This window comes from Pseudonocardia oroxyli, from assembly GCF_900102195.1.
Lineage (GTDB): Bacteria > Actinomycetota > Actinomycetes > Mycobacteriales > Pseudonocardiaceae > Pseudonocardia > Pseudonocardia oroxyli.
Genome location: NZ_FNBE01000003.1, coordinates 56410 through 114080, shown reverse-complemented (window position 1 = coordinate 114080; position 57671 = coordinate 56410). Strand labels below are relative to the sequence as shown.

51 protein-coding genes and 1 pseudogene (1 of these 52 running past the window's edge) are annotated in these 57671 nt (G+C 74.0%); 30 read left to right on the top strand and 22 right to left on the bottom strand.

Translation table 11 applies throughout. The features are described 5' to 3' along the window. Positions 1-93: 93 nt before the first annotated feature. The 4 genes from BLS43_RS05545 to BLS43_RS05530 all read left to right on the top strand — a co-directional run bounded on the left by BLS43_RS05545 (position 94) and on the right by BLS43_RS05530 (position 3486). On the top strand, positions 94-870 hold the full coding sequence (locus BLS43_RS05545) for an SGNH/GDSL hydrolase family protein (RefSeq protein WP_093077739.1): 777 nt from the start codon (positions 94-96) through the stop codon (positions 868-870). 81 nt (positions 871-951) lie between these two features. Continuing rightward, a complete protein-coding gene (fabG, locus tag BLS43_RS05540; RefSeq protein WP_093077737.1) occupies positions 952-1662 on the top strand; it encodes a 3-oxoacyl-ACP reductase FabG in 711 nt (236 codons plus the stop codon). A gap of 31 nt (positions 1663-1693) precedes the next feature. Then, positions 1694-2470 (top strand): enoyl-ACP reductase FabI, encoded by a 777-nt coding sequence (fabI, locus tag BLS43_RS05535; RefSeq protein ID WP_093077734.1) that lies wholly within the window; start codon positions 1694-1696, stop codon positions 2468-2470. An 8-nt stretch (positions 2471-2478) separates the two neighbouring features. Then, positions 2479-3486, top strand: a complete 1008-nt coding sequence (locus tag BLS43_RS05530) for a ferrochelatase (RefSeq protein WP_093077732.1) — start codon at positions 2479-2481, stop codon at positions 3484-3486. A 39-nt stretch (positions 3487-3525) separates the two neighbouring features. Here BLS43_RS05530 and BLS43_RS05525 read toward each other — a convergent pair whose 3' ends face one another. Continuing rightward, positions 3526-4611, bottom strand: a complete 1086-nt coding sequence (locus tag BLS43_RS05525; protein ID WP_093077729.1) for an FAD-binding oxidoreductase — start codon at positions 4609-4611, stop codon at positions 3526-3528. A gap of 70 nt (positions 4612-4681) precedes the next feature. Between BLS43_RS05525 and BLS43_RS05520 the strand changes: the two genes are divergently transcribed. Next, on the top strand, positions 4682-5533 hold the full coding sequence (locus BLS43_RS05520; RefSeq protein ID WP_093077727.1) for a LysR family transcriptional regulator: 852 nt from the start codon (positions 4682-4684) through the stop codon (positions 5531-5533). Between the two features lie 88 nt (positions 5534-5621). Here BLS43_RS05520 and BLS43_RS05515 read toward each other — a convergent pair whose 3' ends face one another. After that, complete coding sequence (locus BLS43_RS05515) at positions 5622-6407, bottom strand: hypothetical protein (protein ID WP_093077724.1); 786 nt, start codon at positions 6405-6407, stop codon at positions 5622-5624. Positions 6408-6601: 194 nt separating this feature from the next. Between BLS43_RS05515 and BLS43_RS05510 the strand changes: the two genes are divergently transcribed. The 3 genes from BLS43_RS05510 to BLS43_RS05500 all read left to right on the top strand — a co-directional run bounded on the left by BLS43_RS05510 (position 6602) and on the right by BLS43_RS05500 (position 9158). Continuing rightward, positions 6602-7417, top strand: a complete 816-nt coding sequence (locus BLS43_RS05510) for a DUF3097 domain-containing protein (protein ID WP_093077721.1) — start codon at positions 6602-6604, stop codon at positions 7415-7417. 79 nt (positions 7418-7496) lie between these two features. Then, the gene (locus BLS43_RS05505) at positions 7497-7925 is read left to right on the top strand and encodes an NfeD family protein (protein ID WP_093077719.1); all 429 of its coding nucleotides are present in this window, start codon (positions 7497-7499) and stop codon (positions 7923-7925) included. Between the two features lie 12 nt (positions 7926-7937). Then, positions 7938-9158, top strand: a complete 1221-nt coding sequence (locus tag BLS43_RS05500; protein WP_143029948.1) for an SPFH domain-containing protein — start codon at positions 7938-7940, stop codon at positions 9156-9158. A 54-nt stretch (positions 9159-9212) separates the two neighbouring features. Here the strand turns inward: BLS43_RS05500 and BLS43_RS05495 are convergent, their stop codons facing one another. The 5 genes from BLS43_RS05495 to BLS43_RS05475 form a co-directional block, all read right to left on the bottom strand. Then, positions 9213-9953 carry an energy-coupling factor ABC transporter ATP-binding protein gene (locus tag BLS43_RS05495; protein WP_093077716.1) on the bottom strand — a complete coding sequence of 247 codons (741 nt, stop codon included), beginning with the start codon at positions 9951-9953 and terminating at the stop codon, positions 9213-9215. Further along, positions 9938-10702, bottom strand: a complete 765-nt coding sequence (gene cbiQ, locus BLS43_RS05490) for a cobalt ECF transporter T component CbiQ (RefSeq protein ID WP_093077713.1) — start codon at positions 10700-10702, stop codon at positions 9938-9940. Before cbiQ ends, BLS43_RS05495 begins: the two co-directional genes overlap by 16 nt. Then, the gene (locus BLS43_RS05485) at positions 10699-11016 is read right to left on the bottom strand and encodes a PDGLE domain-containing protein (RefSeq protein ID WP_093077711.1); all 318 of its coding nucleotides are present in this window, start codon (positions 11014-11016) and stop codon (positions 10699-10701) included. Before BLS43_RS05485 ends, cbiQ begins: the two co-directional genes overlap by 4 nt. Further along, on the bottom strand, positions 11013-11687 hold the full coding sequence (locus BLS43_RS05480) for an energy-coupling factor ABC transporter permease (protein ID WP_245707318.1): 675 nt from the start codon (positions 11685-11687) through the stop codon (positions 11013-11015). The genes BLS43_RS05485 and BLS43_RS05480 overlap by 4 nt, the downstream gene beginning before the upstream one ends. Before the next feature lie 216 nt (positions 11688-11903). Next, positions 11904-12806: a glycosyltransferase family 2 protein gene (locus BLS43_RS05475; RefSeq protein ID WP_093077709.1), complete on the bottom strand. Its 903-nt coding sequence runs from the start codon at positions 12804-12806 to the stop codon at positions 11904-11906. A 362-nt stretch (positions 12807-13168) separates the two neighbouring features. Between BLS43_RS05475 and BLS43_RS30910 the strand changes: the two genes are divergently transcribed. From BLS43_RS30910 to BLS43_RS05440, 7 genes are all read left to right on the top strand, one after another. Next, positions 13169-14464: a glycosyltransferase family 2 protein gene (locus BLS43_RS30910; RefSeq protein WP_245707317.1), complete on the top strand. Its 1296-nt coding sequence runs from the start codon at positions 13169-13171 to the stop codon at positions 14462-14464. 160 nt (positions 14465-14624) lie between these two features. Then, positions 14625-14996: a hypothetical protein gene (locus BLS43_RS05465; RefSeq protein WP_093077706.1), complete on the top strand. Its 372-nt coding sequence runs from the start codon at positions 14625-14627 to the stop codon at positions 14994-14996. Continuing rightward, complete coding sequence (locus BLS43_RS05460; protein ID WP_093077703.1) at positions 14993-16987, top strand: hypothetical protein; 1995 nt, start codon at positions 14993-14995, stop codon at positions 16985-16987. Before BLS43_RS05465 ends, BLS43_RS05460 begins: the two co-directional genes overlap by 4 nt. Next, positions 16984-17364, top strand: a complete 381-nt coding sequence (locus BLS43_RS05455) for a hypothetical protein (protein WP_093077700.1) — start codon at positions 16984-16986, stop codon at positions 17362-17364. The genes BLS43_RS05460 and BLS43_RS05455 overlap by 4 nt, the downstream gene beginning before the upstream one ends. A 233-nt stretch (positions 17365-17597) precedes the next feature. Next, positions 17598-19298, top strand: coding sequence for a choline dehydrogenase (locus BLS43_RS05450; RefSeq protein ID WP_093077697.1), 1701 nt, complete (start codon positions 17598-17600; stop codon positions 19296-19298). A 32-nt stretch (positions 19299-19330) separates the two neighbouring features. Next, positions 19331-20572, top strand: a complete 1242-nt coding sequence (locus BLS43_RS05445) for a glycosyltransferase family 2 protein (RefSeq protein WP_093077695.1) — start codon at positions 19331-19333, stop codon at positions 20570-20572. Then, positions 20569-21576, top strand: a complete 1008-nt coding sequence (locus BLS43_RS05440; RefSeq protein ID WP_218129719.1) for a glycoside hydrolase family 16 protein — start codon at positions 20569-20571, stop codon at positions 21574-21576. The genes BLS43_RS05445 and BLS43_RS05440 overlap by 4 nt, the downstream gene beginning before the upstream one ends. A gap of 17 nt (positions 21577-21593) precedes the next feature. Here BLS43_RS05440 and BLS43_RS05435 read toward each other — a convergent pair whose 3' ends face one another. After that, entirely contained in the window at positions 21594-22976 is a 1383-nt protein-coding gene (locus tag BLS43_RS05435) for a glycosyltransferase family 4 protein (protein WP_093077693.1), read from the bottom strand. Positions 22977-23011: 35 nt separating this feature from the next. Then, complete coding sequence (locus BLS43_RS05430; RefSeq protein WP_143029947.1) at positions 23012-24586, bottom strand: lipopolysaccharide biosynthesis protein; 1575 nt, start codon at positions 24584-24586, stop codon at positions 23012-23014. Positions 24587-24698: 112 nt separating this feature from the next. On the opposite strand from BLS43_RS05430, the gene BLS43_RS05425 reads away from it, so the two are divergent. Both BLS43_RS05425 and BLS43_RS05420 read left to right on the top strand, forming a co-directional pair. Continuing rightward, positions 24699-25262: an acyltransferase gene (locus BLS43_RS05425; RefSeq protein ID WP_093077688.1), complete on the top strand. Its 564-nt coding sequence runs from the start codon at positions 24699-24701 to the stop codon at positions 25260-25262. 52 nt (positions 25263-25314) lie between these two features. After that, on the top strand, positions 25315-25737 hold the full coding sequence (locus tag BLS43_RS05420) for a hypothetical protein (protein ID WP_093077685.1): 423 nt from the start codon (positions 25315-25317) through the stop codon (positions 25735-25737). On the opposite strand, the gene BLS43_RS05415 is transcribed toward BLS43_RS05420, so the two are convergent. Beyond that, the gene (locus BLS43_RS05415; protein ID WP_176921184.1) at positions 25734-26657 is read right to left on the bottom strand and encodes a hypothetical protein; all 924 of its coding nucleotides are present in this window, start codon (positions 26655-26657) and stop codon (positions 25734-25736) included. The genes BLS43_RS05420 and BLS43_RS05415 overlap by 4 nt on opposite strands. A 60-nt stretch (positions 26658-26717) precedes the next feature. Here BLS43_RS05415 and BLS43_RS05410 point away from each other — a divergent pair, with 60 nt between their 5' ends. After that, entirely contained in the window at positions 26718-27563 is an 846-nt protein-coding gene (locus BLS43_RS05410; protein WP_093077680.1) for a polysaccharide deacetylase family protein, read from the top strand. A gap of 344 nt (positions 27564-27907) precedes the next feature. Here BLS43_RS05410 and BLS43_RS31945 read toward each other — a convergent pair. The 5 genes and pseudogenes from BLS43_RS31945 to BLS43_RS05385 all read right to left on the bottom strand — a co-directional run. After that, a pseudogene (locus BLS43_RS31945) lies at positions 27908-28102 on the bottom strand (MarR family transcriptional regulator); the annotation flags it as partial. Positions 28103-29099: 997 nt separating this feature from the next. Beyond that, on the bottom strand, positions 29100-30209 hold the full coding sequence (locus BLS43_RS05400; RefSeq protein WP_093077674.1) for a DegT/DnrJ/EryC1/StrS family aminotransferase: 1110 nt from the start codon (positions 30207-30209) through the stop codon (positions 29100-29102). After that, positions 30206-31321, bottom strand: a complete 1116-nt coding sequence (locus tag BLS43_RS05395) for a DegT/DnrJ/EryC1/StrS family aminotransferase (RefSeq protein WP_093078493.1) — start codon at positions 31319-31321, stop codon at positions 30206-30208. Before BLS43_RS05395 ends, BLS43_RS05400 begins: the two co-directional genes overlap by 4 nt. Before the next feature lie 11 nt (positions 31322-31332). Next, positions 31333-32331 (bottom strand): NAD-dependent epimerase/dehydratase family protein, encoded by a 999-nt coding sequence (locus BLS43_RS05390; protein WP_093077672.1) that lies wholly within the window; start codon positions 32329-32331, stop codon positions 31333-31335. Continuing rightward, positions 32328-33455: a Gfo/Idh/MocA family protein gene (locus BLS43_RS05385; RefSeq protein WP_093077670.1), complete on the bottom strand. Its 1128-nt coding sequence runs from the start codon at positions 33453-33455 to the stop codon at positions 32328-32330. The genes BLS43_RS05390 and BLS43_RS05385 overlap by 4 nt, the downstream gene beginning before the upstream one ends. 178 nt (positions 33456-33633) lie before the next feature. Between BLS43_RS05385 and BLS43_RS05380 the strand changes: the two genes are divergently transcribed. After that, entirely contained in the window at positions 33634-35160 is a 1527-nt protein-coding gene (locus tag BLS43_RS05380) for a lipopolysaccharide biosynthesis protein (RefSeq protein ID WP_093077667.1), read from the top strand. Between the two features lie 81 nt (positions 35161-35241). On the opposite strand, the gene BLS43_RS05375 is transcribed toward BLS43_RS05380, so the two are convergent. Then, entirely contained in the window at positions 35242-36714 is a 1473-nt protein-coding gene (locus BLS43_RS05375) for an NAD-dependent succinate-semialdehyde dehydrogenase (RefSeq protein ID WP_093078490.1), read from the bottom strand. Positions 36715-36810: 96 nt separating this feature from the next. Between BLS43_RS05375 and BLS43_RS05370 the strand changes: the two genes are divergently transcribed. Together BLS43_RS05370 and BLS43_RS05365 are read left to right on the top strand one after the other, a co-directional pair. Beyond that, entirely contained in the window at positions 36811-37971 is a 1161-nt protein-coding gene (locus BLS43_RS05370) for an acyl-CoA dehydrogenase family protein (protein WP_342741134.1), read from the top strand. Positions 37972-37990: 19 nt separating this feature from the next. After that, positions 37991-38965 (top strand): acyl-CoA dehydrogenase family protein, encoded by a 975-nt coding sequence (locus BLS43_RS05365; RefSeq protein ID WP_093077665.1) that lies wholly within the window; start codon positions 37991-37993, stop codon positions 38963-38965. 21 nt (positions 38966-38986) lie between these two features. Here the strand turns inward: BLS43_RS05365 and BLS43_RS05360 are convergent, their stop codons facing one another. Further along, on the bottom strand, positions 38987-39445 hold the full coding sequence (locus BLS43_RS05360; protein ID WP_093077664.1) for a pyridoxamine 5'-phosphate oxidase family protein: 459 nt from the start codon (positions 39443-39445) through the stop codon (positions 38987-38989). 102 nt (positions 39446-39547) lie between these two features. Between BLS43_RS05360 and BLS43_RS05355 the strand changes: the two genes are divergently transcribed. Continuing rightward, positions 39548-40411: an SGNH/GDSL hydrolase family protein gene (locus BLS43_RS05355; RefSeq protein ID WP_093077661.1), complete on the top strand. Its 864-nt coding sequence runs from the start codon at positions 39548-39550 to the stop codon at positions 40409-40411. On the opposite strand, the gene BLS43_RS05350 is transcribed toward BLS43_RS05355, so the two are convergent. Continuing rightward, the gene (locus BLS43_RS05350) at positions 40396-41985 is read right to left on the bottom strand and encodes a bifunctional 3'-5' exonuclease/DNA polymerase (RefSeq protein WP_093077658.1); all 1590 of its coding nucleotides are present in this window, start codon (positions 41983-41985) and stop codon (positions 40396-40398) included. The genes BLS43_RS05355 and BLS43_RS05350 overlap by 16 nt on opposite strands. Before the next feature lie 7 nt (positions 41986-41992). Beyond that, entirely contained in the window at positions 41993-43519 is a 1527-nt protein-coding gene (locus BLS43_RS05345; RefSeq protein ID WP_093077655.1) for an FAD-dependent oxidoreductase, read from the bottom strand. Between the two features lie 65 nt (positions 43520-43584). Between BLS43_RS05345 and BLS43_RS05340 the strand changes: the two genes are divergently transcribed. Next, positions 43585-45729, top strand: a complete 2145-nt coding sequence (locus BLS43_RS05340) for an FUSC family protein (protein ID WP_093077653.1) — start codon at positions 43585-43587, stop codon at positions 45727-45729. 29 nt (positions 45730-45758) lie between these two features. Here BLS43_RS05340 and BLS43_RS05335 read toward each other — a convergent pair whose 3' ends face one another. Continuing rightward, a complete protein-coding gene (locus tag BLS43_RS05335) occupies positions 45759-47195 on the bottom strand; it encodes an MFS transporter (RefSeq protein ID WP_093077651.1) in 1437 nt (478 codons plus the stop codon). 115 nt (positions 47196-47310) lie between these two features. Here BLS43_RS05335 and BLS43_RS05330 point away from each other — a divergent pair, with 115 nt between their 5' ends. From BLS43_RS05330 to BLS43_RS05305, 6 genes are all read left to right on the top strand, one after another. Next, entirely contained in the window at positions 47311-48042 is a 732-nt protein-coding gene (locus tag BLS43_RS05330) for an enoyl-CoA hydratase (RefSeq protein WP_245707316.1), read from the top strand. A 204-nt stretch (positions 48043-48246) separates the two neighbouring features. After that, entirely contained in the window at positions 48247-48690 is a 444-nt protein-coding gene (locus BLS43_RS05325) for a L,D-transpeptidase (RefSeq protein WP_245707315.1), read from the top strand. 54 nt (positions 48691-48744) lie between these two features. Next, positions 48745-49086 carry a BlaI/MecI/CopY family transcriptional regulator gene (locus tag BLS43_RS05320; RefSeq protein WP_093077648.1) on the top strand — a complete coding sequence of 114 codons (342 nt, stop codon included), beginning with the start codon at positions 48745-48747 and terminating at the stop codon, positions 49084-49086. A gap of 29 nt (positions 49087-49115) precedes the next feature. Next, entirely contained in the window at positions 49116-50018 is a 903-nt protein-coding gene (locus tag BLS43_RS05315; protein ID WP_093077645.1) for a M56 family metallopeptidase, read from the top strand. Between the two features lie 121 nt (positions 50019-50139). Then, complete coding sequence (locus BLS43_RS05310; protein WP_093077642.1) at positions 50140-51540, top strand: ATP-binding protein; 1401 nt, start codon at positions 50140-50142, stop codon at positions 51538-51540. Further along, entirely contained in the window at positions 51533-53488 is a 1956-nt protein-coding gene (locus BLS43_RS05305) for a vWA domain-containing protein (protein ID WP_093077639.1), read from the top strand. The genes BLS43_RS05310 and BLS43_RS05305 overlap by 8 nt, the downstream gene beginning before the upstream one ends. Positions 53489-53543: 55 nt before the next feature. On the opposite strand, the gene BLS43_RS05300 is transcribed toward BLS43_RS05305, so the two are convergent. Beyond that, positions 53544-54617 (bottom strand): tyrosine-type recombinase/integrase, encoded by a 1074-nt coding sequence (locus BLS43_RS05300; RefSeq protein WP_245707314.1) that lies wholly within the window; start codon positions 54615-54617, stop codon positions 53544-53546. 616 nt (positions 54618-55233) lie between these two features. On the opposite strand from BLS43_RS05300, the gene BLS43_RS05295 reads away from it, so the two are divergent. Beyond that, entirely contained in the window at positions 55234-56376 is a 1143-nt protein-coding gene (locus BLS43_RS05295) for a coiled-coil domain-containing protein (RefSeq protein WP_143029946.1), read from the top strand. Between the two features lie 199 nt (positions 56377-56575). Here BLS43_RS05295 and BLS43_RS05290 read toward each other — a convergent pair whose 3' ends face one another. After that, positions 56576-57671 carry the 3' portion of an acetyl/propionyl/methylcrotonyl-CoA carboxylase subunit alpha gene (locus tag BLS43_RS05290; protein ID WP_093077632.1) on the bottom strand. The gene runs 848 nt beyond the window's last position, so 1096 of the gene's 1944 nt are visible here — the last part of the coding sequence; the start codon falls outside the window, past its right edge; the stop codon is at positions 56576-56578.

Below are 57671 nucleotides of genomic sequence, written 5' to 3'. Positions count from 1 at the left end.
AACTCCGCCACTCGGGCCTAACGCGGGCGACCACATGATCGACCAACGGTCGTCCAGGTTCATCTCTGTCGGGGAGATCGGTCCGGTTCCGCAGTGGAGTACTCCGTACCTGCCGCACGTCAGCTGGTCATTCCGGCGCACCCCCGGGTCGCCATCCTCGGGTGCAGCATCAACTCCGGTCTCGGGGTGCGGGAGCACTCGGTGGGCCGGGTCGCGGCCAAGATGCTCGAGGCCGAGAAGACCATGGCCAAGGCGAAGGCCCGGCTGTTGGTCAGCGAGGTCCGCGAGGGCCTGTCGAAGGTCGTGGACTTCAAGCCCGACCTGGTCATCCTCAGCAGCGGCAACGTCGAGGCGTTCGTACACCCGCACCGCGTCGTGGAGAAGGCGGTCGCGCGGTTCGGCCCCGACACGTGGCACGGCGACGTCGGGATGGACCCGCGACCCTACTTCTCCACCGACCCGGAGAAGGCCCGGGCGCAGCTGCGCGAGTCGCGGCTCAAGGTGGCCGTGAAGAACGCGCTGGTCCGGCCGTTCGGCGGTTACACGCGGATGTCCCTGCCGCAGTACATCACCGAGTTCACCGCCCTGCTCGACGAGCTGGAGAAGACCGGTGCCGCCGTCGTCGTGCTGGGGCCGTCGAAGGTGAGCGAGTACTACTTCCCGTACTCGGATCGCAACCTCGCCCGGTTCGAGCGGGCCCAGCGCCTGGTGGTCGCGCCGCGCAGCCGCGTGCGGCACGTCTCGGTGCGCGACCTGGTGCCCCGCACCGAGCAGCAGGCCGATCTCGCCCACCCGGACGTCGCCGGGCACGCCCGGCTCGCCCGCGCCGTCGTCGCGACGGTGCGGGTCGAGGAGCGCGCCGCGGTCTGATCCACCGCCCCTCCCGCGGCCGACGTGGTGCCGGTCGCGGGAGGGCGTCCGGGGCGGGGCGGGTGTACTAGGTTCTCCGGTGTGGGACGAAGTGTGCTGGTCACCGGAGGCAACAGAGGTATCGGGTTGGCGATCGCCGAGGCGTTCGCGGCCCTCGGGGATCAGGTGGCGGTGACCTACCGTCGAGACGCCGATCTCGTCCCGGACGGCATCCTGCCGATCCAGTGCGACGTCACCAGCACCGAGGACGTCGACGCGCTCTTCACCACCGTCGAGGAGAAGCACGGCCCGGTCGAGGTGCTCGTGTCCAACGCGGGCATCACCGAGGACGGGCTCATCATGCGGATGAGCGACGACGCGTGGTCCTCGGTGCTCGACGCGAACCTCACCGCGGCGTTCCGGGTCGCCCGACGCGCCTCGCGGAACATGCTCAAGGCCCGGTCCGGTCGGATGATCTTCATCGCCTCCATCACCGCCTACACCGGGCTGCCCGGCCAGGTGAACTACGCCGCGTCGAAGTCCGGCCTCATCGGGCTGTCCCGGTCGCTGGCCCGCGAGTTCGCCCCCCGCGGGGTGACGGCGAACCTCGTCCTGCCCGGGTTCGTCGAGACGGAGATGACGGCCAAGCTGCCCGAGGCCAGGCAGAAGGAGATCGAGGGCCTGATCCCGCTCGGTCGCTACGGCCACGCCGCCGAGATCGCGGGCGCCGTGACCTACCTCGCCTCCGACGTCGCCGCCTACGTGACCGGGTCCGTCCTCACGGTCGACGGCGGCGCCTCGATGGGCCACTAGACCTGCTCCCCGGCGAGAAGAAAGGGTCCTGATGGGACTGCTGGAAGGCAAGAAGCTGCTGGTCACGGGTGTGATCACCGATGCGTCGCTGGCGTTTCACGCCGCGAAGATCGCGCAGGAGCAGGGCGCGGAGGTCGTGCTCACCGGGTTCGGCCGGATGCGGCTGGTGGAGCGGATCGCGCAGCGGCTGCCCAAGCCCGCGCCGGTCGTCGAGCTGGACGTGTCCGACCAGGAGCAGTTGGACTCCCTGGTCGAGCGGGTGTCGCCGCACCTCGGGGACTCCCCGCGGCTGGACGGGGTGCTGCACTCCATCGGCTTCGCCCCCGCCTCCTGCCTCGGGGAGGGCGCGTTCCTGAACGCGCCGTGGGAGGACGTGGCCACGACCATCCAGGTGAGCGCCTACTCGTTCAAGTCGCTCTCGGTGGCGCTGCTGCCGCTGCTGGGCGAGGGCGCCTCGATCGTCGGGATGGACTTCGACAACCGGCAGGCGTGGCCCGCCTACGACTGGATGGGCGTCGCGAAGTCCACGCTGGAGTCCGTCACCCGCTACCTCGCGCGAGACCTGGGGCCGAAGGGGATCCGGGTGAACCTGGTGGCCGCGGGCCCGGTGAAGACCATGGCCGCCAAGTCCATCCCGGGGTTCTCGGCGTTCGAGGACAACTGGGACGGACGCGCGCCGCTGGGCTGGGACGTCACCGACCCGGTGCCCGTCGCCAAGACCGTGTGCGCGGTGCTGTCGGACTGGCTACCCACCACCACCGGCTCGATGGTGATGGCGGACGGCGGCTTCCACGCCGTGGGGGTCTAATAAGGGGCGTGTATGACGCCCTGCTCTTCCTCTCCTTCGGTGGGCCCGAGGGCCTCGACGAGGTGCGTCCGTTCCTCGAGAACGTGGTGCGCGGTCGCGGGGTCCCCCCGGAGCGTCTGGACGCCGTCGAAGAGCACTACAAGCACTTCGACGGCGTCTCGCCGATCAACGCCCGCAACCGGGAGCTGATCGCGGCGCTGCGGGAGCGGACGGACCTGCCGGTCTACTTCGGCAACCGCAACTGGCACCCCCTGGTCGAGGACACCGTCGCGGAGATGACCCGGGACGGGATCCGGAACGCGCTGGTCTTCGCCACCAGCGCGTACGGCGGGTACTCGGCCTGCCGCCAGTACGACGACGACATCGCGAGGGCGCGCGCCGCGGTGGCGGGCGCGCCGACCCTCACGAAGCTGCGCCACTTCTTCGACCACCCGCTGTTCGTGCAGGCCAACGCCGACGCGATCCGCGCCGTCATGATCGACGGCGCGCGGGTGGTGTTCACCGCCCACTCCGTGCCGACGGCGGCGGACGCGGCCGCGGGGGTGCCTGCGGAGGGCGGGCACCGCTACTCCCGGCAGGTCGCGGAGGCCGCTCGGCTCGTGGCGGGGGAGCTCGGCCTGGCGGAGTACGACGTCGTGTGGCAGTCGCGGTCCGGGCCGCCGCAGGTCCCGTGGCTCGAGCCGGACGTCGTGGACCACATCGAGGCGCTGCACGAGAAGGGCGTCGAGGCGGTGGTGGTCTCGCCGATCGGCTTCGTCTCCGACCACGTCGAGGTCGTGTGGGACCTGGACAACGAGGCCGCGGAGAAGGCGGCCGAGCTCGGCATGGGCTTCGCCCGCGCCGCCACGGCGGGTCCGGACCCGCGCTTCGCCGACATGGTGGTGGAGCTGATGGCCGAACACCTCGCCGAGGTCCCGCCCCGGGCGCTGGGCGAGGTGCCGAGCGCGGGCTGCACCGTGGACGGGGCCCCCTGCGCGGTCGACTGCTGCCTGCCCGCGAAGCGCCCCGCCCGCTGACCCGTGAGCGGCGATGGTCGCCAGAGCGACCATCGCCGCTCACGGGGTGGGGCGGCCGTAGCAGAAGGTGCGGACCGGGCCCTCGTCGACGTCGGCGAAGGGGGCGAAGAGCGTCTCGTGCGCGGCGCGGGCCCGGGGCTCGGTGACGGGGTCCAGGGCGGTGACCGCGCGGAGGATCCAGCCGTCCGCGAGCGTCCCGCCGAGCGGACGCAGCTCGATCACGCTCGGGACCTCCGCCGTGGGGCTGGTGGCCGCCACCACGCCGTCGAGCGCCGGGGCGGTGGTCCGCAGCAGGCGGGCCTCACCGGCGTAGGCGTGCGGGGTCGGCGGATCGGCGTGGATGGTGTGCGCCTCGGCGTAGGGCAGCCACCGGAGCGTGCCCTCGCCGCCGAGGTCGGGCAGCGTGATCTCCCGCGTTCCGACGACCCGGACCTGCCCGAGGTGCGTGCCGCGCAGGTGCGGCGGCAGGTCGGGCGAGTCCGGGAACGGGACGAGCGTGAGGGACGCCGTGACCTCCGGCGGGAGCCCGGCGGTCGCCTCGGCGAACCGCGCGGGCAGGTCGTCGGTGACGGGGACGGTCAGGGCACCACCCCAGACCTGCGGCAGCTCCACCAGGCCGATCTCGACGGCGGTGACCACGGTGGCGTCCGTCGGCATCCGGTCGGTCCGCACCGCCCGGCCGTCCGGCGTCACGCCCTCGACGGCGCGCAGGTGGTCCGCGCCCGTGCCGAACGCGCGGCTCAGGATGCCGAACCCGCCGCCGCGCAGGTAGCCGACCACGCCGACGCCCGGCGAGCTGCCGTTGACCGGCGCGAGGCTGTGCGGGGTGGTCGCGGCGACGACGTCGCCCCAGGTGGAGCCCGCCGCGATCCGCGCGGTGCGCGCCCGCGGGTCGACGGTCACGCCGGTGAGCCGGGTCGTGGAGAGGAGCACGCCGCCGTCGAGCGCGGCGACCCGCCCGTGACCGGAGGACTGGACGGCGTGCGGCCCGTCGAGGGCGAGCGCCTCGCGCACCTCGTCGACGGTCCGCGGGACGGCGACGACGTCCGGTCGGTGCGGCCGGTTCGTCTGGTAGCCGGTGGTCAGGGTGGCGTACTCGGCGGTGTCGGGTCCGTAGGTGTCCATGGGTCCACCGTGGGGGTCTGCCGGCCAGAAGTCCAAGAGATGGTCCGACTAGCAGCTAGCATCATCGGTTATGGAGCTGCGTCATCTGCGCTATCTCGTGGCCGTCGCGGAGGAGGGGACGGTGACGGCGGCGGCCGCGCGGCTGCACGTCGCGCAGCCCGGGGTGAGCGCGCAGCTGCGGCAGCTGGAGCGGGAGCTGGGGGAGCCGCTGCTGGTCCGGTCGGCGCAGGGGGTGGCGCTGACCGAGGCCGGCGCGGCGGTGCTCCCCTTCGCGCACGCCGCATTGGCTGCGGTCGAGGGGGCGCGGCTGGCGGTCGACGAGCTGAAGGGCCTCGTGCGCGGGCGGGTGGTGGTCGGGATGGCGCCCTCGCTCGCCGCGACCGACCTGCCCGAGCTGCTCGCCGAGTTCCGGGCGGCGCACCCGCACGTCGAGGTGGTGCTGCGCGAGGGGACGTCCGCGGAGCTGCTGTCCGGGCTGGTCGGCGGCACGGTGGACCTCGCCTGGGTCGGGGTGGCCGAGGAGCTGCCCGCGGGGATCGAGAGCCGCGCGGTCACCGACCAGGTGCTCGTCGCCGTCGGCAGCGCGGGCCCGGTCGAGCTCGCCGACCTCGTCCGACGGCCCGTGATGTGCATGGCCGCGGGCAGCGGCCCGCGCGCGGCGTTCGACCTGGCCTGTGCGCGCGCCGGGCTCCGCCCGACGGTCGCGTTCGAGGCGGGTGACCCGTTGCTGCTGGCGCGGCTGGCCGCCCGCGGGCTGGGTGTCGCGGTGCTGCCCGCCGGTGCGGTCCGCGCGGCGGGGCTGGAGCTCGAGCCCGCGCCGATCGTGCCGGAGATGCGCAGCCGGATCCTGCTGGCCTGGCGCGGGGCGGGCCCGAACGGCCCGGCGGCACGTGCGCTGATCGCCCGCGCCGCGCGTTCCTGATCGCCGGTGCCGTGCGCGCACTGCGGTCGGCACTGCACCGAGCGCACGGGACCGGAGACCGTGCACGACACCCGGAACCGCGGCGTGGTCAGGCGGGCGCGTAGGTCCGCACGGCCTCGGCGACCGCGGCCCGACGAGCGACCCGGACCGCGGTCTCCAACGGGCGCAACGCCTCCCGCCGGGCGGTGGCCGCGCTCGCCGTCACCGCGCCGCCGGGCTCGTCGACCAGGGCGGCGGCCAGGATCGCCTCGACCTCGTCCGCCTGCTGCAGGACGCGCAGGGCGCGCGGGGGCATCCCGGCGGGCCAGTGGGTGGCGGGCCGGGCACGCAGCGCGGCCGCGATCTCCTCCCGGACACCGGGCCGGTGCCGTGCGACCCCGAGCTCGGTGAGCAGGGAGGTCGACTCGCGGACCTGGCGCCGCAGCTCGTTCTCCGCCTCGGCGAGCGGGACGTACTCGGCGGGCGCGACCGGCGTCGGCACGGCGTACACGGTCCAGCGGACGACCCCGTCGGCCGCGGCGGACGGCACCACGCCGAGCCCGGCCTCGCCGAACAGGACGCCCTCCTCGGCTGCGATCACGGTCGAGGCGAAGGGGCCGGGACCCGGGAGCCCGCGGACGTCCCCGGGGGCCGTCAGGACCAGGCGCGCGGGCCCGCGGGGGGCGCGGCGCAGGGCGGCGAGCAGGAAGGTCAACGACGTGACGGGCGCGCCGGGGGCGGGGAGGCCCGTGGCGGCGGCGGTGGCGTCGTCGGCGGCGAGGACGTCGTGGGCGTCCGCCCAGGGGGCGAGGGCGTCCAGCACGTCGTCCGGGGCGGCGGACCCGGCCAACCAGGCCGAGGACCAGACCGCGAAGGTGGCGGAGGAGCGGGGCACCGAATCAGGCTAACCACCGCGCGGGCCGGTCCGGCCCCTGCCGTGCGGGTGACAGCGCGTGACGGTCGGTGAGCGGTCGGGCGGCGCGCCGACGACGGCCCGGGGTGCCCGGAGCGGGGGACTCGCGGGGTCGGAGCGGGGGACTCGCGCGTGTCGGCGGGGATCGGGCGTGGCCGGCCGGGTACAACCGACGCATGCCTCGCACCCACGACTACCGCGGTCTGTTCGGCACGGACGGGACCCGTGTGCAGCAACGGAAGGCGATCCCCGAGGTGCCTGCCGAGCGGGGCCTGGTCGTCGAGGACCCGGCGAGCGGCTTCTGCGGCGCGGTGGTGGCGGTCGACATCCGCGAGGTCACGCTGGAGGACCGCGCCGGCAGGCGTCGGGTGTTCCCGCTGCGCCCGGCGGCCTTCCTGTACGAGGGGAAGCCGGCCACGCTCGTCAAGCCCGCGGTGCAGGCTCAGCCGAGGCGGTCGGCGTCGGGCTCCACGAGGGTCGCGAACGTCAAGGCGCGCACCGCCCGCGCGTCCCGGATCTGGGTCGAGGGCATCCACGACGCCGCCCTGCTGGAGACGGTCTGGGGCCACGACCTGCGGGTCGAGGGGATCGTCGTCGAGCCGCTGCACGGCGTGCACGACCTCGCCGCCGCGGTCCGCGAGTTCGGGCCCGCGCCGCACCGCAAGCTCGGCATCCTCGTCGACCACCTCGTCTCGGGCACCATGGAGACCCGGCAGGCCGCGTCGGTCGCCGGGCCGCACGTCCTGGTCACCGGGCACCCGTTCGTCGACGTCTGGGAGGCGGTCAAGCCCGCCGCCGTCGGCATCCGGGCCTGGCCGACGATCCCGCGGGGCACCGACTGGAAGACCGGCGTGTGCGAGGCGCTGCGCTGGGGCGAGCCCGCGGACGGCGCGCGTCGGGTGATGGGCGCGGTGAAGTCCTTCCGGGACCTGGACTCGAGCCTGATCGGCGCGGTCGAGCAGCTGATCGACTTCGTGACCGTCGAGCACTGATCGACGGCGCAACGGAACGAGACCGACCCGAAATGATCATCGCGGACCCGGACCGCTGAACTCTGACAGACTGGGCGCCATGGTGCCGCTGATCTGGGTGATCGCGGGAATCCTGCTGCTCGTCGGTGAGGTCCTCGCGGGGGAGTTCGTGCTCGCGATGCTCGGCGTCGCGGCGCTGGCCGCGGGCGGGAGCGCCGCCCTGGGGCTCGGCTGGGTCGGCAGCGCGCTGGTGTTCGCGCTCGCGTCGGTCGTGCTGCTGTTGACGGCGCGCCCGGCGCTGAAGCGCAGGACACAGCAGTCGATCGAGGGCTACCGGCAGCACTCGGAACGGATGGCGGGGAGATCGGCGGTGGTCTCCCAGCGCGTCGACGGCCACGGCGGGCGGGTCCGGATCGGGCCCGACGAGTGGTCCGCGCGGGCGTTCGTCGACGGAGAGGTCATGGAGCCGGACGAGCGGGTGACGGTGGTGCGCATCGAGGGCGCCACCGCGCTCGTCATGGCGGAGTAGAGGGAGGCTCAGGTGGACGTCGCGGTACTCGTCGTCGTCGTGCTGATCGTGCTGTTCGCGATCATCACGGTGGTCAAGTCCGTGCAGATCATCCCGCAGGCCACGTCCGCGGTGATCGAACGGCTCGGGAAGTACAAGAACACGGCGGACCCGGGGCTCGCGTTCCTGGTGCCGTTCGTGGACCGGATCCGGGAGCGGATCGACCTGCGCGAGCAGGTCGTGTCCTTCCCGCCGCAGCCGGTCATCACGCAGGACAACCTGACGGTGAACATCGACACCGTCGTCTACTTCCGGGTCACCGACCCGAAGTCCGCGGTGTACGAGATCTCCAACTACATCACGGGCGTGGAGCAGATCACCACGACGACGCTGCGCAACGTCGTGGGCGGCATGACCCTGGAGGAGACGCTGACCTCCCGGGACCAGATCAACACCAAGCTGCGCGGCGAGCTCGACGACGCCACCGGCCGCTGGGGCATCCGCGTCGAGCGGGTGGAGATCAAGGCCATCGACCCGCCGCCGTCGATCCAGGAGTCCATGGAGCGGCAGATGAAGGCGGACCGCGAGAAGCGGGCCACCATCCTGACGGCCGAGGGGCAGCGGGAGTCGGCGATCCGCAGCGCGGAGGGGCAGAAGCAGGCCCAGATCCTCACCGCGGAGGGCGCGAAGCAGGCGGCGATCTTGGGCGCCGAGGCCGAGCGGCAGTCCCGGATCCTGCGGGCGCAGGGTGAGCGGGCGGCGTCGTACCTGAAGGCGCAGGGTGAGGCGAAGGCGATCGAGAAGACCTTCGCCGCGATCAAGGCGGGCCGCCCGACGCCCGAGCTCCTCGCCTACCAGTACCTCCAGACCCTGCCGGAGATGGCGAAGGGCGAGGCGAACAAGGTCTGGCTGGTGCCCTCGGACTTCGGGAAGGCCCTGGAGGGCTTCACGAAGATGCTGGGCGCGCCGGGGGAGGACGGGGTGTTCAAGTACACCCCCACTCCGGACGACGGCGTGCGCAGCGCCCCCGAGGAGGACGAGGACTCGGTCGCGAGCTGGTTCGACACCTCCGGCGACCCGGAGATCGCCCGCCAGGTCGCGGCCGCCACGGCGCAGGCGAACCACCCGGTGGAGGAGCCGGGCGCGCCCGCGATCGCCCGGCAGGCCCCGCGTCCGGAGCTCGGCGCGAACGACCTCACCCCGCCCAACGGCCTCCCGACCGGCGACTGGTCCGAGGAGGCCCCACCCCGCTGACCAGCGCCTCCGGCGCTCGTGAGTGGTCAGTGGTGCTGCAGCACCACTGACCACTCACAGGGCGAAGCCGTAGGGGAGTTCGAGGCGGTGTCTCGCCAGGAGGGCCGTGTCGCTCAGCAGCTCGCGGGTCGGGCCGTCCGCCACGACCACGCCGTCGTCGAGGATCACGCTGCGCGGGCAGAGCTGCAGGGCGTAGGGCAGGTCGTGGGTGACCATCAGCATGGTCCGACCCAGGCCGAGCAGGACCTCGGCGAGCTCGCGGCGGGCCACCGGGTCGAGGTTCGACGACGGCTCGTCCAGCACCAGGATCTCGGGGTCGCAGGCCAGGACCGTGGCCAGGGCGACGCGGCGCCGCTGCCCGCCCGACAGGTGCAGCGGCGAGCGGTCCGCGTGCTCCGCCATCCCCACCGCCGCGAGGGCCTCGGCGACCCGCGCCGGGACGTCCGGGACCCCGAAGTTCGCGGGCCCGAACGCCACGTCCTCGCGGACGGTCGGCATGAACAGCTGGTCGTCGGGATCCTGGAAGACGATCCCGACCCGGCGGCGGATCTCCTGCGCGGTGTCCTTGCGCACCGCCATCCCGGCGACCTCGACGGTCCCGGCGCCGGGCGCCAGGATGCCGTTGAGGTGCAGGACGAGCGTGGTCTTGCCGGCGCCGTTGGGGCCGAGCAGGGCGACCCGCTCGCCCGGCTCGATCCGCAGGTCCACGCCGTGCAGCGCCTGGTGGCCGTCGGGGTAGGCGAAGAGCAGGTCCTTGACCAGCAGGGACGGGTGCACGGTCACAGGATCACCCATCCGGTCACCGCCAGCGCGGCCGCGACGCCCACCGGGGCGAGGCCGCGGGCCCAGTCCGCGCGCGTGGTCCGGTCCTCGACGAGCACCGGCATGGCACCCGTCCAGCCCCGGGACAGCATGGCCAGGTGCACGCGCTCGCCGCGCTCGTAGGACCGCAGGAACAACGCGCCGACGCCCCGCGCCGTCGCACCGGCCTGCCACAGGAAGCGCGGGTCGTGGCCGCGGGAGACCCGGGCGAGGTGCATCCGCCGCGCCTCGCCCGCGATGACGTCGAGGTAGCGCAGCATCAGGGTCGCGATGGTGGTCACCAGGGCCGGGGCATGCAGCCGCTGCAGGCCGACGAGCAGGTCCCGCATCGGCGTCGTCGCGGCGAGGGTCAGCGAGATCAGGACGCCGAGGGTGCCCTTGACCAGGATGTTCCAGGCGCCGAGCAGGCCCGGCTCGGACAGCGACAGCCCGAGCAGGTCGATCCGCGGGTCGGGGCCGGTGAACGGCAGCAGGACCGCGAGCACCACGAACGGCAGCTCGATGACGGAGCGGCGGAGGATCCAGACGACCGGGATCCGGGCCGCCACCCACACCGCGACGAGCAGCACGGCGAACCCGGCGAAGACGGCGAAGGCCTCCCGGGGCGTCGCCACCACGCAGACGACGCCGAGGAACGCGGCGACGATCTTGACCTGTGGCGGGAGCCGGTGGACCACCGAGTCCCGCGGCAGGTGGAGCGGGTGCGCGTGGCCGGCGCTCATCCGCGGGGTGCGCGCCTGCGCAGCAGCCGGAACAGCCCGCCCGCGAGGACGAGCACCACCAGGACGCCGATGATCCCGGCCGGCCCGACGGTGCCGTGCCCGCCGAACACCGAGTAGTCCGCCAGGGGAGAGGCCGACGTGTGGTGCTCGGTGGCGTGCTGGGCGATGCAGGTCCCCTGCAGGCCGGCGTCGGTCTCGGTGCAGCCGTTCAACGCGACCGTGTCCAGACCGTCCGGGTCCGGGCTGGCGAAGTAGGACAGTCCGCCCGCGACGAGCAGGGCGACCAGGGCGAAGCCGATCCAGAACCGCCTCACGCCGTGGCCTCCTTGCGGACGAGCGTCGGACCCGTGCCGCGCAGCAGGTGCACCAGGTCCGGTCGCACGGCCGCCACGGCCCCCACCGTCGCGGCGGTGATCACGCCCTCACCGATGCCGATCAGCGCGTGCAGGCCCACCATCAGCGTGAACACCGTGCCGAGCGAGGCGCCGCCCGCCCCGCCGATCGCGTACTCGAGCACGAACCCGAGCGAGGCGACCACGGTGTTGGCGAACGCCGCCGTGAAGGCGACCACGAGCAGCCCGCCCCGGCCGCGCCGGGCGAGGCCGCGGAGCAGCACGGCCACCCCGTACCCGACGAACGTGCCGATCAGCGCCATGTTCGTGACGTTCATGCCGAGCGCGGTCAGCCCGCCGTCGGCGAAGAGCAGTGCCTGCACCAGCAGCACGATCCCGATGCAGACCGCCCCCACGTACGGGCCGACCAGGATCGCGACCAGGGCGCCGCCGAGCAGGTGGCCGCTCGCCCCGGGCAGGATCGGGAAGTTGATCATCTGGACGGCGAACACGAACGCCGTGACCAGGCCCGCCATCGGGGCCGTGCGGTCGTCGAGGTCGGTGCGCGCCCGCCAGAGGCACAGTGCCATTCCGACGATCGCGATCGCGCCGAACAGGAGGGACGTCGGGGCGTTCACGAGCCCGTCGCTCATGTGCATCGCGCTGACCACGCGGGGCCTCCCGGGTGAGCCGAGGTCGCGGCGCCGGGGCCGGCGCCGCGGTCCAGCTCACCACCTTCTGTTCGCTGATGCAAAGCTCTGGCGAGAACCCAGGCCTGGCAACCGTCCGGTCGGAGGGGGCGGTGACGCCGGTCACGAACGGGTGGAGTGTGCCGCCGCGGCCGGGTGTCCGCTCGCCCCGTGCACCGATCAGGCGTCCGCGAGCTCGCGCTCCCGTTCCTTCTCCGCCCGCTTGGCCGACCGGCCCGCGACGATCCCCAGCCCGGCGCGGCGCAGCGCGCCGAGCGGGGCGGTGACCGCGCCGATCGCGCGGTCCGCGACGCGGACCTGGTAGGCCGAGGACCCCGACAGCTCGGCGACGATCGCGTGGTGCTCGCCCGCGACCCGGTCGGCGTAGCCGGGCTGGCCGGGCACGCCGTTCATCCGGACGGCCGCGAGCGGCTCCGGCCTGCCGAGGAAGTCCCCGTGGTGGAGCAGGCGCAACCAGCAGTCCAGGTCGAGCAGCTCGTCCCGGCGGCCGCGCCAGCCGCCCGCCGCGTCGATGCTCTCCCGGCGGAACAGCACGTTGCACGCGTCCCCGATGAGGTTCGCCCGGCCCCGCACGATCTTGCGGGCCACCTCGTCCCCGCTGCGGGTGCCGATCAGCCCGTTGAGCCCGCGCCGGGGGACCAGCACCCGGCTGCGGTCGTCGACGACGTGCCTGCGCGCCGCGACGAGCGCGAGGCCCGGGTCGTCGAGCAGCGGTTGGCTCTGCAGCTCCAGGCAGCGGGGGTGCAGCAGGTCACCGTCGACGACCGTCTTGACCAGCGCCCCGGAGCTGAACCGCAGCGCCCGGTTGCGGGCCTCGCTGCGCGGCAGGCGCTCCCCGCTGCGGGTGATCCGGATGCGGGGGTCGGAGAAGCTGCGCATGACCTCGAACGTGCGGTCCCGGCTGGCGTTGTCGAACAGCACCAGCTCGAAGTCCCGCTCGGTCTGGTCGAGCACGGAACCGATGGTCTCGCCGAGGTGCTCGTCGCCGTCCGTGATGGCCGCGACCACCGACACCGCGGGGGCCAGGCCCGGAACCGGCCCGACCGGTCCGCCCGCCGTCACTGCGGGCTCACCGTGTGCGCAGGTCGGGGCGGGGGCACGGGCGCTGCGATCGCATGGTCCGACACTCTACCGAGCGGTCCCGGCGGGCCCCCGGGTCGGTGTGACGGGCGCACTGTCCGTAAGGTTCGGGTCGTGCATCCGGACCAGGCCCACCATCGGGGAGTCACGGTCGGGTGGCCGGCGTCAGTCCGATCGGGTGACAGCGCGGACGTGTCGCACAGCACAGGTCACGTAACGCTTTCCGGTGGTCGTCAGATAACCCGTTCGATGACGAGGAAACGGGTGACAGCACGACCTGCAGTAGTCGGACGCCAAGACGTCAGTACAGACGCACCCGACGTGCGATGAGGGGGACAACTGCGATGCAGCGCAGTCAGCAACCGACGGTGTCCGTGGTGGTGCCGACGCGGAACGAGGCGCGCAACCTCCAGGTGGTGCTGCCGGCGATCGCGGCCGTGCGACCCGCGGTCCACGAGATCATCGTGGTCGACGGCAACTCCGTGGACGGCACGATCGAGACCGCCCGGCGGGTGCTCCCGTGGGTGCGGATCGTCGAGCAGACCCGCAAGGGCAAGGGCAACGCGATGGCGTGCGGCTTCGCGGCCGCCACGGGGGACATCATCGTGATGTTCGACGCCGACGGCTCGGCCGACCCGGCGGAGATCCCGGCGTTCGTCCAGGCGCTGGTCGACGGCGCGGACTTCGCGAAGGGCACGCGCTTCGCTCGCGGCGGCGGGAGCGACGACATCACCCTGCTGCGGCGCAGCGGGAACGCCGGGCTCAACGGCGTGGCCAACATGCTGTTCGGCACGCGCCACTCGGACCTCTGCTACGGGTACAACGCCTTCTGGGCGGACCTGTTGCCGCTCCTGGAGCTGCCGGCGGTGGACGCTCCAGCACCGGGGGACGGGTCGATGCTGTGGGGGGACGGCTTCGAGATCGAGACCGTGCTCGCCTGCCGCGTCGCGGCCGCGGACCTGCGGGTGACCGAGGTGCCGTCCTACGAGCGCGAGCGGATGTTCGGCGACACCAACCTGCGGACCTTCGCCGACGGCACCCGGGTGCTTCGCACCCTGGCCGCCGAGCGTCGCCGGGCCTCGAAGAAGACCGAGCAGAAGGATGCGCTGAAGGGTGCGCAGCCCGCCGCCCGGATCGCTCCGGCCCAGCGCCCCACGCAGCCCCCGGTCCGTGACGGACAGCCCGCCCGCAACGGGCACGCGGTCCAGAACGGCCACGCCGCCCCGAACGGGCACGCCGTGTCGAACGGGCACGCCGTGTCGAACGGGCACGCCGTGGCGAACGGTTTCGCCCCGCAGAACGGCTTCGCCCCGCAGAACGGCTTCGCCCCGCAGAACGGCTTCGCCCCGCAGAACGGCTTCGCGCCCCAGGACGGGCTGGGTGCGCCGCGCCCGCACCACCGGCCGGAGCGGGACACGCTGCCCGTCCCGCCCACCACCGAGCCGGTGACCGCGCACTTCACCGCGGTCAGCCCCACCGAGGACGTCACCCCGGTCGCCGGGCCGCGTCCGGCGCAGCGCCCCTCGCCGCGCCCGGTCAACCGCCCGGCCGTCGGATCCGACCGCCCCGCGCCCGACCGCGCGGCGGCGCAGCGCGAGGCCGTCGACGCGCGTTACGCCCTCGAGGAGGAGGCCTCCTGACGGGGGCCTCCCCTCCGGCGGCGGCGGGCCGCCCGTCATACTCGTGGCGGGCGGTCGAGCGATCGTGGACCCCGGCGGGGACGCCGGGGTCCGCGCCCTACCGCCGGGGCGGAGAACACTGGAACGACCGGCTCGGGCCGGCCAGGAACGGAGTCACGCGGTGAGCATGCCAACCGCTGCGGAGCTGACACGCGCCCGCACGGCGCGGCGCGGCGTCGCGGTCATGCTCGTCCTCGCGGGCGTCACGGCCTGCCTGCTGGCCCTGTTCGACGTGGCAGGCGGCTCCGGTCTCCGGCTGGCCGTGACGATCGGGTTCCTGCTGCTGGGCCCGGGCTGGGCGGCGGCGGGCTTCCTGCGCCGCGCCCCGGCGGCCCACATGTGGCTGCTGACGCTCGGCGTCGGCATCGCCACCACCCTGCTCGCCGCCCAGATCATGGTCAGCGCGACCTGGTGGCACCCCGACCTGATGCTCTACATCGTGACCGGACTCAGCGTGCCCTTCCTGCTGCGCCACGCGGTGGTCGCCCAGTGACGACACAGGACACCCGCAAGGGCGCCGGGAACGGCTCCCCGAGCGCGGAGGAGACCCAGATCCTCGGCCCGCTCCGGCCGCCGCGGGACGTGGCGGACCCGCCGACGACCGCACTGCCGGTCATCCCGGCGCCGCCCGCCGAGGACCCGCCGACCCCCACCTGGGTCGAGCGGAACCGGCCGCTGCTGGACCGCTGGCTCTCGCCGGTCCTCGCCGTGCTCGCGCTCGCCATGCTGCCGCTGGCCACCGCGACCACCGACCTCGACGCGCTGGACGGCTGGGGCCTGGCCAAGGTCCTCGGCCCGGTGGCCTGGGCGGCACTGCTGTTCGCCATCGGCGCCTGCCTCTCCGAGCTCTACGCCCGCAGGCCGCGCATCCCGATGCTCGGCGCGGCCACCGGCGTGCTGATCCTGTGCTCGACGGGTCTGCCGTCGGTGATCCAGCCCGCCGCGCGCTTCGGTACCGCCTGGACCATCACGGGCTTCGTCGACGCGGTCGCGGTCGCCAACGGTGTGCCGCCCCAGGGTCTCGACGCCCGGTTCTCCTGGCCCGCGTTCTTCGCCCAGTGGGCGTGGTTCCGCGAGGCCGCGGGCGCCGACCAGCTGGACGTGGTGCTGCGCTGGTTCCCGCCCGCCGTCGTCACGGTGTGGGCGATCGGGATCTACGCGCTGGCCCGCTCGATGCTCGGGGGCACCCGCGCCCCGTGGGCCGCGGCCTGGCTGTTCGTCGGCCTGAACTGGATCGAGCAGGACTACTTCTCGCCGCAGGCCACGGGCATATGCCTGCTGCTCACCGTGCTGACCTTCGCGCTCGGCCCGCTGGCCACCCGCCGGACGGACCCCAGCGGCGCCCCGGGCTGGCCCGCGCCCCACCTGGGCGCGAAACGGCTGCCGCTGTGGCACCGGTGGCTGGTGTCGGCGGGGACCCCGCCGAACCGGCCGACGCTGCCGCCGCGCCAGCTGCTGCTGGTCTACTTCTGCGCCGCGCTGTGCATCCTCGCGGTCATCCCGGCCCACCAGCTCACGCCGTTCGCGATCCTGGGCCAGCTGGCCCTGCTCGCGATCGTCGGCCGCTACCGGGGCCGCGGTCTGGTGCTGATCGGGATCATCGGCGTCGTCCTGTTCATCCTGATCGCCGCGCGGGACATCTGGATGAACCAGATCACCCTGTTCATCGGCGACGGCAACACCGGCGCCGCGCTGGAGTCCGGCGTGGGCGACCGGCTGACCGGCGACTTCGGGCAGCAGGTGGTCAAGTACGGCCGGTTCCTCATCGCCGCGCTGTCCTACGGCCTGGGCTTCCTCGGCGCGATCATCTACTGGCGCCGCAGGCGGGACCTGGTGCCGATCGGCCTCGCGGTCGTCCCGATGGGCTTCGCCGCGCAGGGCTACGGCGGCGAGGGCTTCCTCCGGATCCTGCTGTTCGGCCTGCCGATCCTCACCATCCTGGGCGCGGACCTGCTGCGCTTCCTGGTGCGGTGGCGGGGCTGGATGCGCCCGGTGCTCGCGGTGGGCATGGTCGCGCTGTTCGCGATCCTGATCTTCCTCCGCGGCGGCAACGACTCCTACCAGGTCGTCTACCCGCGAGACGCGGAGATGTACCGGCAGGTCGTGGCCACCACGCCGCCCGGGCAGAACGTCATGCCGCTGTCGGACCCCGGGCCGTTCGCCATCGAGGGGCTCACCAGCTTCGGCCGCGGCGGCGGCATCGAGGGCTGCGGCCGGATCGCGGCGGCGGGCACCCAGGAGCAGATGCTGTCCTGCATCGCCCAGATCAACCCCGACGTGATCGTGAACTTCCGGGACATCGAGGCCCAGGGCGTGCACCTGTTCCTCAACAAGCCCGGCTGGTCGCTGGACCTGGCGAACGCGCTGACCGCGAGCGGCCAGTACTACATGTGGTTCCAGCACCCGGACGACCCGTACGACTTCGTGCTCCGCAAGACGGGCGCACCGGTGATCGACGCGACCACGCAGGGGAGGCCGGGATGACCCTGGACCCCTCCTTCGACCGCTGGGTGTGGCTGTCGTTCTTCGGCCTGCTGGTCGTGCTCGGCGTCCGGGCCTGGGTGGTGGAGAGCAGCCGCGGGAGGCTGACCCGCACCCCGGGCCGGATCCGCGCGCTCACCGGCGCCTCGGTCGTCATGGTCTGCCTGGTGGCCGGGATGCTCTGGATCCAGGGCGGCCAGCAGGTGTTCGACGCCGTGGTGCACCGGACGGACCCCGTCACGGGCCTACCGCTGGACCAGCCGCGACCGGTCGTCGCCCCGAACGCGCCTCCGGCCGACCCGAACGCACCCGTCGACGAGCACGGCAACCCCGCCCAGGCCCCCGCGGTCCCGCCCGCGGGCACGGCCGCGGGCCCTTGACGAACGCCGGGAAACCGGCGCCCACCAGCACCGACGCCCCACCCGGGGCGGTAACAAGGCTCTCGACGACGACGTCGGTCAGCAGTGGCACGTCCCGCCGCGGGACGTCGATCGCCGCGCGATATCGTGACGCCGCTGCCGATTCGGCGGTTCGGGTGAACCGCAACCGCCGAACCGCGGGGGGCATCGATCGCAGCAGCTGCAGTTCTTGTCCAGGGAGGGCTTCCAACCCCATGTCGGATCAGGTCTACGACTTCGTCGTCGTCGGTGGCGGGGCCGCCGGGTGCGTCCTGGCGAACCGTCTCAGCGCCGACCCGGCGAACCGGGTACTCCTCCTGGAGGCGGGCAAGTCGGATCCCTTCTGGGACGTCTTCACCCACATGCCCGCCGCGATGGGCCTCGCCATCGCGAGCGAGTCGCACAACTGGCACTTCCAGTCCGAGCCCGAGCCGTTCATGAACAACCGGCGCATGGACCAGCCCCGCGGCAAGCTGCTCGGCGGCTCCGGCTCCATCAACGCCATGACGTTCGTGCGCGGCCACCCGGCCAACTTCGACGAGTGGGGCCGGGTCACCGGCGACGAGGCGTGGGACTACGAGCACGTCCTCCCGTACTTCAAGCGCATCGAGGACTCGCTGACCTTCGGCGGGAACGAGTACCGCGGCCGCGGCGGGCTGCAGACCGTCGAGAAGGCCCCCGCGGACCACCCGCTGTTCTCGCTGTTCTTCGAGGCCGCCCAGCAGGCCGGCTACAACCTCACCGCCGACCTCAACGGCGCGGTGCAGGAGGGGTTCGCGGCGTTCGACCGCAACATCCGCCGCGGCCGCCGCCAGTCGTCGTCGCAGGCCTACCTGCACCCGGTGATGGGCCGCCCCAACCTCGAGGTGCGGACCCACGCGCTGGCCACCCAGGTGATCTTCTCCGGGAACCGCGCCGTCGGCGTGACCTACCGGACCTCGGACGGCGAGCGGATCGTCCGGGCGAAGGAGATCGTCCTGTCCGGTGGGGCCTTCAACACCCCGCAGCTGCTGCAGCTCTCCGGCGTCGGCAGGCCGGACGAGCTGGCCGCCGTCGGTGTCGCGCCGCTGCACGAGCTGCGCGGCGTCGGCTACAACCTCGAGGACCACCTCGCGGTCCAGGTCCAGCACTCGTGCACCCAGCCCATCTCGATGGTGCACATGAAGGACAAGAAGAACTGGCCGAAGATGGGCCTGCAGTGGCTCGCCGGCCGCGGGCCCGCCACCAGCAACATGTTCGAGGCCGCCGGGTTCATCCGCAGCAACGACGACATGGCCTTCCCGGACGTGATCATCGGCTTCGCCGCCATGGCGATGAAGTTCGACGAGAAGCGCATCGTGGACGGGCACGGGTACCAGGTGCACGTGGGCACCATGGCGGCGCGCTCGCGCGGCAGCGTCACGCTGAAGTCCGCCGACCCCACCCAGCACCCGCGGATCGTGTTCAACTACCTGGACAACCAGCGGGACCGGGACGACTGGGTCAAGGCGATCCGGATCGCGCGGGACATCATGTCGCAGCCTGCGTTCGCGGGCGTCGACGGCGGGGAGGTCGTCCCCGGCCCGGCGGTGCAGACGGACGAGGAGCTGATCGCCTGGGTCGCGGAGGCGGCGCAGACGGGTCTGCACCCCACCGGCAGCGTGCGGATGGGGACCACGGCGGACGACGTCGTCGACCCCTCGTCGATGCGGGTGCACGGGCTGGAGGGTCTGCGGGTCGTCGACGCGTCGGTCTTCCCGACCGTCACCAACACCCAGACCTACGCGCCGACGCTGATGGTGGCCGAGAAGGCCTCCGACATGATCCTCGGCAACACCCCGCTCGAGGCGGTGCGGCTCGCCCGGCCCGAGGTCGTGTCGCAGGCGCGGCCGTCCGCGGCCCCGGACGCGGTCGTCAGCCCGGTCGGCTCGGCCTGACAACACCCACCCCCACCTCGGAGGACTGCTCGATGGAACTGCCCCAGCGGGCACCGGCCTGGGTGGGCCGGGTGGACCGACGGGCCCTGGGCCCGGACGCGCTCGACCTCGCGGTCGACCCGCGCTACTCGGCCGCCCGGCTGCTCGTGACCGCCGGGGACGTGCCCGTCGGGCTGATCACCGTCGGGCTCGTCGGCGGCCGCGCGACGACGTCGACGGTGCGGGCGGCGATCGACGCCCAGATCGGCGAGGACTCGGGGGAGGAGACGGCGCTGCCGGACTCCGCCGAGCCGCTGACCGTCGTGATCGCGACCCGGGGGCGGGCGGAGAGCCTCCGGAAGAGCCTCGCCGCGGTCGTCGCCGGGGACCACCCGGCCGTCACGGTGGTCGTCGTGGACAACGACCCCGTCGACGACGCCACGCAGCGCGTCGCCGAGGAGTTCGCGGAGCGCGGCGTGGTGTACGTCCGCGAGGCGCGCCGGGGCCTGTCCGTGGGGCGCAACCGGGGCCTGCGCGAGGCGGCCACCGCGCTCGTCGCCTTCACCGACGACGACACCGAGGTGGACGGCCGCTGGGCCTCGCGGATCGCCGCGGTGTTCGCGGCCGAGCCCGGGCTGGCCTGCGTGAGCGGCCCGGTCGTCGGGGCGCGGCTGGAGACCGAGGAGGAGCTCGCGGCGGAGCGGGCGCTCGTCTGGAACCGCGGGTTCGAGTCGCGCCGCTACTCGCTGGCGGATCCGCCCGAGGACTCCGCGATCTTCCCGTTCTCGCCGGGCCTGTTCGGCATCGGCGCGAACTTCGCCGTCCGGGCGGACATCGCGCGGGCGGTCGGCGGGTTCGACGAGGCCCTCGGCGCGGGCGCCCCGACCCGCGGCGGCGAGGACTGCGAGTTCATGGTCCGGCTGGTGCTCGCGGGCCACCAGGTCGGCTACGACCCGGGCGCCTACGTGTGGCACCACCACCGCTCCTCGCCCGAGGAGCTGCGCAGCCAGCTGCGGGGCTACTCGATGGGCCTGGGCGGGTTCCTCACCAAGATCGCGCTGGACCCGAAGGCGGGCCTGATGGCGGCGAAGCGGCTCCCGGCCGCCGTCGCGCAGTTCCGCCAGATCGGCGACCGCGAGGCCACCGCCGGAGACGGCATGGCGGCGGGCAGCCTGCGCGAGCGCATCACCTGGATCGCGGACGGTGGCACCGCCTACGTCCGCGGCAGGCGCGCCGCCCGCCGGTCCGGCGGGCGGATCCCCCGACTCTCTCCGATGGGGACTGAGAACCAGTGACGACCCCGCCCGAGCCGCCGGAGCAGCCGACCGGGCCCCTCGAGCACCAGAAGCCCGACCCGCAGACGTCCGACCCGGGGGAGCGCACCACGCCGGTGCCGCCCGCCGAGCCGGCCCCCCAGCCGTCCTCGACGGACTGGACCGGCCCCGGCACCACGCCGCAGCCGGTCGTCGACGAGGCGCCGCCGCGAACGGTGTCCCGCAGGACGCTCTACGTCGTCAGCGGCGTCGCCCTGGTCGCGATCGTGGCGCTGATCGCGGTGCTGCTCTCCCGGCCGGGGTCGGAGCAGGCGCGGCCGCAGCCCGCCGAGCCGCCGGGCCCGACGTCGACCACTGAGACCCCGAGCGCGGGCACCGAGACCAGCGCGGCGACGCTGCTGGGCTGGGGTGAGCCGAGCCGGGTCGACGAGTTCGACGGCCCGCGCCCGCAGGGCTGGAACCTGTACAACGGCCAGGGCCACGACGGCAACGGCCGCCGCACCCCGGACGCGATCAGCGTGCGGGACGGCATCCTGACCATCACGGGCGACTCCGACGGCAACACCGGCGGCATGGCGCTGTACCCGGGCCAGATGTACGGGCGCTGGGAGGGTCGGGTCCGGCTGCCGGAGAGCGACCCGACCTACCACGCGTTGCTCCTGCTGTGGCCGGACGCGGAGGACTGGCCGCGCGGCGGCGAGGTGGACTTCATGGAGGCCACCGACTCGTCGCGGCAGAGCGTCGAGTTCTTCCTGCACTACGGGCGCAACAACAACCAGGACCACGGCGAGGTCGCCGTCGACGCCACCCAGTGGCACAACTGGGCCGTCGAGTGGACCCCCGACCACATCGTGGCCTACCTCGACGGCCAGGAGTGGTACCGCAACGAGGACAAGAGCCACCTCCCGCCGCGGCCGATGCACCTGACGATCCAGCTGGACTGGTTCCCGGAGAACGGCGACCCCGACAACGTGCGGGAGTCCGAGATGCAGGTGGACTGGATCAAGGAGTACCCGCTCCGCTGATCCGCCCCACTGCGGGGTCACTGCGGGCGGCGGGCCGCGGGCATCTTCAGGGTTCTGGCGTTGGCGATGTCGATGCTGCCCGTGTCGGTGTCCAGGTCCGGGTCGAACCAGGCCGGGACGGGTGCCGCGATGCCCGGGCCGATGCGCTCGGAGCTGTTGAACGTGTCCGGGCGGATCCGCCCGGCCGCCCGGCCCGCGAAGTAGCTGCCGACCCCCGCGATCGTGCGCGCGATCTCGGCGCGGGAGGGCTTCACGTGCTCGGCGAGGGCCTTGCGGTACCAGGCCAGCTGGACGTCGAGGGCGTGCTGCAGGCTGTAGTGCCGCCGGACCAGCTCCAGGGCGAAGGCGGCGTTCGTCCGCCGCCGCACCGGGTCCGCCAGCAGCGACTCGAACTCGCGGACGAGGACGTCCTCGCCGGTGCCGCCGTCCCCGATGCCGTAGAACCCGTGCCACCGGAACTCGCGCGCCGAGCGGCGGTCCAGGACCTTGAAGAACCCGTGCTCGCCCTGCACGATGCACGGCTTGCCGAAGGCCATGGCCCGCAGCACGGAGCCGCCCATGCCGAGCGCGATGTCCGCCGACTCGTAGGCCGGGCGCGGGTCCACCCGCAGCCCGGGCAGCGTGACGACCTCGCGGCCCGCGCGGGCGTTCACGGCCGCGGCCAGGGCCTGCAGCTCGGGCATCGCGGGACCGTCGCCGACCAGCACGAGCCGGACCGGGTAGCGCGCGGCGAGGCGCCCGGCCGCGCGGATCGCCGTCTCCAGGCCCTCCTGCTTGAGGGCGCGGGCGAACCGGCTGACCGCGACGACCATGATCTCGTCCGGCTTCACGCCCATCTCGGCGCGGAAGTCGTCTCCGCCGGGGTAGCCCGGGTACTGCCCGACGACGTCCGTGGGGATCTCCAGGATCCCGATCGAGCCGCTGCGCTCGCGGGTCTCCATGGCGATGAGCGGGCCGCAGACCTGCAGCGGGATCGAGCCGGGCATGAAGTCCGGCACCGACATGCTGTTGATCGTCATGGTCATCGGCACGTCGTCGGAGCGGTGCGGGCCGAGGAACATCAGGATCGACGGGGTGAGCTCGTAGGTGTGCACGAGGTCGGGCTGCACCCGGCGCACCACGTCCCGCATGCGGCGGTAGGCGCTGCGCGCGGTGGGTGCGATGTTGTCCGGGCTCAGCTCCTCGATGGCCTCGAAGGGCAGGCCCTGCTCGGCGATGACGTCCTCGAGCACGCCGGGCGGGCCGGCCATGTGGACCTCGTGGCCGAGGTCGCGGGCGCCCGCGGCGAGGTCGACGGAGTTGCGTTGGCTGCCGCCGATGCCGAGGTTGTGCAGCACGACGAGCAGGCGCAGGCGCCGCTCTCCGGTCGGAAGCCGGAGCGCACCGTTCGGCCAGGTCACGTCGTGGTCTCCCGTCTGTCTCTCAGCGCCGGCTCTCAGCGCTCGACCGGCTGTCGGTCGGAACGCTCGGCGCCCGGTTCGTCGAGGTCGGCCTCCGCCCCGTCGGGGGCGGCCTCCTCCTCGGCGCGCGCCTGGCGGCGCAGGGTGGCGATGTACCGCAGCAGCGGCACCGCGACGACGGCCGCGGTGAGCGCCTGGGCGAGCAGGAACGCCAGCCCGGCGCCCCCGACCCCCATGCGGTCCATCAGCACGATCGCGAGCCCGATGACGAGCGCCGCGGTGAACACCTCCAGGACGACCACGCGCCCCATCTGGTTGCGCAGCCGGGAGGTGTTGATGAAGTTCATGTTGACGATGGTGAAGGGGATCGCGAGCACCGCGTAGCGCAGCACCCAGGTGCCCTCGTCGGAGTACGCGTCTCCCAGGATCGACAGCAGCCACGGCGCCAGGAAGAACAGCGCGGGCACGCCGAGGACGCCGATCGCGTAGCTCAGCCGGAACGTCCGCCGCATCAGGGCCCACTGCTGGCGCCGGTCGTGGCTGGCCTCGACGACGTAGGACGAGCTGATGTTCCAGATCAGCAGGCTGAACGACTCGGCGACGAGCCAGGGGAGCGCGTAGTAGGCGTTCGCCTCGGTCCCGAGCCGGGCCACGACCAGCAGCGGCAGCACCAGGGGGATCACCACGGTGACGGCGCCGGTCGCGTACTCCGCGAGGAAGATCGTCAGCAGCCCGCGGCGGTCGGGCATGGGGGGAGTGCCCGGGCCGGGCGGCGGGATGCGCGGCAGCAGCCGCAGGAACAGGATGGGCGCGATCACCAGCTGCAACACGATGATCGGGATCGCCCAGGCGACCAGGATGCCCTTCTCGAACGCCAGCGAGGCGAACAGGATGAGCAGCCCCATCTTCCCGAGCGCGAACAGCAGCTGTTCCAGCGGGATCCAGGTGGACCTGCGCAGGCCGGTGAGCACCCAGTCCTGCAGCGTGGACAGCGCCAGCAGCACGACGAGCAGCGGGAACCCGAGCCGGTCCCAGGTCGTCGGGAACAGCTCGGGGTGCGGGAAGAACAGCAGGAACCCGAAGCCGAGCAGCAGCGCGATCACGGTCGCGATGCCGTAGCCCGCGAGCACCAGCCGCCGGCCGCGCCCGTGGGCCGAGGCGAGCACGCGGCCGAACAGCAGCCCGACGTTCGAGGCCGCGATCTGCGAGAACATCGTGGCCGTGGAGAGGATGGCCGAGGACCGGCCGACCTCCGCGGCGGGCAGGCGGGCCGCGATCGCCCAGAAACCGAGCCCGACCACGGCCGTGATGCCGGTCGCCGCCATCAGCGAGAAGGCGTTCAGCTCCAGGCTGGGCAGCAGGCCCTTCCGCTTCGGCTGCTCCGACCCGGCCGCCGGCGCCGGCTCGACGATCGGCACCGGCGCGGTCGCCGCGGCCGCGCCCGGCGCCGGGACGACGGCGGCGAACCGCTCGGTCGCCGGGTCCGCGTACGGGTCGGCGCCGGGACCCGTGTCGCGGTGGGCGGTGTTACGGCCGGTCACCCACGAGACGGCGGTACGCCGGAGCTTCTGCGTCCGCTCGTTGTCGGAGTCCACTACCGCGCTACCCACCCGATGTGATCGTGCCTGTGCTGGTGCCTCCACCGTGGCCTGACGAGCGTAGTGGGCACCCCCTCGGGGGCCTCTGCCGGGTGCACCGACCGGGTTACCTAGTGTCCCCGCCATGAGCGAGCAGGTGCGGGTGCATCCGCAGGGTCTGTGCGAGAGCGACGACGTCGGTGCCGGGACCCGGGTCTGGGCGTTCGCGCACGTCCTGCCGGGTGCGCGCGTCGGGCGGGACTGCAACATCTGCGACGGCGCGTTCGTCGAGGGCGGCGCCGTGCTCGGTGACAACGTCACCGTGAAGAACGGCACGCTCGTGTTCGAACGGGTGACTTGTGAGGACGATGTGTTCCTCGGCCCGAACGTCCTGTTCACCAACGACCTCCGGCCACGGGCGGCGATCAAGCGCGGCGGGGACGCCCTCCTGCCGACCACGGTCCGCCGCGGCGCCACGCTCGGCGCGGGCACCGTCGTCGTCTGCGGGACGGAGATCGGGGAGCACGCCTTCGCCGCCGCCGGTTCCGTCGTGACCCGCTCGGTGCCCGCGCACGCGTTCGTGGCGGGCAACCCGGCGCGGGTGAAGGGCTGGGTGTGCGTGTGCGGGGAGCGGCTCGGGGACTCGCTGGTGTGCGCGGACTGCGGCACCGCGCACGAGCGGTCGGGTGAGGGCCTCCGGGTCCGCTGAGCGCCCGTCGCTACGGTACGTCCGCACCGTTCCCCGCTCCCCGAGGAGAGACATGGCCCGCACCGCATCCGACCGGACCACCGCCTTCGGCGCCGCGACCAGGGCCCTGCGTGACGTCGGGGCGGCGGCCTGGTTCGGCGGCTCCCTGATGGGCGCCTCCGGACTCAACGCCGCCGCGGACGCCGCGGGCACCCCCGCCGACCGCGAGCGCGTGGTCAGCGCGGGCTGGGCGAAGTGGACCCCGATCTCGCGCGCCGCCCTGGCCGCCACGTTCCTGGGCGGCGTGGCGCAGCTGGCCACCCGCCGGAGCACCGCGAACGTCGTCGGCGTGGGCCTGACGACCGCCGCCGCCGGGCTCACCGCGGGCACCGCCGTCATGGGGTCCAAGGAGGTGCCGGAGACCACGATCCACGCCGTCGAGTGGACGATCCCGGCGCTGCTGGCCGGCGTCATTCTGGCCGGGGCCAAGCGCTAACGCAGGCCGATCGCGAAGGCGCCCCACGGCAGGGTCTGCAGGCGGGCCCGGAAGCCGAGCTTCTCGAGCATCGGGACGGCCTCGTCGGCGACCGCGACGGTGCGGGCGTCGGAGATCTCGACCTTGATGCAGCGGACGTCTCGCGCCCAGTCGCCGTGGGCGAGCAGCTCCTGCCACGCGCTCTCCACGCTGACCAGCAGGTAGTCGACGGGCGCGCCGCCGGTCCAGTCCGCGAGGATCCGGCCCGCGTCCGCCGCCTCGATCCGCGGCTGCAGGCTGTCGTCGCTCGCCGCCGGGGGCTGCTCGGGGGCGGTGTCGGTGATGTTCACGCCCCAGGCGTCCCGGTCCCAGCCGACCTGCAGCGTGGCGTCCCGGTGCCAGACCGCGGTCTCGACGATCCGCCCGCGCCCGCCGAGGTGTTCGAGGTTGCGGCGGGCGAGCACCGCGTTGTCCGTGTCCGGCTCGACGCCCAGGACGCGGGCCTCCGGGTACTCGTCGGCCAGATCGGCGAGCAGCAGCCCGATGTTGGCGCCGAACACCGCGATGTGGCGGACCGGGCCCGGCATGTCCGCGGGCGGCATGTGGTGGCCCTCGGCGAGGAACTGGAAGGCGCGCAGGTCGCGCGAGCGCGGGCGCAGCCAGACGATGCGGTCGCCGAGCTCCGGCACCCGGAACGGCCGGGCGGACGAGGCGGGCCGCTGGTCCTCCTCGCGCCCGAGGGCGGACTCGGCGAGCAGGCGCACCATCCGCGCCCGGCCCGCCGCGTCTCCCACCCGGACCACGGACCGGACACCCCGCGCGGCCTGCCGCGCCGCGCCGGTCGCGAGCCCGAGACCCTCGCCGTGGCGCAGGTGCTCGACGAGACGGTGCAGGCGGGTGCCGTGGGGGATCTGCTCGGCCATCGTGTCCTCTCGGCTCACCCGCCCGCGTGTCGGTGGGGCGGGTCCAGGGTACCGGCGGCACTCGTTAGGGTTGCTCGGGTGGACATCCAGTCGCTGCGCAGCAAGGTCGGCGAGCTCCCCGCGGCGCAGCTCGCGTACCGCTGCGCGGTCGCCGGTCGGATGCGGGCCGAACGCTGGGGCCTCGCCCTCGACGAGTCGGTCCGCACCCGCACCCGCACGGAGAAGCCGCGTTCCGCGGGAGTCGGCCGGATCCTGGCCTACCACTCCATCGGCACGGACTCCTGGGGCGTGAACGACGTCCGCCCCGCGGACTTCGAGAAGCACCTGCAGCTGGCGATCGACGACGGCTGGACCTTCGCCACACCCGCCGAGGTCCTCGCCGACCCGGCGCGCCGACAGCTCGCGATCACCTTCGACGACGGCGCCACCAGCGTGCTGGACCACGCCGTCCCGGTCCTGCGGCACCACGGCGTCCCCTCCACGATGTTCGTCGTCAGCGGGTGGGCGGACGGCGGTCACTCCGCGGGATACGAGCACGTCCTGGACTGGGACGGCCTGGCCCGGCTCGAACAGGCGGGGGTCACGCTGGCCAGCCACTCGGCGTCGCACCCGGACTTCGGCCGCCTCGACCCGGCCGCCGCGGAGCGCGAGCTGGTCGAGTCGCGCGAGCGGCTGGAGAAGATGCTCGGCCACGAGATCGACGAGTTCGCCATCCCGTTCGGCCAGTCCGCCAACTGGACCCCCGCGGCCGGGGAGATCGCCGCCCGCGTCTACCGCACCGTGTACGCCCAGGCCGTCGACACCCGACCCGCCCACACCGTCCCGCGCACGTTCATCACCCGGATCGACCGCCCCCTCGTCTTCCGCGCCGCCCTGAACGGCGCGTTCGACGACTGGGAGGAGTGGTTCCTCGGCCCGCGCTGAGGGACTCGCGGTCGCTCGGCTCGCGCCGAGGACGAGTGGCCGCGGCTTCTCGGCCACCCTCGGGCGGCGCTCAGCCTGCGCGCTCGTCGTCGAGATCCGGGTCCGCGGCGCGGCGGCGGGCGAGGAGCTCGTCGAGGCGCCGGTTGTCCAGGGCCTCGCGACGCTCGGCGCGGTAGGTGGTCTCCTCCGCGTCCAGACGTTCGACGAGCCGCGCGAGCCTCGTGCTGATCCTGAGGACCTGCGTGCTCGTCGCTCACCGCCTGCAGTTCGGCCGCGACCCGCCGGCCGTGCTCGGTGATCTCGATGATGTGGCTGCGCCGGTCGTACGGATCCGGATACTTCTGGATGGTCTCGGCGATCTCGAGCCGACGGACGTGGTCGGACGCGGTCTGCGCCGTGATGCCGAGCAGCCGCCCGAGATCCGCCTGGGTCTCCTGCTTGCGCACCGCGAGGTGCGACAGGATCCGCCACGTGGTGCGCGTGGACCCGTGCCGCACGAGCCGCCGGTCCAAGGCCCGGTCCGAGGCCCCGGCCGCCATCGCGAGCCAGTGGCTGAAGGTGATGTGGTCGTACCGCATGGTCTGCTCCTGTCGGTTCCGCTGCGCCGATCCGGAGTCTGACCGGCCGCACCGGTCCGCGAGCGGTTTTCGCAGATTCCGGTGCGAAACCGTCCGCCTCCACTCGTTCTCGCGGCACAGGACCCTGAGCAGGGCGGACGGCACTCTGCTCAGGTTCCGGATGGTCCGGCGCCGTGGCTTTCCGGGCGGCGCTGGACCGGTCAGGCGTGGTGCGGCGCGTTGCTCAGGTTTCTGATGGTCCGGCATCGCGGCCTTCCGGGCGGCGCAGGACGGGGCAGGGGTGTTGCGGCGCGCTGTTCAGGTTTCTGATGGTCCGACACGATGACCGTCCAGGCGGCGCAGGACCGGTCAAGGGCGTTGCGGCGCGCTGCTCAGGTCCCGGATGATTCCGAATCCCTGTCGTTCCAGGTCGGACCATCCGACCACCGGGCCATCAGGTTCCTGGGCCACGCTGCTTCCTGGCGTGGTCCAGGAACCTGCTGAATCGGGCACCGGACGGCCCCCGTTCTGGAACATCAGGAACCTGGGCTTCAACATCAGGAACGTGGGCTTCGTGTGCCGGTGCCCGCGTCGGCTCTGAGGCGGGCCGGATTGTCGGGGTGCTGGATGGTCCGGAGCCAGGGCTTCGTGAGGGGGAGCCCCGGTCGGATCCGGGGTGTGCTGGATGGCCACGGCGCCGGACCGTCAGGAACCTGGGCTTCGCGTGGCGCATCCCCCGTCGGATCCGGGGTGCGCCGGATGGGCGGGGTGCCCGACCATCAGGAACCTGGGCTTCGCGTGGCGGTGCCCCCGTCGGGTCGGAGGTGGGCCGGATGGTCGGGATGCCGGACCGTCAGGGACCGGAGTGTCGCGTGGCGGAGCCCGTGTCGGGTCCGAGGCGCGGCGGATGGGCCGGGCGCCGGACGATCAGGAACCTGAGCGCGCCGCCGTCCCGCCGTCCCGCGCCCGCGGTCCGCCCTCAGCCGGCGGACAGGGCGGAGCGGAGGACCTCGATGACCCACGCCTGCTGCTCCGCGGTGATCTGCGGGTAGAGCGGGAGGCTGAGGATGCGGTCGGCCATGGCCTCGGCGACCGGGAAGTCGCCCGCCTTGCCCAGGGTCGCGAACGCCTCGGTGAGGTGGACCGGGGTGGGGTAGTGGATGCCCGCGCCCACGCCGTTCGCGTTCAGGTGGGCCAGGACCTCGGCGCGGCGGTCGACCTCGATCACGTAGAGGTGCCAGACGGGCTCGTTGCCGGGGGTGACCGTCGGGGTCACCACGGGCAGGTCGGCGAGCAGGGCGTCGTAGCGGGCGGCGGCCTCGCGGCGCAGCGCGTTCCACGCGTCGAGGCGCCTGAGCTTCGCGCTGAGCACCACGGCCTGGAGGGTGTCCAGGCGGCTGTTCACCCCGACGACGGTGTGCTCGTACTTGCGCGGGGAGCCGTGCGCCCCGATCAGCCGGACCCGGTCGGCGAGCTCGGCCGAGCTCGTCAGCACCGCGCCCGCGTCCCCGTAGGCGCCGAGGTTCTTGCCCGGGTAGAAGCTGGTCCCCGCGATGTCGCCGATCGCGCCCGCGCGCCGACCGTCGCGGCGGGCACCCTGCGACTGGGCGGCGTCCTCGACGATCCGGACCTCGGCCGGGAGCTCGGCGCGCAGCCTGGCCACGTCCGCGACCTGGCCGTACAGGTGCACCGGCAGGACCGCGCGGGTCCGCTCGGTCACCGCGGCGAGGGCGGCGTCGACGTCGATCAGGGCGGTGCCGGGCTCGCAGTCGACGAGGACGATCTCCGCACCGGCGCGCGCCACCGCCTCGGCCGTCGCGATGAAGGTGTTGGCGGGCACGATGCACTCGTCGCCGGGGCCGATGCCGAGCGCGCGCAGGGCGAGCTCGAGCGCGTCGGTGCCGTTCGCGACCCCGACGACGTGCTCGACGCCCGAGTACGCGGCGTACTCGGCCTCGAACGCCGCGACCGCCGGACCGCCGACGAACGCGGTGCGGGCCAGGACCTGCTCCCAGCCCTCGGCGACCTCGGCGGCCACCTCGGCGTGCTGGGCCGCCAGGTCGACCAGGGGCACGGGTCCGGCGTTCATGCCGCTCCCTGCAGGTTCAGCGCCGAGGCGAGCGCGTCGACGACGAGCTTCTGCTCGGCCTCGCCGACCTCGTGGTGCACCGGCAGGATGATCGTGTTCCGGGTCAGGTGCTCGGTGACGGGCAGCGGCCCGTGCGGGTGCCCCGCGTACGCGGGCTCCAGGTGCGCGGCCATGATCCCGCGCCGCGCGGACACCCCCGCCCCGGCGAGCGACTCCAGGACGGCGAGCTGGTCGGCGCCCGCGGGCAGCTCGACCCAGAACGACTGGTAGTTGCCCGTGCCGAACGCCGGATCGGTGACCGCGCGCAGCCCCAGCGGCTCGAGCAGCTCGCGGTAGCGCGCGGCGATTGCGCGGCGCTGCGCCACGATCCCCGGCAGCCTGCCGAGCTGGACGAGTCCCATGGCGGCCTGCATGTCCGTCATCCGGTAGTTGAACGCCGTCTCGGCGTACCCCTCCAGGACCACCTTCGACCCGGCTGCGTGCCGGTCCGCGGCGGACACGGTCATCCCGTGCTCGCGCAGCCGACGGATCCGGGCGGCCCACTCGGCGTCGTCCGTGGTCACCATGCCGCCCTCGCCCGTGGTGAGCAGCTTGCGCGGGTGGAAGGACCACGCGGCGAGCAGGGCGCCGGTGCCGACGGGTGCCCCGTGGAGGGTCGCGCCCGCGGCGCAGGCGGCGTCCTCGACGAGCGGGATGTCGCCGCACACCTCGCGCAGCGCGGGGACGTCCGCGGGCTGGCCGCCCTGGTGCACGACGAGGACGGCCCTGGTGCGGTCGGTGAGCACCGCGGCGACCGACGCGGGCGTCAGGTTGCCGGTCTCCGGCGAGACGTCCGCGAAGACCGGCGTCGCGCCGCAGTAGCGGATCGCGTTCGCCGTGGCGATGAACGAGAACGACGGGCAGACCACCTCGTCGCCGGGGCCGACGCCCAGCACGTACAGGGACAGGTGCAGCGCCGTGGTGCAGTTCGAGGTCGCGATCGCGTGCGCCGCGCCCACGTGGGCGGCGAACGCCTTCTCGAACTCCGCGACCCGCGGCCCCTGGGCGACCCAGCCCGACGTGACGGCGGCCGCGACGGCCCGGGCCTCCTCCTCGCCGAGGAGCGGCTTCATGACCGGGATCATCAGGCGGTCACCCCCGTCTCCTGCTTCCACCAGGCGACGAGTCCGCGCAGGCCCTCGTCCATGCCGATGGTGGGCTTCCAGCCGAGGTCGCGGGCGGCGGCGGAGATGTCCGCGAGGCGCCGCGTGACGCCGTTGACCTGGCGCGCCGGGCCGAACTCGGGGGTGAGGTCGGAGTCCATGGCCTTCAGCAGCGCGTCGGCCAGGCCCGCGAGGGAGATCTCCTGGGCGGTGGCGATGTTGTAGACGTCGTCGGTGACCGGGGCCTGCGCGGCGAGCACGTTCGCCCGGGCGATGTCGTGGACGTGCACGAAGTCCATGGTCTGCAGCCCGTCGCCGAAGATCAGCGGACGCTCGCCGCGCTGGATGCGCTCCATCCAGCGGATCAGCACCTCGGTGTACACGCCGTAGGCGTCCATCCGCGGGCCGTACACGTTGAAGTAGCGCAGCGCGACGTAGTCCAGGCCCTTCATGGCGTGGAAGCTGCGCAGCATGCCCTCGTTGAACGCCTTCGCGGCGCCGTAGAAGGTGTCGTTGTTGTACGGGTGGTGGCGCTCGGTGGTCGGGAACTCCTCCGCGAGCCCGTAGACCGACGCCGACGAGCTCGCCACCACCTTCTTGACGCCCGCCTCGGCGGCCTGCTCGATGACCGAGAAGGTGCCGTCCACCAGGGACTCGAGCGCGGTCCGCGGCTGCTCGGCGCACTGGGTGATGCGCAGCGCGGCGAGGTGGAACACCAGGTCCTTGCCGGCCGTCAGCTCCCGCACGACGCCGAGGTCGTTGATGTCGCCCTCGACCAGGGTGAGCCGGTCCCCGGCCCGCTCCTGCGCGGCGGCGATGTTCTCGCGACGCCCGCGCACCAGGTTGTCCAGGACCACGACCTCGGCGGCCCCGGCATCGACGAGCTGGTCCACCAGCGTCGAGCCGATGGTGCCCGCACCGCCCGTGACCAGGATCTTCTGGCCGGAAACCGGCTGGGCTGCCTTCTCGCTGGCGGTCACACCGTCACCTCTCCACGGCCGCGCTGGGCCATCGTGGTCGCCACGTTCTCGATGACCCCGGCGGTCTCGCGCGGGGTCTGCTGGACTGCCCGGATCGGGACGGACTGGCCGTCCTTCGCCAGGCTCTCGGAGGCCGCCTCGAGGATCGCGAGGACCCGCAGGCCCGCGAAACCGTCGGTGAGCGGGCGCCGGTTCTCCGCGATGGCCGCGGCGAACTCGACCATGACCGACCGCAGGGCCTCCAGGTTGGCCAGCGCGGGGGCGACGGTGTCCCCGGTGCGGTAGGACACGAGCCTGCGGCCGCGGACGTCGGCGTCCAGGTCCGCGAGCTCGTCATTGCGCTCCACGCCGCGGTCGTGCTCCGACAGCCGCTGGGTGGGGTTGAGGTCGTCCCAGATGATCGTGCGCTTGGACCCGCCGACCACGAACGTCCGGATCTTGGTGGGTGACAGCCAGTTCACGTGCACGTGTGCGAGGCCGCCGTTGGACAGCCGCAGGGTGAGGTGCGCGACGCAGGCGTGCCCGGCCCCCACCGGGTCGGAGCCGTGCGCGGCGACCGAGACCGGGGCCACGTCGTCCGGGAGGATCGCGTCGAAGATCGAGAGGTCGTGGGGGGCGAGGTCCCAGAGGACGTCGACGTCCGGCTGCACGATGCCCAGGTTGATCCGCACCGAGTCGAGGTACTGCAGGTCCCCGAGACGCCCGCTGCGCACGGTCTCGCGGATGTGGCGGACCTCGGAGGTGTAGCAGAACGTGTGGTCGACCATCAGCACCCGGCCGAGCCGCTCGGCGGCCTCGACGAGCTGCCTGCCCTGGTCGTAGGAGGGCGCGAGGGGCTTCTCGATCAGGACGTGCTTGCCCGCCTCGAGCGCCTGCATGCCCACCGAGAAGTGGGTGGCGGCGGGGGTGGCGATCGCCACGGCCTGCACGGCGGGGTCGGCCAGCACGTCGTCCAGCGACGTGGAGATCCGCACCGTGGAGTAGTCGCCCAGCACGGCGCGGGCCCGGTCGGCGTCCAGGTCGCACAGGTACTCCAGACGCAGACCCGGCGTCTGCTGGGCGTTGCGGACCAGGTTCGGCCCCCAGTAGCCGCCGCCGACGACCGCGATCCCGATCGGACTCACTGACTCCACCGTGGTGGCCCCCCTCGGATCCGTTGACGTGGCGCAACGAAGCGACCCTACAAAAGAGCCGGATGATCACTCGGGCCGGTCCCCGCGGGCGCTCAGCGGGCGTTCAGGACGCCTCGTTAGACTGCGGCGCCATGACATCGGCCAGGTACGCCCCCCGCCGCGGGCCGCAGTGAGACGACAGGACGCCGAGACGGGCTCCGCATTCTCCGGCTGGTTCGCGACCCGCAACGGGGCCCAGTCCGACGACCCCCCGACCGGCCCGATCCAGCTCCCGACCAACCCCGCCCCGCTGCGCGACGACGACGGTGGACGCCGCGCGGACCGTCCGGGCGCCGCCGCCGGGGACGACGTCGTGCCGCCCGCCGAGATGGGCAAGGACCTGGGCTCGTCGTCGGGCGGCTCGGGTCGCCGGGCGCTGAACGACGGCCTGTCCCTCACCATCTCCGGAGCGGTCGGCTCGGTCGCCGGGCTGATCAGCTGGCTGATCGCGGCGCGGATCATGCCGCAGGAGGCGGTCGGCTACGCGTCGGCGTTCGTCTCGGCGTTCCTGCTGGTCGCCGGTGTGGCGCAGCTGAACCTCGACTCGGCGATGATGCTGTGGATGCCCCGCTCGGGCAAGAAGGCGTCGACGCTGTTCTGGCGCAGCCACCTCGTCATCATCCCGTCCTGCGCGCTGGTCGGGTTGATCTACGTCCTGCTCGAGCCGCTGATGGCGCAGACCGGTGCGGGCGAGTACCTGCCGACGTGGGCGGGCGGGCTGATGTTCCTGGCCGCGGCGATCGGCTGGGGCCTGTGGGGCGTGCACGACTTCAGCCTCATCGCCGTCGGCAAGACGTGGTGGGCCTCCTGGCGCAACATCGCGTTCGCGGTGGCGCGGATCGGGCTGCTCGTCGCGCTCGGCGCCTCGCTCGGTCCGTTCGGGGTCGTGGTGTCCTGGGTGGTCCCGATCGCGCTGTGGACGGTGGGCAGTGCCGTCGTGGGCGGCGTCTACACCCGCAAGTTCGCCCGGATGTCCGACCAGGAGTGGCTGCCGACCCGCCGGGAGGCGGCGCGGTTCCTCGGACCCACCACGCTGGCCCACTGGGGCACCGTGCTGCTGTTCAACCAGGTCACGGTCATCGTCACGCAGCGGTTCGGCGGGGCCACGGGCGCCGCGTTCTTCATCGCCTGGCAGGCCGTCATGGTCATCGACATCGCCTGCCAGCGGTTCATGCAGTCGCTCTCGGCGCAGCTGGCCCGCGACCCGGAGAACGCGAAGGACCACATCCGCGCGTCCCGGCGCAGGCTGTACGTGATCTTCCTGCCGATGATCGTGATCGGGATCGCCGGGGCGAGCCTGGGCCTGTCCCTGTTCGGTCCGGGCTACGCCGAGGCCGCCGACGTGCTGCGGGTGCTGCTGGTCGGCATGGTGGCCCGCCTGATCATCAGCCACGAGCTGGGCGTCCGGCAGGCGCTGCACGACGGGTTCGGCTTCGCCCGGCTGCAGCTGATCAGCACGGCGTTCGTGATCGCCGTCGCGCTGTTCACCCCCATCGGACCGGCGAACCCCGACGGCAGCCACCCGGTGGACCAGCTGCTCCCCGTCGCCATCGGCTATGCGGTGAGCCAGGCCCTCTGCGCGATCGCGGTGCTGGTCTGGCCGCGCATCCGCCCGGGCGGCCCGAAACCCCGCGTCATCAAGATCGAAGAGGCCTGACCCCCAGGCCCCGGCTCGCCGTGTGGAGCCACAACTGTCGAATCAGCCGCCCGACACGACAGGTGTGGCTCCACGATGCGGCTACTGCAGGCCGCCGATCGCCACGTACTTGAGCTCCAGGAACTCGTCGATGCCGACGGTGCCGCCCTCCCGGCCCAGGCCGGACTCCTTGGTCCCGCCGAACGGGGCCGCGGGGTTGGACACCAGGCCGGTGTTCAGCCCGACCATCCCGCACTCGAGCTTCTCCGCCACCCGCAGCGCGCGGTTCAGGTTCTCGGTGAACACGTAGTTGACCAGCCCGAACTCGGTGGCGTTGGCGGCGGCGAGCGCCTCCTCCTCGGTGTCGAACACCGAGATGGGCGCGACCGGGCCGAAGATCTCCTCGTGGTTGAGCCGCGAGCTCTGCGGCACGTCGGTGATCACCGTGGGCGGGTAGAAGTAGCCCGGCCCGTCGACCCGCTCGCCGCCGACGGTGATCCGCGCCCCGTGCGCGACGGCGTCCCCGACGAGGTCGACCACCTTGTCCAGGCCCTTCCGGTCGATCAGCGGCCCGACCTGCACGCCGTCCTCGGTGCCGCGCCCGACCTTGAGCGCACCCATCCGCTCGCCGAGCTTCGCGGCGAACTCCTCCGCCACGGAGCGCTGCACGTAGAGGCGGTTGGCCGCGGTGCAGGCCTCGCCCATGTTGCGCATCTTCGCGAGCATCGCGCCCTCGACGGCCTTGTCCAGGTCCGCGTCCTCGAACACGAGGAACGAGGCGTTGCCGCCCAGCTCCATCGACGTCCGCAGCACCTTGTCGGCGCACTGTTCGAGGAGGATCTTCCCGACGCCCGTCGAGCCGGTGAAGGAGAGCTTGCGGGCCCGGCCGTCCCGGATGACCGGCTCCATCACCCCGCCCGCGTCGGTGGCGGTGACGATGTTGAGCACGCCCGCCGGGAGTCCCGCATCGAGCAGGATCTGGCCGAGCGCGAGCATGGACAGCGGGGTCTGCGGGGCGGGCTTGATCACCACGGTGCAGCCCGCGGCGAGCGCGGGACCGATCTTGCGGGTGCCCATGGCCAGCGGGAAGTTCCACGGCGTGATGAACACGCAGGGCCCGACGGGCTGCTTCATCACGAGGAACCGGCTGCCGCCCGCGGGGGCGGTGGCGAACCCGCCGTCGATCCGCACGGCCTCCTCGGCGAACCAGCGGAAGAACTCGGCGGCGTAGGCGACCTCGCCGCGCGCCTCGGCCAGCGGCTTGCCCATCTCCAGGGTCATCAGCAGGGCCAGCTCCTCCTGCCGGGCCAGCATCGCCTCGAAGGCGCGGCGCAGGATGTCGCTGCGCTCCCGCGGGGCCAGCGCGGCGAAGTCGGCCTGCGCCTCGTGCGCGGCGGCGAGCGCGGCCAGCCCGTCCTCGGGGGAGGCGTCCGCGACCTCGGCCAGGACCGCACCGGTCGACGGGTCCTCCACCTTCACGGTGGCCCCGGACGACGACGGTCGCCACCGCCCCCCGATGAGCAGGCCGGTGGGGACGGAGTCGAGCACCTTGCGTTCCAGATCGGCATTACCCATGACGCCGATGCTGCCATCCGACACCCGGAGCCGCAGGAACGGTGCTGCAGGGAACACGGTGCTGCGCGGCACCGATCGTTCGTCTAGGAAGAGGGGGTGACGGACACGATGGCGAAGGTCCCCCCGCTCGTCCCACCCCCCGTGGAGCTGCCGGAGCGGGTCGCGGCGCTGCGCGCCGAGGTGCGGGCGTTCCTGGCCGAGGAGCTGGCGGCGGACCGATGGCGCCCCCGGGCGGACACCTGGCTGTCCGGGTGGGACGAGCGGTTCAGCAAGGAGCTGGCCGCGCGCGGCTGGCTCGGGATGACGATCCCCCCGGAGTACGGCGGGCACGGCCGCGGCGCGCTGGAGCGGTACGTGGTGACCGAGGAGCTGCTGGCCGCGGGCGCGCCGGTGGCGGCGCACTGGATCGCGGACCGGCAGATCGGGCCCTCGCTGCTGCGGTTCGGCACCGAGGAGCAGCGGCAGGCGTTCCTGCCGGGCATCGCGCGCGGCGAGGTGTACTTCGGCATCGGCATGTCGGAACCGGACTCGGGTTCGGACCTCGCGTCCGTGCGGTCCCGGGCCGAGCCGGTCGACGGCGGCTGGGAGCTGACCGGCACGAAGGTCTGGACGTCCGGTGCGCACCGCGCGCACGCCTTCTTCGCCCTGGTCAGGACGTCGCCGAAGGACGAGACGAACCGGCACGCCGGGCTGTCTCAGCTGATCGTGGAGCTGGACTCGCCGGGTGTCACCATCCGGCCGATCCCGCTGCTGACGGGCGCCCACCACTTCAACGAGGTCGTGTTCGACAAGGTCTTCATCCCCGAGAGCCGGGTGCTGGGGGAGATCGGGCAGGGCTGGCACCAGGTCACCTCCGAGCTGGCGTTCGAGCGGTCCGGCCCGGAGCGGTACCTCTCGACGTTTCCCCTGCTCACGGCCCTGCTGCGGGAGGCGCACCAGGTCGACGAGGAGCGGCTGGGCGGGCTCGTGTCGCGGTACTGGACGCTGCGGCGCATGTCGCTCGCGATCGCGGGTGCGCTGGAGGCGGGGCAGGCGCCCGAGCTGGCGGCCGCGGTCGTGAAGGACCTCGGCACCCGCTTCGAGAACGAGGTGATCGACGCCGCCCGGACCCTGCTGCCGACGGCACCCGATCCCGGCGGCACGGGCTACGCCCGGCTGCTGGCCGAGGCGGTGCTGCACGCGCCCGGCTTCACGCTGCGGGGCGGGACCAACGAGGTCCTGCGGGGGATCACGGCACGAGGGTTGGGGCTGCGATGAGTGCAAGCGAGGGTGTGCGATGAGTGAGGTCCGGGAGATGGCGGAGCAGGTCTTCGCCGACGCGTGGGACGTCGAGGCCACCGGGCTCGACGCAGACCTCTGGAAGACCCTGGAGCAGACCGGGCTCGCCCGGTTGACCCTGCCCGAGGAGGCGGGGGGATCCGGCGGCACGTTCGCCGACTGGGTCGCGGTCGCCACCGCGGCGGGGCAGTACGCCGCGCGGGTGCCGCTCGTCGAGACCGAGCTCGCCGCGTGGCTGCTGCACGCCGCCGGTCTGGAGGTGCCGACCGGGCCGCTGTCCGTCGCGGTGGATGAGGGCTCCGACACGCTGCACCGCGTCCCGTGGGGTCGGGCGGTCGGCGGGGTGGTCGTGCCGGCAGGGGATCGCGTCTCGCTGGTCGACCCCGCATCCGCGCAGGTCACCGAGGGGACGAACGTCGCCGAGGAGCCCCGGGACACCCTCGTCGGTGCGCGGGTGGTCGCGGAGGGCACCGCGCCGTCGACGGTGGCGGTGGAGTTCCCGCTGCGGGCGGCGCTGGGCCGGTCGCTGCTGCTCGCGGGGGCGGCCCGCGCGGCGCTCGCGATGTCGGTCCGCTACGCGACCGAGCGCGTGCAGTTCGGCCGCCCCATCGCGAAGCTGCAGGCCATCCAGCAGAGCCTCGCGCTCGCGGGCGCCGAGGTGGCGGCGGCCGAGGCCGCGTCCGCCGCCGCGGCGGGGGAGGCGCAGCGGGTCGGTTTCCCCGAGGCCGCGCTCGCGGTCGCCGCGGCCAAGGCACGCTGCGGCGAGGCGGCGGGCGAGGTCGCGCGGATCTCCCACCAGGTGCACGGCGCGATCGGTTTCACCCGCGAGCACTCCCTCCGCCTGGCCACCACGCGGCTGTGGGCGTGGCGGGACGAGGACGGCAGCGAGTCCCGGTGGAACCGGCTCGTCGGGGCGCGGGCCGTCGAGGCGGGCCCCGGCGGGCTCTGGGCCCTGCTCACCGGTACCCCGTAGCCGAGCGGATCCCCGCCTCGGTCAGGAGGCGGGGATCTTGCGGAAGTCCCAGCTGGTGATCTTCTCGGGGACCAGGCGCAGCCACGCGTGCTTGCCGTCGCGGACGACCTGGCCGCCCGAGTACTTGTCCGCGAACGCCTGCTCGACGGCCTCCAGCTCGGGGTTCGGCTCGCCGATCCGCGGGATCTCGCCCACCGGCTCCACCCGTCCGCGGATCTCGACGCCACGCAGCTCGGTGTAGGCCTCGCCCGCGTCGACGACCGCGCCGATCCGCGGGTCCGCCTCCAGGTCCTTCCAGCGCTGCGCGCGGGTGAGCGAGGTCAGCCACATCGCCGCGCCGTCCCAGTGGAACCACAGCGGGGTCGCGTGCGGGCCGTGCGTGCCGTTGGTCGCCACCCGGACGGTGCGTTCGGACGCGAGGAAGGCGTCCCGCTCGTCGTCGGACATGGCGATGGCGCGGCCCCGGCGCTGGGTCGTCATGATCCCCACCCTAGGCCGGTGGACCCGTTGGGGTGGAAGTGCAACCCAGGGTGATCGGGCGTCGTTAGCCTCCGACTGCTCCCCGAAGTCGAAAGGCCCCGCATGCGTCGTGTCGCCCTGGTCCTCGCCGTGCTGCTCACCGGATCCGCGCTGGTCGCGGGCGTCGCACAGGCGGACACGCCGGGCCGCTACGTGGCACTGGGGGACTCCTACAGCGCCGGGCCGCTCATCCCGCCGCAGGGCGGCCTCCCGCCGGGCTGCCTGCGGTCGGGGCAGAACTTCCCCTCCGTGGTCGCGGCCGGGATCGGCGCGGCGGAGTTCGTCGACGTCTCCTGCAGCGGCGCCACCACGGACGACTTCACCGCACCCCAGAACGTGGTGCTGGGCCAGGCCCCGCCCCAGTTCGACGCCCTCACCGGCGACGAGGACCTGGTCACCCTGACCATCGGCGGCAACGACATCGGGTTCGCGGACATCATCGCGCGCTGCGCCCTGACCTCGCCGCTGAACCCGCTGGGCGCCGGCTGTAAGGACTCCTACGGCACCACCCTCGACGAGCGCATCGCCGTCGCGGGGGAGAAGGTCGGGACCGCGCTCGCGGCGATCGTCGCGCGCGCACCGCACGCGACGGTCGCGCTGGTCGGCTACCCCGCCCTGCTGCCGGACGAGGGCCCCGGCTGCTTCCCGGTCGTCCCGTTCAGCCCCGGCGACGTCGCCTGGCTGCGCGGGGTCGAGAAGTCCCTGAACGCGACCCTCGAGGCGCAGGCCGAGGCCGCGGGCGTGACGTTCGTGGACACCTACACCCCGACGATCGGCCACGACATGTGCCAGGTCCCGGGCGTGAAGTGGATCGAGGGCCTGCTCCCGACCGCCCCCGCGGCCCCGGCCCACCCCAACGCCCAGGGCATGCGGGCGATGGGCACCGCGGTCCTCGACACCCTCACGCGCGCTCACTTGTCGGCGTAGGAGTCCACCAGGTTCGCCTCCAGCGGGACCCGGACCTCCGTCGCACCGAACAGCGTGCGGGTCGCGGTGTCCGACGCCTGCTGGATCAGCCCGGCGGCCTCCTCGGCCGCCTCCGCCGGGGCGTGCAGCAGCACCTCGTCGTGCTGGAAGAACACCAGCTGCGTGGGGTTGCCCGCGCGGTGCAGGGCGTTGCGCAGCTCGGCCAGCAGGATCAGCGCCCACTCCGCGGCCGTGCCCTGCACGACGAAGTTGCGGGTGAACCGGCCGCGGGCCCGGGCCCGGGCGGGCTCCTCGTCGCCGGGCCGGGCGGCGGGGCAGGTGCGGCCCAGCCAGGACCGCACGAGCCTGCCCTCCTCGCCCGCCCGGGCGGCGTCCTCGACCACGGCGATCGCGGCGGGGAACCGGCGGCGCAGCAGGGCGAGGTGGGTGGCGGCGTCCCCCGAGGTCTGGCCGTAGATGACACCCAGCACGGCGAGCTTGACCCTCCCCCGGGCGGTCTCCGCACCGAACAGCTCGGTGGCCAGGCCGGTGTAGAGGTCGGTCGCCGCGGCGGTCTGCGCGAGCGCCCGGTCGCCCGCCATCGCGGCGAGGATCCGCGGTTCCAGCTGGGCCGCGTCCGCCGCGATCAGCACGTGCCCGGGGTCCGCCCGCACGGCCGCCCGGACGGTCTTGGGGATCTGCAGCGCCCCGCCGCCCCGGGAGGCCCAGCGCCCGGACACGACCCCGCCCACGACGTACTCGGGCCGGAACCGCCCGTCCTTCACCCAGGTGTCGAGCCAGGCCCAGCCGTGGGCGGCGTGCAGGCGCGCCAGGTCCTTGTAGGCCAGCAACGGGGCGACGGCGGGATGGTCGACCTTCTTGATCACCCAGGAACGGGTGTTGGGCAGCTCGAACCCGACGCGCGCGAACGCGGCGAGCACCTCGGCGGGGGAGTCGGGATTGACCGGGCGGCCGAACGCGGCGTCGACCTCCGCGGCGAGCGCCGCGAGCCGCGGCGGCCGCGCCCAGCCGAAGGGGCGGGGGCCGAGTGCCTCGGTGAGCAAGGCGTCGTGCACGTCGCGGCGCCACGGCAGGCCCGCGGCGCGCATCTCCTCGGCGACGATCCCGCCCGCCGACTCGGCCGCGGCGAGCATCCGGAACCGCGGGTCGGTGAGCCGGGCCTGCTGGGCGGCGTGCACCTCGACGACCTCCCGGAGCGTGGCGAACGGGTCGGGCTCCTCGCGGCCGAACAGGGCGGGTCGCTCGTCGGCCTCCGCGGGCTCCGGATCGGCGGTGACGGGTTCGCCGCGCAGCCGGGCCACCGCCGCGGCGAGCCCGTGCGGCGCGCCGAACCGCCCGTCCGCACCCACGAGCAGGCCCTCCACCAGCTCGACGTCGTGGGCCCGCCCGATCCGCACCCCGTGCGCGAGCAGCGTGCGGTAGGTGCGGTGGTGCCGCCACACCCATCGGTCCACCCGCAGCTGTGCGAGCTGCGCGAACGGGAGATGGCGCGGCGGGCCCGCGGGCTCCCCGCCGGGCCCGAGCTCCTGCACCAGCGCCCCGCCCTCGGTCGCCTCCACCGCCGCGCGGGTCATGCGACCCTCAGCGCCTGCGCTGCAGGCGGTGGACCGGGAGACCTGCGAGGAGTCCGCGCTCGGCGATGCCCCGGATCTCCTCGGGTGCGGCGCCCACCGCGCCGAGGACGTCGTTCGCCGCGAGCACCCCGGTCATCGCGGCCCGCTCCATCAGGCCGGACGGGTGCGGGCACTCCACGTAGTCCCCGGCCACCCGGATGCCGGGGGCGTCGGTGCGCACGCCGGGGCGGGCGCCCGCACTGCCCGGCGGGAAGGCGGGCGCCGTCGCCTCGGAGCGCTCGACCAGGTCGACGACCTGCGCCTGCGCCGTCTCCGGCCAGATCGCGGCGAGCTCGGCGCGCATCCGGCGGGTCGCCTCGCCCGCCGTGGGCGCGGTGCAGGCGTAGGAGTGCAGCTCGAGGATCTCCCCGCCGGTGCGGGCGGCCCAGCGTGCGGACTCGCCCTCCAGCCGGGAGTAGACGGTCACCGAGTCCAGCGTGGGCTCGCCGGAGACCGCGCTGAACACCGCCCGGTCCGGCCGGACCGGGCGGTCCAGCCACAGCCGGGTCACGGCGAAGGGGGGCGCGAGCTGCAGCGCCGCCGCCCGCCGGGCCAGGTCCGGGGCGACCGGCGACCGGGCCAGCAGGGTGCGCAGACCCCCGGGATCGAGCGCGAACACCACGTGCTCCGCCTCGTGCTGCTCCTCGGGCGCCGACCCCGACCGCACCCGCCAGCCCGAGCCGACGCGGTCGAGCCCGTCCACCCGCACCCCGAGCCGCAGGTCCGCACCCCGTTCGCGCAGGTAGCCCGCCAGCGGGTCCCAGATCGCGGTGCGGTGGTCCTCGGCGGGCGCGTCGAAGCCGATGCCCGCGGGGTTGCCCAGGAAGTAGTAGTGGAACATCGCGACGAGCTCCGCGGCGGACAGCCCGGACTGGTCGCAGAAGAAGGACCGGGCGAACGCCTCGAACAGCATCTCCCGGGCCCGCTCGGACACCCCGAGCCCGCGGAGGAACTCCGCGGCGGACAGGTCGTCGAACCGGGCGGCGGTGTCCGCGGGGGAGTGGGCGAGCAGGGCCAGGCCGAGGCCCGCGTCCGCCCCTGCGATCTCGCGCAGCCGCAGGCTGGGTGAGCGGGCGAACAGCGCCAGCAGGTTCAGCGGCGGGGCCGCCGGGAGCGACCCGAGATCCTCCGCGGGCCAGCGGCGCGAGATCACCGGGTAGCCCACCACCGGGCGCAACGGCGTGCCGACCCGGGCCAGGATCGCCCGCCAGGTGTCGTAGTGGCGGAAGAAGGCGTGGAACCCGTGCTCGACGACCTGCGCCGACCCGTCCGGCAGCGTGTGCGACCAGGCCCCGAGCCGCCCGCCCAGGAACTCGGCCGCCTCCAGCACGGTGACCCGCACGCCGCGCTCGGCGAGCACCACCGCGGCCGAGATCCCCGCGATCCCGCCGCCGACGACCACCGCACGGGTCCCCTCCGGCACCCGCCGCGGCAGGTGCGGCCGACCGGGGACCAGGACGAGCGGCGCGCGGCGCCAGGGGAGGGTGCGGGGCACGGGTCCACCCTAGGAAGCCCCACCGACAGAACCTCCGCGCACCCGCCTGCTGCGATACTCCCGCCGTGCGGGGGCGGGCGTGGGTCGGGGAGCTGCGGACCTGGGCGACGGGCGTGGACCCCGGGTGGGGGCGGCTGCGGTTCGCCGGGGTCGGGACGGCGGCGATGGCGCTCGCCGTCCTGCTGATGTCCGGGGTGCGGGCGCTGTCCGGCCAGCCGATCACGGTGGTGCTGTTCGCCGCCGTGCTGGCGATGGTCAGCAACCTGTCGGTCACCGAGCCGGGGCTGGGGCGCCGCCGCGTCACGACGGCGCTGATGGTGCTGCCCGCGGCCGCCTCGACGATCGTCGGGACGCTGCTCGTGGAGTACCGCACGGTGTCCGACGTGGTGTTCGTGCTGGTCATGATGGTCGCGGTGGTCGTCCGCCGGTTCGGGGCGCGCGGCACCGCGCTCGGCATGGCGCTGTTCATGCCCTACTTCTTCACCCAGTTCCTGCAGGCCCGCCCGGAGCAGCTGCCGTGGTTGCTGGCGGCGGTGGGTGTCGGGATCGGGTCGACGCTCCTGCTGCGCGGCTTCGTGTTCGCCGACGACCCGGAGAAGATCCTCGACCGCCTCACGGTCGCGCTGCGGGCGCACGTGCACGCGCTCGCCCTCGCGGTCGTCGACGTCCTGGAGGCCCCCGCGCAGGACCGCGCGAAGATCGACGACGCGTTGCGGGACGTCGCCCGCCGCCGCACCCGGCTCAACGACACGATGCTGCAGGTCGCCGACCAGTTCGACCGGCTCGACCGGCCCGAGGACGAGTCCCGCGAGCTGCAGCTCGCCGATCTCGAGCTGGCGGCCGAGCGTCTCGCCGTGTCCACCCGCAGGCTCGCCGACGATCCGGCCCGTCCGGGCGCCCTGGAACCGGAGGTGCGGCGGGCGCTGATCGCCGGGGCGCGCGGGATCGCGGCGGGGACCGCGACCGGGATCCCGGACGACAGCCGCGCCATCGCGCTGGCGGGTGCCCGGCGCAGCGTCGACCCGCTCGCCGCCGAGCACGGCGGCGCCCGGCCCCGCGAGCAGCGGCTCGCGTTCGCGGTCGTCCGCCTCGCCGACGCCCTGGAGGGCGGCGGCGACCATCCGCCGCCCGCCCCGGTCGAGGTGGACCCGGACGCCGAGCCGGAGGAGGAGACCACCGAGGAGCCGAAGGGGCTCGCCCTCTCCACCCGGCAGGCGGTGCAGGTCGGGGTCGCGACGAGCCTGGCGATCGTCGCGGGGGAGCTGGTCTCGCCCGCCCGGTGGTACTGGGCGGTCATCGCGGCGTTCGTCGTGTTCGCCGGGACCGCGAGCCGCGGCGACGTCCTGACCCGGGGGTGGCAGCGGCTGGTCGGCACGGTCGGCGGCGTGGTCGCGGGGATGGGCCTGGCGCTGCTGGTCGGCGGGCACGTGGTCGTCTCGCTGGTGCTGCTGGCCTGTTGTGTGTTCCTGGCGCTGTACCTGGTCCGGATCTCCACGGGCCTGCTGGCCTTCTGGATCACCGCCGTCCTCGCGCTGCTCTACGGCGTGATCGGCCAGTTCTCCGTCGAGACGCTGGTCCTGCGGGTGGTCGAGACGGCCGTCGGCGGGGCCCTGGGCGCACTCGCCGGCTTCCTCGTGCTGCCCAAGCACACGCGGGAGGCCTTCCGCGAGGCGCTCGACGAGACCGTCGACGCCCTGGACGACACCCTGGCCGCGACGACCGACCGCCTCCTCGGCCGGCCCGCCGCCGGTGTCCCGGTCGAGCTGGCCCGGGTCGCCGACGAGAAGCTCAAGGTGCTGCGCGAGCGGGCGAGACCGCTGGACAGCCCGCTGCCGCGGCGCCGCGGACGGGGCAGCTACCAGCGGGCGCTGCGGGTGCTGACGGCCGTGGACCACTACGCGCGGTCGTTCGCGCGGCTGTCCGACGGGCTCGTCGCGCCGGAGTGGACGGCGCTCGACCCGGCCGTCGCGGCGGTCCGGGCGAACCTCGCGGCACTCGGCGAGGTGCTCGCCGAGCAGGCCCCCGAGGTCCGCTCCGCCGAGCAGCTGGTCGACGAGGCCGAGGCCGCCGCCGCGACCACCGAGGATGCCGCGCGGCGGACCGAGATGCTGGCCGCCGCCCGGCTGGTCCGGCGCATCGACCAGGTCGTCGTGCGCCTCGTCGACGACCTCGCGGGCGTCCCCGCGGGGACGAGCGGTCAGCGGGGATAGCTCAGTGGGGATAACTCGGCGGGGATGGCTCAGCGGGGATAGCTCTGGGGTGACGAGACGCCGCAGTGGGCGCAGGTCTCCAGCGGGATGCGGTCGGGGTCGCCGACGGCGGTGCGCACGGTCAGGGCGGCGAGCACGCCCGCGGCGGCCAGCAGCCCGGCGGTGATCAGCAGCGCCGTGCGGAAACCGGCGGCGAAGGCCGCCGGATCGGTGTAGTCGGCTCCGGCGATCCCCGCCAGCCCCGGGATCACCGCGACGGCGAGCAGCCCGGCCGACCGGGCGACCGCGTTGTTGACCCCGGACGCCGCGCCCGCGTACCGGTCGGGTGCGGCGTCGAGGACCGTGGCGGTCAGCGGCGCGACGGTGAGCGTGAGCCCGACGGCGAAGACCAGCACCCCCGGCAGCACGTCGAGCAGCCAGGACGCGCCCGGCCCGATCCGCAGCAGCAACAGCACCCCGACCGCCGCGACCAGCGGCCCGACGGTCATGGGCAGGCGCGGCCCGATCCGCTGCGCCAGCGCCCCGGACCGGGCCGAGAACAGCAGCATCAACACCGTGACCGGCAGCAGCGCGGCACCGGCGAGCACCGGCGGGAACCCCGCCACCACCTGCAGCTGCAGCACCAGCAGCAGGAACAGGGTGCCGAGGGCGGCGTAGAGCAGCAGCGTGACGACGTTGGCGGCGGTGAACACCCGGCTCGCGAACAGCGTCGGGGGCACCAGGGGGTGCCGCGACCGCCGCTCCACCAGCACGAACACCACCAGGGCGAGCACCCCGACCAGGGTGACGGGCCATCGCCCCTCGGTGAGCCCCCACGTGAGCCCGCCGAGGCCGACGACCGCCGCCACGGTCCCGGTGAGATCGAGGCCCGGCGCGGCGGCCGGGTCCCGGGACTCGGGGACGTGCCGCAGCGCCACCCACACCACCAGCACCGCCAGCGGCAGGTTGATCAGGAACACCGCCCGCCACGTCCACTCGACGAGCCAGCCGCCGAGGAACGGGCCCACCGCACCGGCGATGCCGCCGAGCCCCGACCAGGCCCCGACCGCCGCGGCGCGGTCCGTGCCGTGGAAGGACGCGGAGATGATCGCCAGGCTGCCCGGGGCGAGCAGCGCCCCGCCCACCCCCTGCAGCGCCCGCGCCGCCACCAGCGTCTCGATCGTCGGGGCGAACGCGCAGAGCGCCGAGGCGACGGCGAACCAGACGACGCCGATCACGAACACCCGCCTGCGCCCGAACCGGTCGCCGAGCGACCCGCCGAGCAGGATCAGCGCGGCGAGCCCCAGCGTGTACGCGTTCACCGTCCACTGCAGCCCGGAGAACCCGGCGTCCAGCTCCTCGCCGATGTGCGCGAGCGCCACGTTGACGACGGTGCCGTCGAGCATCGCGAGGCTGGAGCCCAGCACGGTGCCGAACACCACCCAGCGCCCCGCGGGTGTGCCGAGGCGGAGCCCGGTGTCGGCCATGTCGCGCACAGTACGCTCGGCCGTCGATCATCGGTGAGGCCCGCAGTGGCACCGTCGCGCCCGTGGGCGCGGTGGCGGCAGGCCGGGACGGGCGAACAGAGGGCGAGGAGTGGCCGTGGCCGTGCACGTGCGGGTCGGGGACGACCGGGTCGGGACGATCGAGCTGGACCGCCCCGAGCGGCGCAACGCGCTGAACGTCGAGACCTGCGAGGGCATCGTCGCGGCCGTCGAGCAGGTGCGGGCCGAGCGGGCGCGCGCGGTCGTCGTCACCGGCAGCGGCACGAGCTTCTGCTCCGGCGCGGACTTCGGCGAGGTCTACGGCGAGCACTTCACCACGGCGCTCTACGCCGCCCTGCAGGCCGTGTTCACGCTCCCGGTGCCGGTCGTCGCGGCCGTGAACGGGCCCGCCATCGGCGGCGGCACCCAGCTCGCGATCGCCTGCGACCTGCGCGTCGCCGCGGAGGGAGCCCGCTTCGCGGTGCCGACGGCCCGGCTCGGCGTGGCCGTGGACCCGTGGACGATCCGGCGGCTGGAGCAGCTCGCCGGAGGAGCGTTGGCCCGGTCGGTCCTGATCGGCTGCGAGACCGTCGGGCCCGAGCTCGCGCACGCCCGCGGTCTGGTCGACCGCCTCGGCAGCCCGGCGGACGCCCACGCCTGGGCCGCGGAGCTCGCCGGCCTCGCCCCGCTCACCCTGGCCTACAACAAGCAGGTGCTGGACCGGGTCGACCTGCCCGCGTCCGACCCCGTCCTGACCGGGGCGTTCGCGGCGTGCTGGTCCAGCGCGGACCTGGCCGAGGGCCGGGCGGCCCGGGCCGAGAAGCGGGCGCCCGCCTTCGAAGGCCGGTAGGGCGCTAGGCCGTTCGGAGGGCGGCGGTGACGGTCCGTCGCCGCCCTGTGGTCCGTACCTCACTCGAAGGTCTCGACCTGCACCCACGGTGACCGAACGAGGCCACCTCCCGGCATCCCGCGCGTCTACCGGTCGTTGCCCCGTGAAGCACGGGGGTGAGAGGCGGTGGAGATGCGCAGGGCGCGCGGATGGACGGTCGGTGCGGTGACGGGTGCTGCGGTGGCCCTGGTCGCCTCGCTCGGGATCGGCGTCGCCGATGCGGCGCCCACCTCTGCACCCCGCACGTACCCGACCGGTGCCACCCCCTGCACCGCGACGGCCAAGGCCTGCGTGGACGTCGACGGCCGGACCGCCTGGCTGATGGACGGCCACGGCGCGATCGTCCGCGGACCGGTCTCCGTGCAGACCGGAGACGACGAGGACCCCACCCCCCGCGGCACCTTCCACGTGCAGTGGAAGGCCGAGCAGTACACCAGCCGCGAGTACCTGACCCAGATGCCGTACTCGGTCTTCTTCGCCGACGGCGGCGTCGCCTTCCACGAGGGCCGCCAGGACACGCCGTCGGCGGGCTGTGTGAAGCTCGACGAGGCGGACGCGAAGGCCTGGTTCGCCTACCTCCAGGTCGGCGACGAGGTACAGGTCACCTGAGGTCACCCTCAGTTCGTCCGTCGTAGGGGTTCTACCGGTAGTAGAATCGCAGGCGTGCCGAGCTTGGGTGAGTTGGAACGCGCCGTCATGGAGGTCCTGTGGGCCGGGGCGGGTGAGCTGACCGCGCGCGAGGTCCAGGAGGCACTGGCCGACCGCGAGCTGGCCACGACGACCGTGCTCACCGTGCTCGGCAGGCTCGAGCGCAAGCAGTTGGTCGTCCGCACGCGGGACGGCCGGGCCCACCACTACCGTCCCACCGCCTCGCGGGAGGACCACGTGGCCGAGCTGATGAACGACGCGCTCGACGGCGCCCCCGACCGCGGCGCCGCCCTCGCGCGCTTCCTCGGCTCGATCCCGCGCGAGGAGCGTCGCAAGCTGCGGGACCTGCTGGACTGAGCACGGCCCCGGTCCGGGATGATGGAGCGATGGCGCTCGCTGCGCTCGGTCTCCTGGTGCTCGGCGTCGTGCTCGCCGAGCCGGTCAGCCGTGCGTTCGCGCGGGCCCGCTGGACCCGTCGGGACCCGGTCGGCGCGCTCCTCGTCTGGCAGGCCATCGGCCTCGCGGGCGGGCTCTCGCTCGTCGGCTGCGGCATCGTCTACGGCCTCTCGCCCCTCGGTTCGTCCCTCCCCGACGCCGTCGGCACGCTGGTGCGGGAGTGGAACGACGGCCGGTGGCCGGACCGGTTCGACGCGCTGCACGTGATCGCCTTCGCCGCCTCCGTGGTGGTGGGCGGCCGGCTGCTCTGGGTGCTCAGCACCATGTACTGGCGCACTGTGCGGGCCCGGCGCAGGCACCGCGACCTGCTCGACGTGTTGGCCACCCCCTGGCCGGACTCGCCCGGCACCCGCGTGCTCGACCATCCCCAGCCGGTCGCGTACTGCCTACCGGGGCGCAGCTCGCGGCTGGTCGTCTCGGCGGGTGTGCTGGAGGCGCTGGAGCCCGAGGAGGTGTGGGCCGTGCTTGCGCACGAGCGCTCTCACCTGCGGGAACGGCACGATCTGGTGGTCCTGCCCTTCGTCGCGTGGGGCGCCACGGCGCCGTTCGTGCGCGGCATGGAGTGCGCGCAGGTCGCCGTGGCGGAGCTGATCGAGATGCGGGCGGACGACGTCGCGGCCTGCAAGTCCGAGCCGCACGAGCTCGTCGGCGCCCTGAAGACCGTCGGGGGCAGCGCCCCCGCCGCGGCGCTGTCGTCCTTCACCGACGCCCTCGAAGCCCGGATCGAGCGGATCTCCGCGCACCCCTCGCCCCTGCCGCTCGTGGCTCGCGCCGGCGTCCGGCTCGTCGCGGTCGCGCTGGTCGCGGTCCCGACGGTCCTGTTGCTCCTGTGACCCGCGCCTCCGGCGCCCGTGCGTGGTAAGTGGTGCCAGAGCACCACTTACCACGCACGAGCGCCGGAGGCGCCGCAGAAGTGTTGCGCGGTAATCACCTCGCGGGCGTAGCGTGGATCGGGTGCCGCTTACCGCACCTTCCGATCTCCCCCGCACCCTCGGCGCGCTCCGCAGCTCGGGACACGAGCTCAAGGGCGTCAAGACCGAGATCCGTGACAACCTGCTGACCGCCCTGCGCACGGGGACCGACCCGTGGTCCGGCATCGTCGGCTTCGAGAACACCGTGCTCCCCCAGCTGGAACGGGCCCTGATCGCGGGGCACGACGTCGTCCTGCTGGGCGAACGCGGTCAGGGCAAGACCCGGCTGCTGCGCTCCCTGGTCGGACTGCTCGACGAGTGGACCCCCGTCATCGAGGGCTCCGAGCTGGGCGAGCACCCCTACGACCCGATCGCCCCGCTGTCGATCGCGCGGGCCGCCGAGCTGGGCGACGACCTGCCGGTGACCTGGGTGCACCGCTCGGAGCGCTACACCGAGAAGCTCGCCACCCCGGACACCGCCGTCGCCGACCTGATCGGTGACGTCGACCCCGTCAAGGTCGCCGAGGGCCGTTCCCTCGGTGACCCCGAGACCATCCACTTCGGGCTCGTCCCGCGCGCGCACCGCGGCGTCGTCGCGATCAACGAGCTACCCGACCTGGCCGAACGGATCCAGGTCGCGCTGCTCAACGTGATGGAGGAGCGGGACATCCAGGTCCGCGGCTACACGCTGCGGCTGCCCCTGGACATCCTGCTGGTCGCCTCCGCGAACCCCGAGGACTACACCAACCGCGGCCGGATCATCACCCCGCTGAAGGACCGCTTCGGCGCCGAGGTGCGCACGCACTACCCCCTGGAGGTGGCCGACGAGGTCGCCATGGTCGTCCAGGAGGCGGACCTGGCCGCGGAGGTCCCGCGGCACCTGATCGAGGTCGTCGCCCGGTTCACCCGGCACCTGCGCGAGTCGAGCGCCGTGGACCAGGCGTCCGGTGTGTCCGCCCGGTTCGCGGTCGCCGCCGCGGAGACGGTGGCGGCGGCGGCCCTGCGCCGCGCCGCGCTCGTCGGCGAGACGCGGGCCTACGCCCGGCCCGTCGACCTGGAGGCCGTGCCCGCCGTGCTGCGCGGCAAGATCGAGTTCGAGTCCGGCGAGGAGGGGCGCGAGGAGGAGATCCTCGAGCACCTGCTGCGCCGCGCCGTCGCCGACACCGCGCGGTTCGCGCTGCGCGGGGTCGACCTGGGCGGGCTCGCCGACGCGGTGGCGACCCACCCGGTCCGCACCGGCGAGCGGGTGCCCGCCGCCGAGGTCGTCGCCAAGCTGCCGACGGTTCCGGTGCTGACCGAGGTCGCGACCCGGCTCGGGGCCGAGGGGACCGAGGACCCGGGCCCGATGGCGTCGGCCGCCGAGCTGGCCCTGGAGTACCTCTTCCTCACCCGCAAGCTGGCGAAGGACGAGACCGACGACGGCGACACGGTGGAATATGGCTGATCCGCGCAGGCGCAGACGTCGGTACGCCTACGGGCCCTACGCGGGCGGACCGGACCCGCTGGCCCCGCCGTTCGACATCCGGTCGGCGATGGACCAGATCGGCCGGGACGTCATGGAGGGGTCCTCGCCCCGCCAGGCGCTGCAGGAGCTCCTGCGCCGGGGACTCGACGGCGACCGCGGGCTGGACGAGCTGTCCCGGCAGGTCTGGGAGCGGCGCCGGAACCTGCAGCGGGACAACCGGATCGACGGCACGCTGCAGGAGGTCCGCGAGCTGCTGCAGCGCGCCATGGACGCCGAGCGGGAGGCGTTGGGGAACGAGGACTCCGACGACGCCCGCTTCCGGGAGATGCAGCTCGACGCGCTGCCGTCCGACACGGGCGGCGCGGTCCGGGAGCTGGGGTCCTACGACTGGAGGTCCTCGGAGGCCCGCCAGGCGTACGAGGACATCCGGGACCTGCTCGGCCGCGAGCTGATGGACCAGCGGTTCGAGGGCATGAAGCAGGCGCTCGAGGGGGCGACCCCGGAGGACGTCGAGCGGATCAACTCGATGTTGGAGGACCTCAACTCCCTGCTGGAGAACCACGCGAACGGGCAGGACACCACCGAGCAGTTCCAGGAGTTCATGCGGGAGCACGGGGACTTCTTCCCCGAGAACCCGCAGAACACCGACGAGCTGATCGACACCCTGGCGCAGCGGTCCGCCGCCGCCCAGCGGATGCTCAACTCGATGTCCGCCGAGCAGCGGGCCGAGCTGATGGAGCTCTCGCAGCAGGCCTTCGGCGACCCCCGCCTCGCGCAGCAGATGTCCCGGCTGGACTCGATGCTGCAGGGGCTGCGGCCGGGCGAGGACTGGGACGGCTCGGGGCGCTTCCGCGGCGACAACCCGATGGGGATGGGCGAGGCGACCCGGGCGCTGGAGGAGCTGGGGCAGCTCGACGCGCTGGCCGAACAGCTCGCGCAGAGCTACCCGGGCGCGCGACTCGACGACATCGACCTGGACGCGCTCACCGAGATGCTCGGCGAGCAGGCGGGCGTCGACGCGCGCACGCTGGCCCAGCTCGAGCGCGAGCTGCAGCGCCAGGGTCTGTTCGAGCGGGCGGCGGACGGCACGTTGTCGTTGTCGCCCAAGGCGTTGCGCAGGTTGGGGCAGTCGATCCTGCGGGACGTCGCCGAGCAGCTGTCCGGCCGCAACGGCCAACGGGACACCCGTCGGGCCGGTGCGGCCGGGGACGCGACCGGGGCGACCCGGCCGTGGGCCTTCGGCGACACCGAGAGCTGGTCGGTGCCGCGGACGCTGCTCAACGCCCAGCTGCGCAAGGCGTCCGGGGACACCCGGGACCTCGACGTGACGGACGTGGAGATCGTCGAGACCGAGCAGCGCACCCGTGCCGCGGTCGCCCTGCTCGTCGACACGTCGTGGTCGATGGTGGCGGAGGGGCGGTGGGTGCCGATGAAGCGCACCGCACTGGCCCTGCACCAGCTGATCTCCACCCGGTTCCGCGGGGACGCGCTCCAGCTCGTGACGTTCGGGCGGCACGCCCAGTCCGTCGAGCTGGGGGAGCTGGTGGGTCTGGAAGGCGCGTACGCGCAGGGCACCAACCTGCACCACGCGTTGCTGCTGGCCGGGCAGCACCTGCGGAAGAACTCGGACGCCACCCCGGTGGTCCTCGTCGTGACCGACGGCGAGCCCACCGCCCACCTGGAGCCGGACGGCGAGGCGTACTTCGACTACCCGCCCAGCCCGTACACGCTGCGGGCCACCATCGGCGAGCTCGACAAGCTCTCCGGTCTGCGGGCGAAGTTCACCTTCTTCGTCCTGGGCGACGACCCGCGGCTGGCGGTGTTCATGGACGGCCTCGCGAAGCGGGTCGGCGGCCGGGTGGTCAATCCCACCGTCGACGGCCTGGGCGCCGAGGTCGTGGAGGACTATCTGAAACGCCGCAGCTAGCAGGCATTATGGAGCCATCACGGTCGTCTGGGGGCGGGATGGCTCCATATGCCGCTCACGGCGGGAGGTCGAGCGGGTCTGCCGCGTTCGTGCGCCACTGGTCGACGGTCCTGATGTAGCGGAAGAGCTCCTGGCTGCCGGGGGCCCAGCGGCCCTGCCGCGCGATGTCCAGCAGGGCGGCGCCCGCCCGGTAGGACTCGGTGGCGAACCCCGCCCGCAGCGAGTGGCAGGTGACCGGGTGGCTCAGCCCGGCCCGCTCCCCGGCGCGGCTGATCACCGCGGTGACGGCGTCGGGGGACAACGGCCGGTCGCCGACCACGTCGTGGCGGTCGACCCGCCGGAACGCGGGACCCGACCCGGCGCAGACCCGCCGCCAGGCGAGCCACGCGGTGCGCGGGCACAACAGCGGGTGCCGACGGCGGGGGAGCGCGCTGCGCCCGGTCGTCTTCCCGACCCGGACGTCGAGGACCAGGCCGTTCTGCTCGACCGTCACGTCCCCGGCGCGCAGGTGGGCCTGGTCGCTCGCCCGGGTGGCGCCGTAGAAGCCGATGGTCAGCATGGCGCGGTCGCGCCGACCCGCGTTCGTGTCCGGGCAGGCCTTCGACATGGCGAGCACCGCGGCCAGGTCGACGGCCACGGCCTGGCCCCGCCCGCGCCGGATCCCGTCCTCGGCGAGCCGCCGCCGATACACCGCCAGAGCCTCGCGGGCGGCCTCCGGCCCGCGGGGATCGAGGTCCGCGCCGAACCGGCGCAGGCCGTGCAGCGCCCCGGCGATCCGCCTGCGGATGGTCGCCGGGGCCGCCGGTGTGCCCGCGGGACGGTCGAGCCGCGGCGCGCCGTTCTCCAACCAGAGCACGAACCCGACGAGCGCACCCCGCCCGGCCGACAAAAGCGGGATCGCGGCCCATCGGGTGTAGTCGGTCCAGGCCGCCCAGTCCTGGGCGTACGCCTCCCGGGTCCCCGCGACCCGTCCGTCCTCGAGGTAGCGGTCGGCCGCCGCGTCGAGCGCCTGCAGGCGTGCGCGCAGGTCGTCGTGGCCGGTGACGAGGTCGGTCGTGTGAGTCGGGTCGGCGGGGGCGGTCGGGTCGGGCGTTGAGCGGAGCGCGAGGTGCGCGTGATCGTCGCTCACGGGGTGAGTATCGGGCGCGTGACGGTGCGGCGGGTGGAGGCGCGCGGTGGGGCGCTGGCCCTCGTGATCCACACGTCGGGCGAGCGGCGGTCGCGGAGCGACCGTCCTGCTCCCGGGCCGTGGATCATCGCCCAGGCGCCTCGCCGCGGCCGTGATCCACGGCTGGGGCGGGTGGAGGTCGCTCAGCGACTGTTCTGCTTCCCGAGTGTGGATCAGGACCGGTCCGAGCCGCGGGAGAACCATGATCCATACGTGGGGCGGGTGGGGGTCGCTGAGCGACCCCTGCGCTCCTCGGGTGTGGATCAACGGTTCGAGTGGATCACGGCCGCGGCCGTGATCCATGGGTGGGCCGGGTGGGGGTCGCTGAGCGACCCCTGCGCTCCTCGGGTGTGGATCAACGGTTCGAGTGGATCCAGCCGCGGCCGTGATCCACGGCTGGGGCGGGTGGAGGTCGCTCAGCGACCGTCCCGCGCCCGAAGCGTGGATCACCCGTCTTCGGCGGCGCTCGCGCGGCTCGATCCGGCTTCTGACCCGGGAGAAGAGGGTTTCTCCCGAGCTGAGCATGTGCGCACCAGCTGAATTACAGCAACTCAATTCGATGTGGAAGTCTGTAAGTGTGGAAGAAGAGCCCCGGTTGTGTGCGTTCCGGCAGTGCCGCGCGGCGTTGCCGCAGCTCAGCGGGCGGGGCAACCGCCCGCGCTACTGCCAGGACGGCAGGACCTGGGGGCCGAACGGGCTCAGCTGCAAGTCGGCCGAGGCCGCGTTCGTCGCGGTCGAGTCGCTGACGGAGGCGGACTCGGCGCTCACCTCTGCTGCGCTCGACGCGCTCGGGGACAGGCTGGCCGTGGCCCGTGCGCCGCTGGCCGACCTGCTGGCGGCGGTCGACGTCGTCGGGCGGCAGGTCGCGGAGGAGGCCGCGGGCGCGCTCGCCGAGCGGGACCGGGCGCGGGAGGCCGCGGCCGAGGACCGCGGGGCCCGCGAGCGGGCCGAGGCGGACGCCGCCCGGCAGCGGGCGGAGGCCGACGCCGCGGGGGCACGGGCGGCGGAGGCGGTGGAGCTGGCGTCGGCGGCGGACCGGGCGCGGGTGAAGGCCGAGCAGGCCGCCGCGGCCGCGCTGCGGGAACAGCTGCGCGCCGAGGGCAGGGTCGACGCGCTGACCGACCGCCTCCGGCGCGCCGAGGAGTTGGCCGAAGTGGCGGCCGCGCAGGTCGCGGAGCTGCGTACCCAACTGAGCACGCTGCAGGCCACGGCGCGCGCCACCGACGCCACCCTCGCCGAGGAGCGGTCCCGCGCCGCGCGGGACGCCGACGCCCACCGTGCCGAGCTCGCCGCCCGTGACGAGGCCGCGGCCGGTCTACGCGCCGAGCACGACGACGCCGTCGCCCGGCTGCGGGAGGATCACCACACCGACCTCGCCCGGCTGCGTGCCGACCACGAGAGCGCCGTCGCCCACCTCCGCGCCGAGCTCGACGAGGATCGGCGGCTCCACGCGACCGACGTCGAGCGGCTGCGCGCCGAGCACGCGAGTCTCGTCGAGCGGCTGCGCGCCGAGCACGCCGCAGCCACCGAGCAGAGCCTCGCCCGGGAGCGCGCCGAGGCCGCCGAGCGTCGGGAGGCCGCGCTGGACCGACTCCGCGGCGAGCACTCCGCGGTGCGCGAGGAGCACTCCCGGCTGGTCGCCGACCTGCACCGACAGCTCGGCGCGGCCGATCACGAGATCATGAGCCTGCGCCGGGACCTGGAGCGCGCTGGCTCCTGAGCACGCGCTGGGCGGGCACCAGTGTTCACCACGCTCCGACCTCGCCCGATCGCGAGGTCACGACCTGGCGGCGGGCCCGGGGCGTGCCGATCCCCGAGCCCCGATCAGACCTTGCGCCGGGACGTGGAGCGCGCCGGCCCCTGACCGCGCTCCGGACGGGCAACCTGATCACCCGCCAGGCCAGGTGCGAGCCTGGTGCTCATGCCGACGGTTCGACCACGAGCAGCTGGGCGTCCTTCGCCACGGTGCCGCCGACCCGGGCCCGCAGCTCGCGGACGGTGCCGTCCACCGGGGCCGTCAGGACGTGCTCCATCTTCATGGCCTCGACCACCACGAGGGTCTGGCCCGCGGTGACCTCCTGCCCCTCGCCGACCTCGACCACGGTGACCGTGCCCGGCATGGGGGAGAGGACGGGGCCGCCGCTGCCCGCGGCGCCCTCGGCGGCGGGGTCCAGCGCGGTGTGCTCGCGGACCGCCCAGGTCTGTCCATCGCCCGCCAGCCACAGCGTGCCCGCCGCATCCCGCGCCGCGGTCCAGGTGCGGGTGACACCGGCCTGGGTGTGCCGGTAGCCGCCGGGGATCCCGACGGTGGACGTGGGGACGGGGTCCTCGCCGTCGAGCACCAGCTCCGCGGCTTCGGCGCGGCCTCGCGTGCGGACCTCGACGGGTTCGTGGCCGTCGATCTCGAACCGCCCGGCGGTCCAGGCGTGCTCGCCGAGCCGCCAGCCGCCGGGGAGGTCGAACGGGTCGACGACCGCGCCGTGGGGCTCCAGCTCGAGCAGCCCGATCCCCGCGGCGGCGCCCAGGACGTCCACGGGCAGCTCGGTCCGGGTCAGCGACTCGAGCCTGCGACCGACCAGGCCCGTGTCCAGGTCGCCTGCGCGGACGTCCGGGTCCGCGAGCAGGGCCCGGAGGAAGCCGACGTTCGTGCCGAGGCCCAGCAGGACGGTGTCGGCGAGCGCGGCGTCGAGCCGGCGCAGCGCCTCGGCCCGGTCGGCGCCCCAGGCGATCACCTTGGACAGCATGGGGTCGTAGTCCGACCCGACGGTGCCGCCCTCGACGACGCCGGAGTCGACGCGCACCGTCGTCGGCTCGCGCAGGGCGAGGATCCGGCCGCCGGTGGGGAGGAACCCGTTCGCCGGGTCCTCGGCGTAGACCCGCACCTCGACGGCGTGGCCGCGCGGCTCCAGGACCTCCGGCCAGGGCGCGGCCGCGCCGGCGGCGACCTGCAGCTGCAGCGCCACCAGGTCGACGCCGTAGACCTCCTCGGTCACCGGGTGCTCCACCTGCAGGCGG

Excerpts from the sequence above, each read along its gene's own strand:
- fabI (WP_093077734.1), top strand. The coding sequence starts at position 1,694 with ATGGGACTGCTGGAAGGCAAGAAGCTGCTGGTCACGGGTGTGATCACC.
- BLS43_RS05525 (WP_093077729.1), bottom strand. The coding sequence starts at position 4,611 with ATGGACACCTACGGACCCGACACCGCCGAGTACGCCACCCTGACCACC.
- BLS43_RS05520 (WP_093077727.1), top strand. The coding sequence starts at position 4,682 with ATGGAGCTGCGTCATCTGCGCTATCTCGTGGCCGTCGCGGAGGAGGGG.
- BLS43_RS05510 (WP_093077721.1), top strand. The coding sequence starts at position 6,602 with ATGCCTCGCACCCACGACTACCGCGGTCTGTTCGGCACGGACGGGACC.
- BLS43_RS05505 (WP_093077719.1), top strand. The coding sequence starts at position 7,497 with ATGGTGCCGCTGATCTGGGTGATCGCGGGAATCCTGCTGCTCGTCGGT.
- BLS43_RS05495 (WP_093077716.1), bottom strand. The coding sequence starts at position 9,953 with ATGGGTGATCCTGTGACCGTGCACCCGTCCCTGCTGGTCAAGGACCTG.
- cbiQ (WP_093077713.1), bottom strand. The coding sequence starts at position 10,702 with ATGAGCGCCGGCCACGCGCACCCGCTCCACCTGCCGCGGGACTCGGTG.
- BLS43_RS05480 (WP_245707318.1), bottom strand. The coding sequence starts at position 11,687 with ATGAGCGACGGGCTCGTGAACGCCCCGACGTCCCTCCTGTTCGGCGCG.
- BLS43_RS30910 (WP_245707317.1), top strand. The coding sequence starts at position 13,169 with ATGCAGCGCAGTCAGCAACCGACGGTGTCCGTGGTGGTGCCGACGCGG.
- BLS43_RS05455 (WP_093077700.1), top strand. The coding sequence starts at position 16,984 with ATGACCCTGGACCCCTCCTTCGACCGCTGGGTGTGGCTGTCGTTCTTC.
- BLS43_RS05450 (WP_093077697.1), top strand. The coding sequence starts at position 17,598 with ATGTCGGATCAGGTCTACGACTTCGTCGTCGTCGGTGGCGGGGCCGCC.
- BLS43_RS05445 (WP_093077695.1), top strand. The coding sequence starts at position 19,331 with ATGGAACTGCCCCAGCGGGCACCGGCCTGGGTGGGCCGGGTGGACCGA.
- BLS43_RS05425 (WP_093077688.1), top strand. The coding sequence starts at position 24,699 with ATGAGCGAGCAGGTGCGGGTGCATCCGCAGGGTCTGTGCGAGAGCGAC.
- BLS43_RS05420 (WP_093077685.1), top strand. The coding sequence starts at position 25,315 with ATGGCCCGCACCGCATCCGACCGGACCACCGCCTTCGGCGCCGCGACC.
- BLS43_RS05400 (WP_093077674.1), bottom strand. The coding sequence starts at position 30,209 with ATGAACGCCGGACCCGTGCCCCTGGTCGACCTGGCGGCCCAGCACGCC.
- BLS43_RS05395 (WP_093078493.1), bottom strand. The coding sequence starts at position 31,321 with ATGAAGCCGCTCCTCGGCGAGGAGGAGGCCCGGGCCGTCGCGGCCGCC.
- BLS43_RS05375 (WP_093078490.1), bottom strand. The coding sequence starts at position 36,714 with ATGGGTAATGCCGATCTGGAACGCAAGGTGCTCGACTCCGTCCCCACC.
- BLS43_RS05365 (WP_093077665.1), top strand. The coding sequence starts at position 37,991 with ATGAGTGAGGTCCGGGAGATGGCGGAGCAGGTCTTCGCCGACGCGTGG.
- BLS43_RS05360 (WP_093077664.1), bottom strand. The coding sequence starts at position 39,445 with ATGACGACCCAGCGCCGGGGCCGCGCCATCGCCATGTCCGACGACGAG.
- BLS43_RS05355 (WP_093077661.1), top strand. The coding sequence starts at position 39,548 with ATGCGTCGTGTCGCCCTGGTCCTCGCCGTGCTGCTCACCGGATCCGCG.
- BLS43_RS05350 (WP_093077658.1), bottom strand. The coding sequence starts at position 41,985 with ATGACCCGCGCGGCGGTGGAGGCGACCGAGGGCGGGGCGCTGGTGCAG.
- BLS43_RS05335 (WP_093077651.1), bottom strand. The coding sequence starts at position 47,195 with ATGGCCGACACCGGGCTCCGCCTCGGCACACCCGCGGGGCGCTGGGTG.
- BLS43_RS05315 (WP_093077645.1), top strand. The coding sequence starts at position 49,116 with ATGGCGCTCGCTGCGCTCGGTCTCCTGGTGCTCGGCGTCGTGCTCGCC.
- BLS43_RS05305 (WP_093077639.1), top strand. The coding sequence starts at position 51,533 with ATGGCTGATCCGCGCAGGCGCAGACGTCGGTACGCCTACGGGCCCTAC.